54 protein-coding genes and 1 tRNA gene (1 of these 55 running past the window's edge) are annotated in these 57,671 nt (G+C 63.8%); 28 read left to right on the top strand and 27 right to left on the bottom strand.

Annotation, left to right across the window (positions count from 1 at the left end; translation table 11 throughout):
- Positions 1-119: 119 nt before the first annotated feature.
- Entirely contained in the window at positions 120-1,859 is a 1,740-nt protein-coding gene (locus tag IEV62_RS08085) for a methyl-accepting chemotaxis protein (protein WP_308510728.1), read from the top strand.
- Positions 1,860-1,923: 64 nt separating this feature from the next.
- On the top strand, positions 1,924-2,961 hold the full coding sequence (locus IEV62_RS08090) for a helix-turn-helix domain-containing protein (RefSeq protein WP_229732933.1): 1,038 nt from the start codon (positions 1,924-1,926) through the stop codon (positions 2,959-2,961).
- A 14-nt stretch (positions 2,962-2,975) separates the two neighbouring features.
- Here IEV62_RS08090 and IEV62_RS08095 read toward each other — a convergent pair whose 3' ends face one another.
- The 6 genes from IEV62_RS08095 to cpdR all read right to left on the bottom strand — a co-directional run bounded on the left by IEV62_RS08095 (position 2,976) and on the right by cpdR (position 6,612).
- Positions 2,976-3,353 carry a hypothetical protein gene (locus IEV62_RS08095; protein WP_188446375.1) on the bottom strand — a complete coding sequence of 126 codons (378 nt, stop codon included), beginning with the start codon at positions 3,351-3,353 and terminating at the stop codon, positions 2,976-2,978.
- Positions 3,328-3,939: a hypothetical protein gene (locus tag IEV62_RS08100; protein ID WP_188446376.1), complete on the bottom strand. Its 612-nt coding sequence runs from the start codon at positions 3,937-3,939 to the stop codon at positions 3,328-3,330. Before IEV62_RS08100 ends, IEV62_RS08095 begins: the two co-directional genes overlap by 26 nt.
- Positions 3,940-4,119: 180 nt before the next feature.
- Positions 4,120-4,740: a glutathione S-transferase gene (locus tag IEV62_RS08105; RefSeq protein WP_188446377.1), complete on the bottom strand. Its 621-nt coding sequence runs from the start codon at positions 4,738-4,740 to the stop codon at positions 4,120-4,122.
- Entirely contained in the window at positions 4,728-6,020 is a 1,293-nt protein-coding gene (locus IEV62_RS08110; RefSeq protein WP_188446378.1) for an Hsp70 family protein, read from the bottom strand. Before IEV62_RS08110 ends, IEV62_RS08105 begins: the two co-directional genes overlap by 13 nt.
- A gap of 58 nt (positions 6,021-6,078) precedes the next feature.
- Positions 6,079-6,153: transfer RNA gene (locus tag IEV62_RS08115), tRNA-Val, on the bottom strand.
- A gap of 81 nt (positions 6,154-6,234) precedes the next feature.
- Positions 6,235-6,612 (bottom strand): cell cycle two-component system response regulator CpdR, encoded by a 378-nt coding sequence (gene cpdR / locus IEV62_RS08120; RefSeq protein WP_188446379.1) that lies wholly within the window; start codon positions 6,610-6,612, stop codon positions 6,235-6,237.
- 107 nt (positions 6,613-6,719) lie between these two features.
- On the opposite strand from cpdR, the gene IEV62_RS08125 reads away from it, so the two are divergent.
- Positions 6,720-7,568 carry an N-formylglutamate amidohydrolase gene (locus IEV62_RS08125; protein ID WP_188446380.1) on the top strand — a complete coding sequence of 283 codons (849 nt, stop codon included), beginning with the start codon at positions 6,720-6,722 and terminating at the stop codon, positions 7,566-7,568.
- Positions 7,569-7,992: 424 nt separating this feature from the next.
- Here IEV62_RS08125 and IEV62_RS08130 read toward each other — a convergent pair whose 3' ends face one another.
- On the bottom strand, positions 7,993-8,763 hold the full coding sequence (locus IEV62_RS08130) for a SapC family protein (RefSeq protein ID WP_188446381.1): 771 nt from the start codon (positions 8,761-8,763) through the stop codon (positions 7,993-7,995).
- A 58-nt stretch (positions 8,764-8,821) separates the two neighbouring features.
- A complete protein-coding gene (locus IEV62_RS08135; protein ID WP_373868581.1) occupies positions 8,822-10,300 on the bottom strand; it encodes an FAD-binding oxidoreductase in 1,479 nt (492 codons plus the stop codon).
- Between the two features lie 81 nt (positions 10,301-10,381).
- On the opposite strand from IEV62_RS08135, the gene IEV62_RS08140 reads away from it, so the two are divergent.
- The 3 genes from IEV62_RS08140 (at position 10,382) to IEV62_RS08150 (ending at position 12,616) form a co-directional block, all read left to right on the top strand.
- The gene (locus tag IEV62_RS08140; RefSeq protein ID WP_229732935.1) at positions 10,382-10,837 is read left to right on the top strand and encodes a hypothetical protein; all 456 of its coding nucleotides are present in this window, start codon (positions 10,382-10,384) and stop codon (positions 10,835-10,837) included.
- Positions 10,838-10,934: 97 nt separating this feature from the next.
- Positions 10,935-12,407 carry a DEAD/DEAH box helicase gene (locus IEV62_RS08145; RefSeq protein WP_188446382.1) on the top strand — a complete coding sequence of 491 codons (1,473 nt, stop codon included), beginning with the start codon at positions 10,935-10,937 and terminating at the stop codon, positions 12,405-12,407.
- A gap of 11 nt (positions 12,408-12,418) precedes the next feature.
- Positions 12,419-12,616, top strand: coding sequence for a DUF1289 domain-containing protein (locus IEV62_RS08150; RefSeq protein ID WP_229732937.1), 198 nt, complete (start codon positions 12,419-12,421; stop codon positions 12,614-12,616).
- Positions 12,617-12,635: 19 nt separating this feature from the next.
- On the opposite strand, the gene IEV62_RS08155 is transcribed toward IEV62_RS08150, so the two are convergent.
- The 6 genes from IEV62_RS08155 to IEV62_RS18230 are packed head-to-tail and all read right to left on the bottom strand — an operon-like array spanning position 12,636 to position 16,633.
- On the bottom strand, positions 12,636-13,256 hold the full coding sequence (locus tag IEV62_RS08155) for a glutathione S-transferase family protein (protein ID WP_188446383.1): 621 nt from the start codon (positions 13,254-13,256) through the stop codon (positions 12,636-12,638).
- Positions 13,257-13,269: 13 nt separating this feature from the next.
- Positions 13,270-14,142, bottom strand: a complete 873-nt coding sequence (locus IEV62_RS08160; protein ID WP_188446384.1) for a dienelactone hydrolase family protein — start codon at positions 14,140-14,142, stop codon at positions 13,270-13,272.
- A gap of 48 nt (positions 14,143-14,190) precedes the next feature.
- On the bottom strand, positions 14,191-15,282 hold the full coding sequence (locus IEV62_RS08165; protein ID WP_188446385.1) for an MBL fold metallo-hydrolase: 1,092 nt from the start codon (positions 15,280-15,282) through the stop codon (positions 14,191-14,193).
- Positions 15,283-15,314: 32 nt separating this feature from the next.
- Entirely contained in the window at positions 15,315-15,983 is a 669-nt protein-coding gene (locus IEV62_RS08170; RefSeq protein ID WP_188446386.1) for an HAD hydrolase-like protein, read from the bottom strand.
- A gap of 9 nt (positions 15,984-15,992) precedes the next feature.
- Complete coding sequence (locus tag IEV62_RS08175) at positions 15,993-16,505, bottom strand: EF-hand domain-containing protein (protein WP_188446387.1); 513 nt, start codon at positions 16,503-16,505, stop codon at positions 15,993-15,995.
- Complete coding sequence (locus IEV62_RS18230; protein WP_229732939.1) at positions 16,505-16,633, bottom strand: S-adenosylmethionine:tRNA ribosyltransferase-isomerase; 129 nt, start codon at positions 16,631-16,633, stop codon at positions 16,505-16,507. The genes IEV62_RS08175 and IEV62_RS18230 overlap by 1 nt, the downstream gene beginning before the upstream one ends.
- A gap of 202 nt (positions 16,634-16,835) precedes the next feature.
- Between IEV62_RS18230 and IEV62_RS08180 the strand changes: the two genes are divergently transcribed.
- The 3 genes from IEV62_RS08180 (at position 16,836) to IEV62_RS08190 (ending at position 20,051) form a co-directional block, all read left to right on the top strand.
- Positions 16,836-17,225, top strand: coding sequence for a hypothetical protein (locus IEV62_RS08180; RefSeq protein ID WP_188446388.1), 390 nt, complete (start codon positions 16,836-16,838; stop codon positions 17,223-17,225).
- Positions 17,222-19,111 carry a beta strand repeat-containing protein gene (locus IEV62_RS08185; protein ID WP_188446389.1) on the top strand — a complete coding sequence of 630 codons (1,890 nt, stop codon included), beginning with the start codon at positions 17,222-17,224 and terminating at the stop codon, positions 19,109-19,111. The genes IEV62_RS08180 and IEV62_RS08185 overlap by 4 nt, the downstream gene beginning before the upstream one ends.
- Positions 19,112-19,628: 517 nt before the next feature.
- Positions 19,629-20,051 carry a TadE/TadG family type IV pilus assembly protein gene (locus IEV62_RS08190; protein ID WP_188446390.1) on the top strand — a complete coding sequence of 141 codons (423 nt, stop codon included), beginning with the start codon at positions 19,629-19,631 and terminating at the stop codon, positions 20,049-20,051.
- Positions 20,052-20,156: 105 nt separating this feature from the next.
- Here IEV62_RS08190 and queA read toward each other — a convergent pair whose 3' ends face one another.
- From queA to IEV62_RS08215, 5 genes are all read right to left on the bottom strand, one after another.
- On the bottom strand, positions 20,157-21,182 hold the full coding sequence (queA, locus tag IEV62_RS08195) for a tRNA preQ1(34) S-adenosylmethionine ribosyltransferase-isomerase QueA (protein ID WP_188446391.1): 1,026 nt from the start codon (positions 21,180-21,182) through the stop codon (positions 20,157-20,159).
- A 24-nt stretch (positions 21,183-21,206) separates the two neighbouring features.
- Positions 21,207-21,959: a peptidylprolyl isomerase gene (locus tag IEV62_RS08200; protein WP_188446392.1), complete on the bottom strand. Its 753-nt coding sequence runs from the start codon at positions 21,957-21,959 to the stop codon at positions 21,207-21,209.
- 128 nt (positions 21,960-22,087) lie between these two features.
- Complete coding sequence (gene coaD, locus IEV62_RS08205) at positions 22,088-22,588, bottom strand: pantetheine-phosphate adenylyltransferase (protein WP_188446579.1); 501 nt, start codon at positions 22,586-22,588, stop codon at positions 22,088-22,090.
- A gap of 14 nt (positions 22,589-22,602) precedes the next feature.
- Positions 22,603-23,502, bottom strand: coding sequence for a polyprenyl synthetase family protein (locus tag IEV62_RS08210; protein WP_229732941.1), 900 nt, complete (start codon positions 23,500-23,502; stop codon positions 22,603-22,605).
- Positions 23,503-23,506: 4 nt separating this feature from the next.
- The gene (locus IEV62_RS08215; RefSeq protein ID WP_188446394.1) at positions 23,507-23,746 is read right to left on the bottom strand and encodes an exodeoxyribonuclease VII small subunit; all 240 of its coding nucleotides are present in this window, start codon (positions 23,744-23,746) and stop codon (positions 23,507-23,509) included.
- 93 nt (positions 23,747-23,839) lie between these two features.
- Between IEV62_RS08215 and IEV62_RS08220 the strand changes: the two genes are divergently transcribed.
- Positions 23,840-25,186 (top strand): NAD-dependent succinate-semialdehyde dehydrogenase, encoded by a 1,347-nt coding sequence (locus tag IEV62_RS08220; RefSeq protein WP_188446395.1) that lies wholly within the window; start codon positions 23,840-23,842, stop codon positions 25,184-25,186.
- Positions 25,187-25,578: 392 nt separating this feature from the next.
- Here IEV62_RS08220 and IEV62_RS08225 read toward each other — a convergent pair whose 3' ends face one another.
- Positions 25,579-26,568: an NAD(P)H-quinone oxidoreductase gene (locus tag IEV62_RS08225; RefSeq protein WP_229732943.1), complete on the bottom strand. Its 990-nt coding sequence runs from the start codon at positions 26,566-26,568 to the stop codon at positions 25,579-25,581.
- A 101-nt stretch (positions 26,569-26,669) separates the two neighbouring features.
- On the opposite strand from IEV62_RS08225, the gene IEV62_RS08230 reads away from it, so the two are divergent.
- From IEV62_RS08230 to IEV62_RS08300, 15 genes are all read left to right on the top strand, one after another.
- A complete protein-coding gene (locus IEV62_RS08230; protein ID WP_188446397.1) occupies positions 26,670-26,867 on the top strand; it encodes a DUF1192 domain-containing protein in 198 nt (65 codons plus the stop codon).
- 126 nt (positions 26,868-26,993) lie between these two features.
- Positions 26,994-29,324: an ATP-dependent Clp protease ATP-binding subunit ClpA gene (gene clpA / locus IEV62_RS08235; protein WP_188446398.1), complete on the top strand. Its 2,331-nt coding sequence runs from the start codon at positions 26,994-26,996 to the stop codon at positions 29,322-29,324.
- 211 nt (positions 29,325-29,535) lie between these two features.
- A complete protein-coding gene (locus tag IEV62_RS08240; protein WP_188446399.1) occupies positions 29,536-31,113 on the top strand; it encodes a GGDEF domain-containing protein in 1,578 nt (525 codons plus the stop codon).
- Positions 31,114-31,185: 72 nt separating this feature from the next.
- Complete coding sequence (locus tag IEV62_RS08245; protein WP_229732945.1) at positions 31,186-31,365, top strand: hypothetical protein; 180 nt, start codon at positions 31,186-31,188, stop codon at positions 31,363-31,365.
- A gap of 38 nt (positions 31,366-31,403) precedes the next feature.
- Positions 31,404-33,095: a long-chain-fatty-acid--CoA ligase gene (locus IEV62_RS08250; RefSeq protein ID WP_188446401.1), complete on the top strand. Its 1,692-nt coding sequence runs from the start codon at positions 31,404-31,406 to the stop codon at positions 33,093-33,095.
- Positions 33,096-33,707, top strand: coding sequence for a glutathione S-transferase family protein (locus IEV62_RS08255; protein ID WP_188446402.1), 612 nt, complete (start codon positions 33,096-33,098; stop codon positions 33,705-33,707). It abuts the gene before it with no gap.
- Between the two features lie 82 nt (positions 33,708-33,789).
- Positions 33,790-34,689 carry a UDP-2,3-diacylglucosamine diphosphatase gene (locus tag IEV62_RS08260; protein ID WP_188446403.1) on the top strand — a complete coding sequence of 300 codons (900 nt, stop codon included), beginning with the start codon at positions 33,790-33,792 and terminating at the stop codon, positions 34,687-34,689.
- Between the two features lie 5 nt (positions 34,690-34,694).
- Entirely contained in the window at positions 34,695-35,732 is a 1,038-nt protein-coding gene (locus IEV62_RS08265; RefSeq protein ID WP_188446404.1) for a glycosyltransferase family 4 protein, read from the top strand.
- Between the two features lie 48 nt (positions 35,733-35,780).
- A complete protein-coding gene (locus IEV62_RS08270) occupies positions 35,781-36,026 on the top strand; it encodes a type II toxin-antitoxin system ParD family antitoxin (RefSeq protein ID WP_188446405.1) in 246 nt (81 codons plus the stop codon).
- The gene (locus IEV62_RS08275; RefSeq protein ID WP_229732947.1) at positions 36,023-36,340 is read left to right on the top strand and encodes a type II toxin-antitoxin system RelE/ParE family toxin; all 318 of its coding nucleotides are present in this window, start codon (positions 36,023-36,025) and stop codon (positions 36,338-36,340) included. Before IEV62_RS08270 ends, IEV62_RS08275 begins: the two co-directional genes overlap by 4 nt.
- A 106-nt stretch (positions 36,341-36,446) precedes the next feature.
- On the top strand, positions 36,447-37,133 hold the full coding sequence (locus IEV62_RS08280) for a DUF1013 domain-containing protein (protein ID WP_229732949.1): 687 nt from the start codon (positions 36,447-36,449) through the stop codon (positions 37,131-37,133).
- A 125-nt stretch (positions 37,134-37,258) separates the two neighbouring features.
- Positions 37,259-38,404 carry a tRNA guanosine(34) transglycosylase Tgt gene (gene tgt / locus IEV62_RS08285; RefSeq protein WP_188446407.1) on the top strand — a complete coding sequence of 382 codons (1,146 nt, stop codon included), beginning with the start codon at positions 37,259-37,261 and terminating at the stop codon, positions 38,402-38,404.
- Positions 38,404-38,601, top strand: a complete 198-nt coding sequence (locus IEV62_RS08290; RefSeq protein WP_188446408.1) for a hypothetical protein — start codon at positions 38,404-38,406, stop codon at positions 38,599-38,601. The genes tgt and IEV62_RS08290 overlap by 1 nt, the downstream gene beginning before the upstream one ends.
- Positions 38,602-38,850: 249 nt before the next feature.
- Positions 38,851-41,700 (top strand): M16 family metallopeptidase, encoded by a 2,850-nt coding sequence (locus IEV62_RS08295; RefSeq protein WP_188446410.1) that lies wholly within the window; start codon positions 38,851-38,853, stop codon positions 41,698-41,700.
- 108 nt (positions 41,701-41,808) lie between these two features.
- Positions 41,809-42,819, top strand: a complete 1,011-nt coding sequence (locus tag IEV62_RS08300) for a cell wall hydrolase (RefSeq protein WP_229732951.1) — start codon at positions 41,809-41,811, stop codon at positions 42,817-42,819.
- A gap of 118 nt (positions 42,820-42,937) precedes the next feature.
- Here IEV62_RS08300 and IEV62_RS08305 read toward each other — a convergent pair whose 3' ends face one another.
- Positions 42,938-44,836 (bottom strand): S9 family peptidase, encoded by a 1,899-nt coding sequence (locus tag IEV62_RS08305; protein ID WP_188446414.1) that lies wholly within the window; start codon positions 44,834-44,836, stop codon positions 42,938-42,940.
- Between the two features lie 187 nt (positions 44,837-45,023).
- Positions 45,024-45,437, bottom strand: a complete 414-nt coding sequence (locus tag IEV62_RS08310; RefSeq protein ID WP_188446416.1) for a holin family protein — start codon at positions 45,435-45,437, stop codon at positions 45,024-45,026.
- A gap of 110 nt (positions 45,438-45,547) precedes the next feature.
- On the opposite strand from IEV62_RS08310, the gene IEV62_RS08315 reads away from it, so the two are divergent.
- The gene (locus IEV62_RS08315) at positions 45,548-46,471 is read left to right on the top strand and encodes an IS1595 family transposase (RefSeq protein ID WP_188446418.1); all 924 of its coding nucleotides are present in this window, start codon (positions 45,548-45,550) and stop codon (positions 46,469-46,471) included.
- A 296-nt stretch (positions 46,472-46,767) separates the two neighbouring features.
- Here the strand turns inward: IEV62_RS08315 and IEV62_RS08320 are convergent, their stop codons facing one another.
- The 4 genes from IEV62_RS08320 to IEV62_RS08335 all read right to left on the bottom strand — a co-directional run bounded on the left by IEV62_RS08320 (position 46,768) and on the right by IEV62_RS08335 (position 52,481).
- Positions 46,768-47,508 (bottom strand): DUF3800 domain-containing protein, encoded by a 741-nt coding sequence (locus IEV62_RS08320; protein WP_188446420.1) that lies wholly within the window; start codon positions 47,506-47,508, stop codon positions 46,768-46,770.
- Between the two features lie 70 nt (positions 47,509-47,578).
- Positions 47,579-48,409 (bottom strand): hypothetical protein, encoded by an 831-nt coding sequence (locus IEV62_RS08325; RefSeq protein ID WP_188446422.1) that lies wholly within the window; start codon positions 48,407-48,409, stop codon positions 47,579-47,581.
- Between the two features lie 71 nt (positions 48,410-48,480).
- Positions 48,481-49,020, bottom strand: coding sequence for a glycoside hydrolase family 108 protein (locus IEV62_RS08330; protein WP_188446424.1), 540 nt, complete (start codon positions 49,018-49,020; stop codon positions 48,481-48,483).
- 194 nt (positions 49,021-49,214) lie between these two features.
- Positions 49,215-52,481, bottom strand: coding sequence for a S41 family peptidase (locus tag IEV62_RS08335; RefSeq protein ID WP_188446426.1), 3,267 nt, complete (start codon positions 52,479-52,481; stop codon positions 49,215-49,217).
- Between the two features lie 146 nt (positions 52,482-52,627).
- On the opposite strand from IEV62_RS08335, the gene IEV62_RS08340 reads away from it, so the two are divergent.
- A complete protein-coding gene (locus tag IEV62_RS08340) occupies positions 52,628-56,569 on the top strand; it encodes a PAS domain S-box protein (RefSeq protein ID WP_188446428.1) in 3,942 nt (1,313 codons plus the stop codon).
- Position 56,570: 1 nt separating this feature from the next.
- Positions 56,571-57,302, top strand: coding sequence for a response regulator transcription factor (locus IEV62_RS08345; protein WP_188446430.1), 732 nt, complete (start codon positions 56,571-56,573; stop codon positions 57,300-57,302).
- Here the strand turns inward: IEV62_RS08345 and IEV62_RS08350 are convergent.
- A protein-coding gene (locus tag IEV62_RS08350) for a response regulator transcription factor (protein ID WP_229732953.1) crosses the window boundary here: on the bottom strand, positions 57,278-57,671 show its 3' portion. Its footprint extends 230 nt past the window's final position; the window shows 394 of its 624 coding nt (coding positions 231-624); the start codon falls outside the window, past its right edge; its stop codon occupies positions 57,278-57,280. The two genes, IEV62_RS08345 and IEV62_RS08350, sit on opposite strands and share 25 nt — an antisense overlap.

Here is a 57,671-nt window from a genome sequence, read left to right on the forward strand (position 1 = left end):
AGTTCGTCGTGCGATACACAGGTGCGGCAGGTTTGGGCATCACGCCCATCTATCCCACTCGATTCCCTACGTGAATCCCCAACGTCAGTTTTGCAACAAAGCCGTCGGCAACTGTCAAATTGACCCAGGTCAACCGCCGGATCGCGGTAATGGATGGCGCTGCGTATCAGGCGCTCGTCTACGAGGGTGGCAGCAAGCAAGCCCAAGCGGCAGTCGCTGCGGAAAAAGACGCGTATGAAAGTTCGCTCGTCCGCTTTTCCTTTGCGGAAAAGGTAGTCCCTGCGATTGCCGCTCACGTTGCGGCGTTCCGTACCACGATGGAAGATCTGCATCGCTTGACCGCGCGGGCTGCGGCGCTGGGTGCGCAAAATCGGAAGGGCGAGGCGACCAAGATACTGCAAGAGGCCGATATCGTTGCGCACGCGTTTGCGGAGAAGCTGACTGGCTTCAACGAGGCGAGCATCGCCGCCGCGCAAACGACCAACGCCAAGCTGACGACTGCGGCGACCGCAACAGCCTGGACCTTGGTGGTCGCCAGCGTGATCGGTGCCATCATTGGCATGGTGATCAGTGTCCTGGTCTCGCGCGTGGGGATCACTGCCCCGCTCAATGCCCTGCGCGAAATCATGGCGAAGCTGGCGGCCGGGGAAAACCGTGTCGAAGTCCCCGGCGTCGGGCGCGGCGACGAGGTCGGCGCAATGGCGCAGACGGTCCTGGTGTTCCGCGACGCGGCGGCGGCGCAGGCGGCGGCTGCCACTGCCAAGCTCGAAAACGATGCGCAGCAGCAGGAAGTGATCGAAATCGTATCGGCCAGCCTGGCCAGCCTGTCCGAAGGCGACCTGACCGGCCAGATCGACCGCGCCTTCCCCAGTCATTTCGAAGAGCTCAAGACCAACTTCAACACGGCACTGAACAAATTACGCGGCTTGATCAGCGGCGTCACCGAGAGCGCGGACGGAATCCGCACCGGATCGAACGAGATCGCGCAGGCATCGGAAGATCTCGCGCGGCGAACCGAGGGTAATGCCGCCAGCCTTGAGGAAACGAGCGCCGCCTTGGTGCAGATCGACATCCGGCTGAAGGCGACCGCGGTGTCGTCGGGTCAGACCGTGGCGCGCGCCGATCAGGCGATCGCGACCGTCGGCGGCGGCCGCGCAACGGCAGAGCACGCGGTTCAGGCAATGACGCGCGTCAGCGATAGCGCCAAGGGCATCGACAGCGTGATCGAAGGCCTCGACAAGATCGCCTTCCAGACCCGCGTGCTCGCGATGAACGCGGCGGTCGAGGCGGGGCGTGCCGGCGATGCCGGACGCGGCTTCGCGGTGGTCGCCGATCTCGTCTCGGCGCTCGCGATGCGCGCCGAGGAGGAAGCCAAGCGCGCGCGCGACCAGTTGAGCGTCACCCAGACCGAAATTGGTAACGCGGTGCAGGCGGTCCAGAAGGTTGACGGCGCGCTCGCCAATATCTCGGACGATTTCGGCGAGGTCCACAAATTGCTCGACACGATGGCGAACGACGCAACCGCGCAGTCGTCGGCAATTACTCAAATCGCCGCCGCCATCGGGTCGATGGACCAGGCAACCCAGCAGAATGCCGCGATGGTCGAGGAGACCTCGGCCGCGGCGCGCAACCTGACTGCCGAAGTCGCCGCACTCGGTGAGCAGGCCGCGATGTTTAAAACCGAGGATGCGGTAAAATCACGCTATGCGCCGCAAACCCACAGCGCGCCGCCGAAGCGCACCGCGCCAATATCCACCAAAGCAAAGCGCGAGGCCGTCGCTTCAGACTATAAGTCACCGGTCAAGGCGCTGCCCGCACTCGCCGTTGGAGGCGGGTCGGACGACTGGAACGCCTTTTAAATCAAACCCGCAACCCAGCACTCGGCGATCCCATCCCTATCGCGCCTTCATTTTTCCCAACCGCGTGCGTGAACAGCGTCAGCGTCGCGGACTCCAGAAGCTGATGGCGCTCAGCAACCACCTCGCCGACATTCCCTATATCCGCCTGTCGAAGATCGAGCGCGGCGAAGTTGTCGCGCGCGCCGACGAAATGATCCGCATTGCGCGCGTGCTCGATATCGCGCCCGAAGATCTGCTCCTCGATGTCGATGTGCGCGGCTTCGACTTGGCGCATTGGGCAGAGCCGTTTTGCGATATGGCCGCCCGCAACGAGGCGGACGAGCGCGAGGCCGTTCTGCTCGGTGCGGCGCTGCGGGTGCGGCGCAATCAGGACCGCGCATTGACGATTGCGGTGCTCGACCGCGACTATGGCCTCCCTGCGGTCATCCTGTCGCGGATCGAAAACGCGCAAAAGCCGCTCGACCGTTGGAATTCCACCACGCTGGCCTCGCTCTGTCGCGTATTCGATGTAAGCTCCGTCCCCGCCTTGCAGGAGCGGATCGCCGCGCAATTTGCGCGCGGTGACCTTGACGGCTTCATCAGGGCGGTTGCGGACCCGCAAGTCCGCGTCGCCCGCACGCGCGAGCGCATCGCCGCTTTGCGGGCTGAGCTGTCGGCCCGCGCTGGTGACGCATCGCCACCGAAAGCGTCGTCACCGATCCCGCAAACGCCCTCCCCGCGACCCGCTGCGACCGATCGACCGCGCGAGCTCCGCGTTCATGGCACACCGCTGGCGGGCGGCCTGATTGGCTTTACCGAAACCGAGACCATGATCGAGGCACCCGCGCGCGCCGGACCGCGCGCGTTTGCGTTGCGGGTCTGCCGGGCAACGCTGGGCGCGGGCTTGCCTGCCAATGCCGTCGTTGTGGCGGACCCGGACCGGCTTCCCGTGGTCGGCAGCATCGCCGCGCTCCGTACCGGCGATGCGTATCGGCTCGTCACCGTGACCTTCGATCGCAGCGGCGCAACCTTCGGTTACAGCGTCACGCCCGACATGGAGATCAACCTCGACGCGCTCGATCCGGCCGATATCGCCGCGGTGATCGCCGCCGTCTTTCCGTAAGCGCCCTGCGGCGCTCAGGCCGCGAGCGATTGCGGCTCGAACCTAGGCTGTTGGCCGACCGTGATGTGCACCGTTACGTTCCAGCTAGGCCGGGGCGGCTTTGGTGGACCAAGCCGGATTACGCGCCGCGTCACCGCCACCGCGTAAGCCGAGCGTCGCCGCATCCGTGACCGACCGCGCCGCAGTCGATCAATCGCGCGCCAGCGGACCACCGCGCACCCGACGCGGACGGCGTCCGCCGCTCCGGTGATCGTTTGCCGCACCGCATCCAGCCCCGCCGCGACGCGCGAACGATGCTTGAACACGGTAAGATCGACATTCCGCCAGGCCACGTGAAAGCCGTCGGGAACGGGCTTCCAATGCGCATCAGGCGCCGTCGATGACCGGATCATGTCGTGGCAGCACCTGGTGCACCGGGAGAAACGGAAGCCCTGGTTTTCCAGCGATGTGGCCGCGACCACGTGGCCCGACAGCGTGCAAAGAAGGTTCATGATCGTGTCCCGTGGGATTGCTGGCCGCGGCCAGATCGAGGTGGAGCATGGCAAGCAGGCGCAACTCATCGTGTTTGCCCGATAAAATCTGGTCGAGATCCCAAATTTCGAAACAGTCGCCCATACCGACGACCAGCGCGCGATGCGCTTCGCCGTGGCGCGGGTTCAGCCACGGCGCGATGGCGATCTGGCCTTTGCCATTGAGCCAGCCAGGTGCCGTAAACCCAAGGTCGCTCCGCAAATCGGCGAGCTGGTCGGCCTGCACGGCCCCGCCCTCGGCAATACGGCGGCGATGGAAGCGCTCCATCCGCGCCTCGACGACACTCTCATCATAAACGACGAGATGTTTCGTGGATCCGCGCAGACAAACGAAAAGACCGTCGTTCGCTTTGCGAGAGGTGATGGTGATGCAGAATGCTGTCGGCAAAGTAAGATTGCCCTTTGCTCCGATATCGCAGACCGCACTTCCAACGAACAAGCGACTCATCTTCCTTCTCCTGATCTGGTGAAGGGAATTAACCATAAAAAATCATGCATTTTAATATCGGAAATGCCCGTAAGGTGTTTACCTTAGGTAATAAAAATTGTTTTTAACCGGCGGAAATCACGCCAATCCATGCCTATAAATCGCTTTCGTCGCGCGGCTTGGCGCAGCGCTAATGTGGATTTAGATCGCACTTCCCGATACCCAGTGCGGCGCGCGCACCATGACGGCGTCAAAAAGCGGGGACGAACGGTGCGACGCCAGCCACACTTGCAAGCGACGTAACGGCTGGGCTGCGAACCAGTCCGGTTCGACGCCTGCGAATTGGCGGACGAACGGCACGATCGCCGCATCCGCTAGCCCGCGCGTCGGCCCGCACAACTGCGCATGGTCGGCCAGGCGCCGGTCCAGGTCCGACAGAAATGCGACGCCGCGCTCGCGATGGACGCGCGAATCCGAACCGTGACGCTGCGGATATTTATAGCGGTCGAGATCGTGCTTGAAGCCGCCATCGTTGGCGGCAATCAACGCCGGATCATCGCGCGCCAGCCACCCCTCCGGGTCGCAGATCGACAGCGCCCAGCGCATGATGTCGAGGCTCTCATCGATCACTGTCGCGTCGGGCAAGTGCAGGACTGGAACGGTCCCCTTGGGCGACGCGGTCAGCAGGGCGGCGGGCTTGTCCGACAGTTTGACCTCGCGCAGTTCGTAGCGGACCCCGCTTACCGCCAGCGCCAGGCGCGCCCGCATCGCATAGGGGCAGCGCCGGAAGCTGTAGAGAATCGGCGCGCTCACACGGTCCATTCGGTCAGGTTCGGCTCATCCCCGATCAACGCAAGCCCGTGTGCGATCGACGTCAGTTCCCCGCCGGTCGCGATCCGCTCCGCGCCGAAGCGCCGGTCGAACAACGCCCGGATGACCGGGATCAGCGAGGAACCGCCGGTCAGGAACACCCGGTCGATCCCCTCAGGGGCAATCCCGGCGCGGGCGAGCGCGACATCCAGCGCTTGTTCGATCAGGCCCAGATCATCCGCGATCCAGCCTTCGAAATCCGCGCGGCGAACGCGCGCCGCAATCTCGACCCCCCCGCCCGTAAAGGCCAACTCCGCTTCATCGGCCTCCGATAGCGCGCGCTTCAACCGGCCAACCGCGTCGTACAGCGGAAAGCCCTGCTCATGCTCGATCAGCGCGATCATCCGGCCGATCGGCACGGGATCGACCGCGCTGCGCTGCAGCTTGCGCAATTCCTCGAGCGTGCGGCGGTTGCGCATCAGCGCGAGCCGCGACCAATCGGCAAAATCGGCGAAATACCCGCCGGGTATCTCGAGCTCCTTGCCGAACGACCGGTACATACTCCCCTTGCCCAGTAACGGCAGCACGAGGTGGTCCATGATGCGGCGGTCGAAGCGATCGCCCGCAATCCCCACGCCCGACGATGCCAGCGGAACGCAGCGGCGCACGGCACCCGGTTCGGCGACGCGAACGACCGAAAAGTCGGTGGTGCCCCCGCCAAAGTCCGCGACCAGCACCGTCGCTGGCGCGCTCAGGCGCGATGCGTAGCTGAACGCGGCGCCCAACGGCTCGTAGACGTAGTGGAGCTCGACCCCGAACTCTTTGAGCATCAGGCCATAGCGCTCGCGCGCCAGCTCCGGGTCGGGACGCGCACCGGCATAGACGACCGGCCGCCCGATAATGACGCGCTGCGGGCGCGTATCGAGCGTGCCACCGGCATGCGCGACCAGTTTCTGCAGGAACAGCCGACCGAAATCCTCGAACCGAAAGTTACGCCCGAAAATTTGCGCGCGTTCGAATAACGGGCTGGCCGCGACAGTCTTGAACGATTGCACGAAACGGCTGTCGAGCGGCGATTGCAGATATTCCGTGACGGCCCACGGCCCGGCGTCATGCGCCACGCCGTTCCAGCCGCGTTCTTCCTCCCAGAAGCACAAGGCCGATCGAAACACCGCCCCGGTCGCTTCCGCACCGACGAAATCGACCAGCCGCGAATTCCCTGCACCATCGCTAAGCGCGACGACGGTGTTGGTGGTGCCGAAGTCCAGCCCAAGCGCGGTTGCTTGTGTCACGTGCGATCCTTCATACGACAAAAAAGCCCGCCATCTCGTTGAGAAGGCGGGCTTTTAATGGTGGGCGTGGCAAGGATTGAACTTGCGACCCCTGCGATGTCAACACAGTGCTCTACCACTGAGCTACACGCCCACGTCGCCGTGACGGTTCAGGGCGAGGGGCGGCCTTTAACGAAGGCCTTGCCGCCACGCAAGCGCTGCCGCACGTGCGCGTTCAGATATTGTCGCTTATGCGCTCCAGTTCAAACATGCGATCGACCTCGAGCACGAGATCGCGCAGGTGGAACGGCTTGGACAGCACGCGCGCTTGCGGCATCGTCTTGCCCGCCTTGAGCGTGACGGCGGCGAAGCCGGTGATGAACATCACGCGCAGCTCCGGCACCATCTCGCTCGCTTTCTGCGCGAGTTCGATGCCATCCATCTCGGGCATCACAATGTCGGTCAGCAGCAAGTCGAAATGCTCGGTTTCGAGCAGTGGGATCGCCGCCGTGCCGCGGTCCACCGCCGACACCGCATAACCCGATCGTTCCAGCGCTCGGGTGAGGTATTCGCGCATCACGCGGTCATCCTCGGCAAGCAAAATCCGTATCATGTCCCAACCCTGCCCCGCGGCGTTTGCCGGTCTTTACCCTGTATGCGCAAAGCCCTTAAGATTTTCTCGCCGGGTCGTCGCGCGACGTGTGATAGCATGCGCAGATTATGCCCGCTTCGTCCCCTTCTTTCGACCGTTCCGGAGACACTGTCCCGGCCAGCCCGGTAATCCTTTCGGTACCGCATGCCGGCCGGGAATACCCAATGGCCTTGCGCGCTGCGCTCCGCGTGCCACTGGCGGCAGTAACCATTTTGGAGGACCGCCACATCGATGCGGTGGCGCTGGCCGCCCGCGGTTGCGAAACGATGCTGATCCAGCGTCGCGCCCGCGCCTGGATCGATCTCAACCGCTCCGAGCTCGAACGCGACCCTGCAATCGATGAAGGCGCGGTGTGGACCGCGCCGCCGCTGACCTCGGCGAAGGTCCGCGGCGGGCTAGGGCTGGTGCCGCGGCGCGTGGCGGGCGCAGGCGAATTGTGGCGGCGGCGGCTTGATGCCTATGATGTCGCGGCCCGCATTCGCGAGGATCACCGGCCCTATCATGCGGCGCTGGCGGCGGAATTGGCGGCGGCGCAGGCGCGGTTCGGGGCGGCAGTGTTGCTCGATCTGCATTCGATGCCCTCGCTCGGGCCAGGGAAACCGCGCGTCGTCATCGGCGACCGCTTCGGGCGCAGTGCGAGCGGGCGCTTCGTCGCGGCAATCGAGGCGGTGGCGGAGGCCGCAGGGTATGGCATCGCGCTCAACACGCCTTATGCTGGCGGCCACATTCTCGACACCCATGCGCGGCCGGCAAGCGGTGTGCATGCGGTACAGATCGAATTCGACCGCAGCCTCTATCTCGACCCCGTCGGGGACGGCCCCGGCGACGGCTTGGCCGCGACGGCAGCCCTGCTCCGCCGCATGATCGATGTTCTCGCCGATGAGGCGAACGCCACGATTGCGGTCGCCGCCGAATGACCAAAAAAAAACCACCGCGTGCAGAACACGCGGTGGCCAAGGTTCAGGGAGGAGGCACCCTGAAAGGGTGCCCGCGCGGCCCGCGAAAGGGGGGAACACGAACCGCGTAAGACCAATATAGGGAAGCCGTTTTCGCCCTTCAAGGGAGAAATTTTCAGTAGGTAATGGACCGTATCGCGTGTGCGCGGCAAACTTGCGAAGCATCCGCACCACTATGCGATCGCACAGCACGAAATGGTGCCGCACCGCAGCATCACAAGGCACCACGACCACCGCACGCCATCTGCATGATCCGAAACGCTTGAGATCGGCAATGGCGGCATCGCGCGTTTACCCCGTCGAACCACGATTCGCGCAGCAGCCCGATTGCCCGATCGATCCGTACCAGCGCAGCGACGACCCAGCGTAACGGGATCGCGCCGCCTTACCCGACCAATTGCGGCGCCGGTGCCTTGCCGAGCTTGACCTGCCGCTCGAAAATCTGCGGCAGCGCGGAGAGCGAGAACATATGCGCATAGATTAACGCGAGCAGGCCCGACTTATGAATCTTGCGCAGCTGATCGCCGCGCAGATCGTTGAGCTTTTCCTCATTGATCATCTGGAACCCGCGATAGACGAAAGGCTGTTCGAAGCCCTGCATCTGCAGCGTGACTTCGCCGTCCATCAACAGCCCGAGCTCGCGAATCTCGGTCATAAAGTTCGCGGTGCGGGCGCCTGCCTGTTCGAACTGTTCGTTGAAGGTCAGGATGTTCTGCACGATCTCGGTCGGCTTGCGGTCCTCGAACAAGGGCTCACCGTCGTCAAACGCGCCGATCGTTTCGCCGGTCGGATCGAAGCAGAGCGACAATTCCTCCGCATCCGGACGCAGCCGCGCGAGCATGAAGGGATAGCGGCGGATATAGGCGGGCACGTAAACCTGCTCTTCGGTCAGCTTGCCCTCGTCGTCGATGAAGACGTTGACGCCCTCGTTCAGCCCCATCAGCGCGATCGGGATCGAATCGTCGCCGGTGGTGAAGACGATCGGCAAGCTACGTTGCGCGGCGACGAATTCGTCGACCGTGACCGGGATCGCATGCTGACCAACCAGAAACTTTGCGCTGTCCAGGGTACGGAACTTGAACGCGGCATGCGTATCGCTCGAAAGCGGCTCGAGCGCATTGTAGAACAGCGGAAGGGATTGCGGCGCGCTGGCCATGGTACAGTCTCCATCGAAAGTGAAAGCGCGCACACGCCACGCCGAATGGCCGCTGGCTCTATGGTGCAGACGGGCTTTCCGCAAGGGCGAGCAATTTTCCCGGGTTCATCAATCCGTGTGGGTCGAGTCCGGTCTTGATCGCACGCAGCGCCGCCATTCGCGCGGGCGAGGACAGCCGCGCCAGTTCGCCGCGTTTCATCTGGCCAATCCCGTGTTCAGCCGAGATCGATCCGCCCGCCGCGACGACAAGGTCATAGACCATGTGGCTGGCGGGCTCGCCCACCTCGGCGCGCCAGCGGGCGGCATCGACGCCGCGTGGCGCGTTGACGTGGAAATGGACATTGCCGTCGCCCAAATGCCCGAAGGCGCTGGCATGCACGCCGGGGAATGCCGCCTCGACCTGCGCCGCCGCGTGCAGCATGAAATCGGGCATCGCATCGACCGGCACTGAGATATCGTGCGCCATGGTCGGCCCCTCGGCGCGTTCCGCCTCCGAAATCGAATCGCGCAGTCGCCAAAATGCCGCGGCTTGCGCTTCGCTCGCCGCGACCACGCCGTCCTGCGCGAGCCCGGTGGCGAGCACGCCTTGCATCAAATCCTCCAGCGCCGCTTGCGCTGGACCGTCGCCGCCGCTTTGCGAAACATAATCGACCAGCACCAGCCACGAGTGCGCTCCGGCGAACGGCGGGCGGGTGCCGGGAATATGCTGCAAGACGAGATCGAGCGCGATCTTCGGCACGAGCTCGAAACTTTCGATCGCGCTGCCCGAGCGCGCCTCCATCACGCGGAGCGCCTTCAGCGCGGCGGCAGGCGATTCGACCGCGAGCCACCCGGTTGCCCGGTCATGCACCGCCGGCACCAGCCGCAGCGTCACCGCCGTCACGACCCCGAGCGTCCCCTCGGCCCCGACCAGCAAATGCGTGAGGTCATAGCCGCGATTGTCCTTCTTCAGCGCGGCAAGCCCGTCATGGATCGCCCCGTCGGGCAGCACCGCCTCGATCCCTGCCACCAGCGACCGCATCGTCCCGAAGCGCAGCACTTGCGTGCCGCCGGCATTGGTCGCGGTCAGCCCGCCGATCGTGGCACTCCCGCGCGCGCCGAGCGTCAGCGGGAAGCGCATCCCCTGCGCGTTGACGGCATCGTGCAGCGTTTCGAGAATCACCCCGGCCTCGACGACCGCCAATTTCGCCGCCGGATTGATCGACCGAATCCGGTTCATCCGCCGCAGCGACAGGATCAGCGCCGAACCATCGGCGGGCGGAGTCGCCCCGCCTACCATCGACGTATTTCCCCCCTGCGGCACCAACGGCACACCAAACTCCCCCGCCAGCCGCACGATCGTCGCCACACCTTCGGTCGTGTCAGGCGATAGGATCGCCGCGCTCGCGCCGTGATACCGCCCGCGCCAATCGTCGAGCCAGGGGGCGATGTCGTCCGGGTCGGTCACCACCGCTTTCTCACCGAGCGCGGTGCGCACGGCTTGGATCAGGCGGGTCTGGCGCTCGATGGCGGTGTCGGTCATGCTGGCGTTCGTCATTACGGGCGGTCTATCATTGTGGCGCGCGCGTTGCCAATTCATCCGACGTTCAAGCATAGAAGGTATCGCTGGAGTCGATCTATGCCCAAAGCCGCGTTTCCTGCCCTGCTGCTTTTGACGCTGACCCCGGCCGCCTCGGCTGAGGTCGGGCAATGGGACGGTGCGGAACTCGCGCAGCTGACGATCCACCAACGCATCGTGATCCGCATTCCGCGCATCCTTGGTGGGCGACCGGAGCAGCGTTCGGAACCGCCCGCAATCCGCTGGAGCGAGAAAAAGGGACCGCGTTGCGTTCCGATGGATGCGCTCGAAGGCGCGATCATCACCGGCAGCGACAGCGTCGATCTGATCGTCGCGGACGGCACGCGGCTGCGCGCCGGATTCGACGACAATTGCCCCGCGCTCGATTTCTATTCGGGTCTGTATGTAAAGGGCACGGCTGACGGGATGATCTGCGCCGACCGCGACTCGATCCGCTCGCGCTCGGGCAGCGCATGCCGGATCGACGGATTCAAGCGCTTGGTGGCGAAGCGATAGGGCGGCGCCCACCCGTTTACCTTGACATTTCGCGCCTGATCGGCAAGCGCTTTGCTCGTCCTAGCGCTCTCGCCCGGACGCTTTTTCCGGACACCGCATGACTTTTGCCGACCTCGGCCTTTCCGACGAACTCCAACGCGCCGTCAATGAGTCGGGCTACACCGAGCCGACTCCGATCCAGGCGAGCGCGATTCCTTCGATCCTGATGGGCCGTGACCTTGTCGCCGTCGCGCAGACCGGCACCGGCAAGACCGCTGCCTTCGTGCTGCCGATGATCGACATCCTGGGCGAAGGCCGGAGCCGCGCGCGCATGCCGCGCACGCTGATCCTCGAGCCGACGCGCGAACTCGCCGCGCAAGTCGCCGAGAATTTCGAGAAATACGGCAAATATCACAAACTCTCGATGGCACTGCTGATTGGCGGCGTATCGATGGGGGATCAGACCGCCGCGCTTGAAAAGGGCGTCGACGTGCTGATCGCGACGCCGGGCCGCTTGATGGATCTGTTCGGGCGCGGGAAAATCCTGCTGACCGGCTGCTCGATGCTGGTGATCGACGAGGCCGACCGGATGCTCGACATGGGGTTCATCCCCGATATCGAGGAAATCTGCACCAAGCTGCCCAAGACGCGCCAGACGCTGCTCTTCTCGGCGACGATGCCGCCGCCGATCAAGAAGCTCGCGGACAAATTCCTCGACAACCCCAAGACGATCGAGGTCGCGCGCCCTGCCACCGCCAATATCAACATCAAGCAGTGGCTCGTCCCCGTTACCGCCGCCAAGAAGCGCGACCGGCTGATCGCGCTGCTCCGGTCGGAAGACGTGCAGACCGGGATCATTTTTTCGAACCGCAAGACGACGGTGCGCGAGCTCAACAAGGCGCTGCAACGCGCCGGCTTCGCGTCGAGCGAAATCCACGGCGACATGGAGCAATCGCAACGCATCGCCGAACTCGACCGCTTCAAGAAAGGCGAGGTCAAGATCCTCGTCGCGTCCGATGTCGCCGCGCGCGGGATCGACATCAAGGGCGTCAGCCACGTCTTCAATTTTGACGCGCCGTGGCACCCGGACGATTACATCCACCGCATCGGCCGCACCGGCCGCGCGGGCGCGACGGGCATAGCGTTCACCTTCGCGACCCCCGACGATGCCGAGAATATCCAGAATATCGAGAAGCTGACCGGGCTGAAGATCGAACGCTACGAACCGGGCGATGCGCCGGTGGCGGACGACGTAGCAGCGCCGCAAGAGGCCGCGCCACGCGGTCGCGGCCGTGCGAAGAAGCCCGCCGCCAAGCCGGTGGCTGCGCCAGTCGAGGTCGAAGCAGCCCCGGTCGAGGCCGAGCGACCTTCCCGCACCCCGCGTCCGCCGCGCGAAGAGCGGCCCGCCCGTGACGAACGTCCGGCGCGCGAGGCCCGCCCGCCGCGCGAGGAACGCCCCGCCCGCGACAGCCGCCCCCCGCGCGACGAGCGTCCGGCCCGGACCGAGCAACCGCCGCTCGCCGACGCGCCCGACGATGGCGGCTGGAACGGCCCGATGCCGAGCTTCCTGCTGGCCAAGATCACCGAATAGGGTCGCGCGGTGTGGCCGACTTTATCGAGCGCCTGCCCGTGATCGAAAGCCCGTGCATCAATATTTGCGACATTGATGCGGCCAGCGACGTGTGCCGCGGTTGCGCCCGCACGCTCGACGAGATCGCATCCTGGGGCAGCGCCACGGCCGAATGGCGCGCGGCGGTGATGGCGGCATTGCCGGGGCGGCGGAACCCAGCCGTCGATTGAAAGCGATCCGTCCTGAGATTTACGCCGACGCCGCCGCCGCGATCAACGCATCATCGATCGCGCCCGCCCGCTTATACGCCGGACGCGCCAAAATCCGCCCGAGATACGCCTCGAACGCAGCCCGCTTCGGCAGCGAGCCGAACTGCACGCCCCACGCCACTTGCGATCCGGCATAGACATCCACCGCGGTGAACCGCTCCCCCGCAAGATAGCTATGTGCCGACACCGCTTTCTCCAGCGTATCGACCACGAAATCGAGATTGCCGTAACCGGCCATACGCTGCTGGTCGGCGGTCGGCGCGAACCCCATCGAACGGTTGGTGACGGCCTGTTCGGCCGGCCCTGCCGCGTAGAACATCCAACGGTAATAGGCTGCGCGTTCGTTCGGCATCGGCGCAAGACCCGCCTCGGGAAAAGCCTCTGCCAAATACGTGCAGATCGCAGCACCTTCGGTGATGACATCGCCGTCATGGACGATCGCGGGCACCTTCCCCATCGGGTTGATCGATAGATACGGTTCGGCCTTCATCGTCGTCGCATAATCGAGCACGACGGTTTCATACGGTGCGCCGACTTCTTCCAGCATCCAGCGGACGATCCGCCCGCGCGACATCGGGTTGGTGTAAAAAGTGAGGCTCATAGCATCCCTCCGCTCAGAGCGATTTGGCGAACAAGGCGAGCATCCGCGCCCACGCCCGGTCGGCTTGCGCGGCGTCATAGACACGGCTGTCGGGCGGGCACCAGCCATGCATCGTGCCGGCATAAACCTCGATCTCGGCCGGGAGTTTGGCGGCGGCGAAATTGGCGCGCAGCGTATCCTTGTCGGTCGGCGCGCGCGCATCGTCATTCGCCGCGATCGCGATCAGATAGCGCGCTTTCATCTGCGGGATCAGCATGTTGGGGCTGCCCGGCTGCGTGCCGACTAGTCCGCCGCCATGGAACGTCGCGCCCGCCTTGATCCGCTTCGGGTTGGCGGCAGCCGTGCGGAACACCATCGGCCCGCCCATGCAATAGCCGGTGGTGCCAAGCCCGCGTTTCGTGTCGACCTGCGGGTGCGCGTCGAGAAAGGCGGTGAACGCCAGCGCGTCACGCACCGTTCCCTCGGGGCTGAGCGCCTTCACATACGGCCCGATCTTGGCGCGCACCGCGGGCTGGTCATAGCTTTCGCCGGGTGCAAGGAACGGCGCCTTCACAGACCGGTAGAACTGGTTGACGACCAGCACGGCATAGCCGCTTTGCGCCAGCCGATCGGCCATTTGCCGGAACGCCGGACGAAGGCCCATAATGTCGGGCCAGATCAGCACACCAGGGGCTTTGCCCGTCGCAGGGGCCACGAAATAGGCATCAGCCTTGCCGTCAGGTGTATCGATCATCACGTCTTTGCCGGAGATCGGCTTGGCATTGGCGGGTGCCGGAAGGAGCATCGTGAGACCTGCCGCGCCTGCCATCGCCCCGAAGCTGCGCCGCGTGACAGCCGCTCCGCCAACCTGGGCGTCATTGTCGGCTGCGGTAAACTCGTCGCACATCGGTGTCTCTCCTCGCGATTCGCCCCCCGGCGCGAGCGCTAGCCTAACCTAGGCCGCGCGATACCACCACACGCCGTCCTCGACCGTCTTTGTCGCACGTCCCTCGACTTCGAGCCGTCGCAAATGCGCCTGCGATTCGCCGGTCGCCATCCCCAACATGTCGGGGCCGATCGCGCGCCGGAACAGCCGCCCGAAACAATCGATCGCACGGCGTGGCTCGGCGAGGAATACCGCAAGTTCATCGAGCCGCTCGCGATGTTCGCGGTCCATCGCATCGAGCCGCGCGTGCAGCCCGGTGAACGGGTCACCGTGCCCCGGCAACACCAGCACATCGTCGGGCAAACCCTTCAGCTTCGCGATCGAATCGAACCATTCGCCCAGTGGATCGGCATTGGGCTCGGTCACGCCGAGCGAGACGTTGGGGCTGATCCGCGGCAACACTTGGTCGCCCGCGATCAGCACTTTGCCCAGCGGGTCGTAAAGGCAGGCATGTTCGGGGCTGTGCCCCGATCCGACGACGATTTGCCAGTCGGTCGCGCCGATGCGCAGCGTGTCGCCATCCTTGATCCGGGTGTAGCCAAGCGGCAGCGCGGTGACGATCTGCCGGAATCCGGCCCAGCCGCGGGTCGCGGCATGTGCGATCTGCTCGACATCCCATCCTGCGGCCACACGCATCGCGGTCACGTCGTCGGGCACCGCGTCGCGCGCATCCGCCCTGAGCATTTGCGCGCTCAGCCATTCGCCGCGCGTCATCACCACCGGGCAAGCGTGCTTGTCGTGCATCCACCCGGCCAGACCGATATGATCGGGGTGGAAATGCGTGCCGATCATCTTGGTCACGCGCACGCCCGCGAGCGGCCCCTTCCACAGCGTCTTCCACGCGGCGCGGGCGTCGGACGTGTTCATGCCGGTATCGATCAGCGCGAGGCCCTCGCCTTGCGCATCGTGATCGTCGAGCAGCCAGCAATTGACGTGCTTCAACGGCCCGGGAACGTGCAGCCGCACCCAGCGCACGCCGGGGGCCACCGTCATCACCGCCCCCGCCGCCGGTTCGGCCCCGCCGAACGGGTAAGTCAGGCCTTTATGGCTGGTCGGGACAAAGGATTGGTCGGGCGCCTGCGCCGCTGCTGCAATGGACATGATCGGCGACTAGCGCGACCGCGCTGCGCAAGTCACGCTTTTCCTAAGGCTGCGGTGACCGAGCCCTCGCCCAGCACAAGGCGCAGCACGTCATCGGGGCGTTCGAACAGGAAATCGGGCTGCAACTGCGTCAGCGCTTCGCGATTGGCATAGCCCCACAGCACCGCCCCCGAATGGACACCGACCTTCTTGGCAGCGGCCACGTCGCGCGTCTCATCCCCGATCGATAGGACGTCCGATGGCGCGATCTTGGTCTTGCGCAGCACGCGGCGATAGCGCGGAGCCTTGCCGAACAACGACGCGCCGCATTCGAACCGCTCGAACAGCGCGGCATTGTCCGGCCCCAGGATCGCGCGCGCATTGCGTTCGGCATTCGAGGTGACGAGCGCCATCCGCACGCCGCTTTCCGCCAGCTGCCGCAGCACCGGCACGATCCCGTCGAACAGCGCGATCCGGTCGGTCTGCTGCGCCAGCAGTGCATGGACATAGCGACCGATCGCGGGAAGCTTCCAGCGCGGGATGCCGAGGTGGCGGATCACTTCGCTCGACGAGCGTCCGCGCAACAGTTCAACTTCGTCCGCCGCGACGCTCTGAAACTTGAAGCGCTCGGCAAGGTGATCGGCGATCGACAGGAACCAGTCGCCGCTATCGGCCAGCGTCCCGTCGAAATCGAAGATGACCAGGGCGTAGCGCGGGCTCACAAACGGCGCTTAGCGCGGTTCTGCGCCGCGACCGCGGCCTTTTTTACTACTCCCGCCTTCCGGGAAAGCGCCGGCACGAATCGTGAGCAATTCGGCACGGGTCGCGGCATTGTCCTTGTCGACGTCGAACCGGTCGAACAGGCTCGCGAACTGCGCCTCAAGCTCGGGCAGCGTGATCCGGTTGTCGCCGTCGCGGTCAACTCCGAACGGGCTCGGCAACGCATTTCGGTCGCCCAGCCATTTCAGCGCCCAATCGGCATAACCGATATAGCCGATCGATCCGACATGGCCGCTATCGGCATCGGCAAAGCTTCGCGCGACGCACGCGGTCAGCTCGTCCCGCGTCGTGCGACCGTCGCCATTGGCATCGCACGCGGCGATGAACATCGCGGCAGGTTCAGCGACGATCGTCGCGGCGGGCTGGCGTTGCTGCGGAGTCAGCGGTGGGGGCGCTACCGTCGGCGCGGTCTGCGCCGAAAGCGGGGCAGCGAACGCGAGCATCAGAACAGGCAGCACGCGCATCAACGCTCCTCGGGTGGCAGCAACAGACTCGCATCGCCATAGTGGTAGCGTCGATAGCCGTCTCGGATCGCCTGCGCAAACGCCCGCTGTCCACCGTTGCGGACCAGGCACGCAATGGCCAATTTCAAGTCTAGCAATCGCGGATAACCGGTGCTCATCGATCGTCTGCGCCCCCAATCCAGACGGCATATCTTCGATCAGCTCGCCCCCTCATCGCGATCATAGTCAAATAAAGATCCGGCCGCGAAAGAATTGTTCACTGATTACGTTGTAATTATCATAAATATTGGTCACGTGGAATTCGCGGGGGCAGCAGGGGAATTAGGCGCAGTGACCGATATCGTCTACATTCCGCTTGGAATCGAGTGCTTTAAAGATCGGCATCGGGTTGGTAAAAACCTGTTTTTTGGCACAGAAATCGACTGTCGATCCGGCGTTGAGACTCGGCGCGTTCGACACCTGTCGGCGACCCGCGCGGTCATCGGCCACCTAAAATTTCGGGGATTCGATCCAATCGACGCTCATGTCGTCCGAGCGACAGAGAAGGATTTCGGCGCTCTCTTCGCGTCTCCGATCGATCCGGCGCTTTGCCGTAGAGCCATCCCCCCCCAGTCCAAAAATTCGGCGAAGGACTATGTGTCATGCCAGTTGGAGCGCAAGCGGCGAGCGGGTTGGGATAGCGCTTCGACCATCAACGGTCCGGCGGCATCTAGATTGTGAAGTTCCACGTTCGCCAGCGCGACTCATTGTCCCCATCTGCTGATCCTTTTGGGGAGGGCCTTCAAAAGCCTCAGCCATCACAATTGTGCGATATTCCGAGACGCCTGACCAGCAATAAGCGCGGAGCAGTCAGCATCATCGGGGCGTTTAGCCTGATGGCAGTGATCGGCATTGCGGCGTTTTCGATCGAGCTAGGTCAAGGGTATCAGACAAAGATCAGTTACCAGGGCATCGCAGACGCCGCTGCGCTGGGGGCCGCTAACGCCTACACGACGAACCCCAGTGACAACTTACTTAACGCTACCGCCAACGCGATCGCGAATGCGAACGGCATAGCGACGACAAACGTTACCGTGACCCACATGACGAATTACAGCAATACCGTGAACGATGCGGTGAAGGTCGTCGTCACCGGGACCATCCCCCTCTTTTTTGCACGAATCCTCTCATCCGCAACAAGCTACACGGTATCGGTGATCTCGATAGCGTCGCTGTCTTCGTCGACAGTGCCAGCCTGCATTATTGCCCTATCGGCCAGTAGCACGGGCGTGTCGCTTTCGGCGGGCACCCGGATTGCTGCGCCAAAATGCGCGGTCGCTTCAAACAGCACCATCAGCGTCGCTGGCGGATCAACGATTGTTGCTAAGGCTACAACATCCTCGTCCGGCACGAGCATCAACGGAGGCAGCAGCATTGTCGCCGATACCATCACATATGGAACATCGGCAAGTGTTGGACTGGGCAGTTTAGCCATCGGAACGAAATTAAAGAAATCCAACTCAACGGACGATCCCCTGGCGACGAATGCGCTTCTATCTGATGCATGGACAAAGCTCGGTACATACACCACGCCAACTGTACCGGTTGTTCCGATTGGGGGCGATTTAATCCTGGGATATTACCCAACAACAATGACATTCCAAGGTCACGTTGGCACTTTAGTCGGTAATACGTGGTTATTTCCTGCTGGTACTTACAATATTCATAATCTCAACACGCAGAGCTTGACACTCAGCATACCGGGAACCTCGATTGTTACGGTTAGCAGCAGCGTTACGATCGGGGGCGGCGGGAAGCTTTTGATCGGAGACGGGCCGGTTTCGATTACGGCACCGGTGACCTTGGGCGGAGGGGCTCTCATGATGCTTGGGGCAGGTCGCCATTATGTTGGGCAGATCTCAGTGGGTGGTGGATCCAGCGTAATAATGGGCGCGGGCGACTTGGACGTAAATGGGGCGATCCTGATCGATGGTGGCGGCAGCGCGATGATCGTTGGGGCAGGCAATTATGCGATCGGCAACAATGGCTCTGGTGTAGCCATCAACCTCTCCGGTGGCAGCAGCCTCAAATTCAACGACGGAACGTTCAGCGCCAATGGCGCTATCACAACGTCGGGCGGCAGCATCATCGTCTTCGGCGCGACCGCCAATCACCTGATAAATGGCGGCCTCAGCCTCAACGGCAGTTCGATTTTCGGAGCCGGCACCTACACGATAAATGGCAATTTTACGAACAACACCGGCGGCACGATGACGGGAAGCGACGTGACCTTCATCCTCGCCGGCTCCCTGAACGTGGCCGGCGGAACGTCGGTCAATTTGAGTGCGCCCTCTGGTACGTCATCGTCTGGCATTACCGACGTCTTGTTCGCCACGCGGACGACGGCCGCGACAATTCTGGGTGGCGGAACACAAGATTACTTTTCAGGCGCGGTGTACGTCCCAAATTCCGACTTTCAAATGAGCGGTGGTGCAAGCGTCGCGGGGGCTTGTTTCATGCTGATCGCCAAAACGGTAACGCTTTCCGGCGGGCCCACCGCAGGCACCATGTGCGCCAGCCTCACTTCATCTTCCGCCAACAGCAGCAATGTGACGCTCATCCAATGAAGATTAATGCAAGGTCCTATCGTACATCGATGAGAGATACGCGCGGTGTGGCCACGGTCGAATTCGCCTTATGGTCGCTTCTACTATTCGCGACTTTGCTGCCAGGCCTGGATTTTGCAGCTTATCTTATATTTCAAGGCCGATTGGCCTCCGCCGTACAGCAGGGATCGATGCTTGCCTATAATATGCGGAACTCGGATACGATCAACACTAGCCAATTGATTAACTACGTCTCATCTTCCGCAGGAGCACCAACAGCCACGATTACGACGACGGTTACGTGCAACGGTGGATCACAATCCTGTGCGGTTCCGGTAACCAGTCGGCAATGCACGTGTGTCAGCGGCCTTACACCGACTTATACAGCGGCTGCGTCTTGCGGGCTGCCCTGCATCAACGGGGCGACATCGGGCTACTATTTGACGGTCACCGCCAGTTATCCATACCACGCCATGACGGTGCCTGATCAATGGTTGGAGGGCAGCATCATGAAACGGACCCAAACGGTGCGTTTGCAATGAAACAACGAACAGGCGCCTCATGTCTGCTGCGGGACAGTATTGGAGCGAGCGCAGTTGAATTCGCTTTGGTTGCGCCTGTTTTTCTGGCGTTCATTTTCCTGCTGATCGAAGGCGGGCGGCTGGAATGGACACAGCAGGCACTGCAGGAGGTCGCCGCGAGCTCGGCGCGATGCATGGCGCTCGGCACCGCCCCGTGCGCTGATACGCCATCGATCAAGGGGTATGCGGCAGCAAGGGGACTGGCCTGGGGGGTCACTTTCACTACGGCTACCACCACTGTCACCGCCAATGCGACGTGCAACAGCGTTTCGGGCATGAACAAGATCTCCATCAGCCTCCCCTATGGTGGTGTCACCGGACTTTTACCATTTGCGCCCTCCGCGCTCACGGCATCCGCCTGCGCCCCCTCTATCGGGTAAATATCTGAGCAGGGTCGTTCAGATATGGCTATTTTAATACCTATCAACCTATCTAATCTGAAAGCGCGTGCAAAAGCTGCCAATCAGCCGCCCACCGTAATTTGCTCACGCAAGCAGCAGCGACGCGTCCCCGTAGGAGTAGAAACGGTAGCCATTTTCGATGGCATGCGCATACGCCGCTTGCATCCGATCAAGCCCCATCAGCGCCGAGACCAGCATGAACAGCGTCGAGCGCGGCAGATGGAAATTGGTGACCAGCCCATCGATCCCGCGGAAGCGATAGCCCGGCGTGATGAAAATCGCGGTATCGCCCTCGAACGGGCGGATAACACCATCCTCGCCGCAGGCACTTTCGATCAGGCGCAGGCTCGTCGTGCCGACCGCGATCAGCCGCCCGCCGCGCGCGCGCACCGCGTTCATCCGCTCCGCCATCGCGGCATCGATCCGGCCCCATTCGGCGTGCATCTTGTGCTCGGTCGTGTCCTCGGCCTTGACCGGCAGGAACGTCCCCGCGCCGACGTGCAGCGTCAATGTTGCATGCGCGATCCCCGCCGTGGCCAGCCGCGCCATCAGCTCGGGCGTGAAGTGCAGCGCCGCCGTGGGCGCGGCCACCGCGCCCTTTTCGGCGGCGAACATCGTCTGATAATCGTCGGCATCCTGCGCATCGGCGGGGCGGCGTGCGGCGATATAGGGCGGCAGCGGCATCCGCCCGGCGCGCTCGAGCAGTAGCTCGACCGGCTCATCCCCGGCAAAATCGAGCACGAAGCTGCCATCCGCACCACGATCATGCGCCGTTGCGGTCACGTCATTCCCGAAATCGATCGCATCGCCCTCACGCAGCCGACGCGCGTTGCGGATGAAGGCACGCCAGCGGCGCGGCCCCTCGCGCTTGTGCAAGGTCGCCCCGATCCGCGAATCACCGCGTGTTCCCTCTAACTGCGCCGGGATCACGCGCGTGTCATTGAACACCAGCAGATCGCCCGCCCGAAGCGAGGCAGGCAAGTCGCCAACGCTGCGATCATGCGTCGCGTCGCCCTCGAGCACGAGCAGCCGCGCGGCATCACGCGGCACCGCCGGGCGCAGTGCGATCCGCTCCGGCGGGAGCGCGAAGTCGAACAGATCCACGTTCATGGCGTTACGCCGCGGTCGTCGGGTTCAACCGCCTTTGCGGGTGGAAGCGCGCACCAGCGGTGGCTTCGGCGCGGCCTTGGTCGGCATGATCGTCGCAGCAGGAAGCGCGACGGGTGCCGGCGGCGGCGGCGGCGCATAAGCGGGCGGCGAATCCGCCGCGATATAGGCGTGCAGGACCCGCGATGGGTTGAGCGGCGGCTCGCCGCGCGCGATCGCGTCGACATAGTTCATGCCCGAAATGACGCGGCCGAAGATCGTATATTTGCGGTCGAGCTTGAGCGTCGGGTTGAACACAATGAAGAACTGACTGTTGGCGCTGTTTTCGGCCTTGGTCACGTCCTCGACCGTGGCACCTTCGGCCGATCCCTCGCGCGCCGCCGAAACGGCCCCGCGCACGTGCGGCAGGAAGTTGAACTCGGCGGGAACGTCGGGCAGCTTCGATCCGCCGGTGCCGTCGCCCTTGGGGTCGCCGGTCTGCGCCATAAAGCCTTCGATCACGCGGTGAAACAGCAGCCCATCATAGAAATGCTCGCGCGTCAGCGTCTTGATCCGCTCGACCATCTTCGGCGCGGCATCGGGGCGCAGCCAGATGACCACGCGGCCACCGGTCGACAAATCGAGATAGAGCAGATTTTCCGGGTCGGTCGCCGATGGCACTGGCGGGCGGCCGGCTGTGGTGGCGACCGCGACTTTTTCGACCGGCTTCAGTTTCTTGGCAGCGAAGGCAGGTCCTGCCAGCAGCGCGAACAAAGCGATAAAAAGGGTAAAGAAACGCATGAGTCCCCGCAGATATGCTGGTGGTGAAGGGTCGCTTAGACCAACTGGCGGCTTGCGCCAAACTGAACGTGTCGCGACCAAAGGCGACAGAAATAGGGCCGTGCCCGTCACCCCCGGTCAAACAGTGTTCAAACGCTGCCCTTGCGCCCGATCTTCTCGACGCGCGCGGCAACTTCGGCGGCAATGGTCGGGGTCACGAACCGGACGATCGGGCCGCCATAAAGCGCGATTTCCTTGACCAGACGGCTGGCGATCGGCTGCAACGACACGTCTGCCATCAGGAACACGGTTTCGATCAGCGGGTTGATCGCGCGGTTCATGCCCGTCAACTGATACTCATATTCGAAATCGGTCACGCCGCGTACGCCACGCAGGATCGTGCTCGCGCCTTGCTCCGCGGCGAAATCCATCAGCAGCGAATCGAAGCCGACGACGCTGACGCCTTCGATTCCGGAGGTCTCGCGCTCCATCATGGCGATGCGTTCGGCGCTCGAGAACATCGGCGATTTCGACGCGTTGGTCGTCACCCCGATCACCAGCCGGTCAACCAGCTTCGCGCCGCGCCGGATGATATCCATATGCCCGAGCGTCACCGGATCAAACGTGCCGGGATAGACACCGATGCGCACCGCGCCGGTTTCGCTCAACGATCCCGCTCCAGCGTGAAGCGCGCAATCTCGCGGAGCAAATCCGCCTCGGCACCGAAATGCTGAAGGTGCTCGATCGCCTGATCGACCAGCATCTCCGCCTGCGCGCGCGCGCGGTCGAGCCCGAGCAGCGACAGGAACGTCTCCTTGCCCGCTTCGCCATCCTTGCGCAGCGCCTTGCCGACTGCGGCCTCGTCGCCCTCGACGTCGAGGATGTCGTCGACGATCTGGAAGGCAAGCCCCACGTCGCGCGCATAGCCGCGCAACCCCGTGCGCCCCTCCGGCGGCACCTTGCCCAGAATCGCCCCCGCCTCGACCGAACAGGCGATCAGCGCGCCGGTCTTCATCGCTTGCAACCGCGTGACGGTCGGCAAATCGAAGCTCGATTTCTCGGCTTCGAGATCGAGCGCTTGCCCGCCCGCCATGCCCGTGGGTCCAGCCGCACGCGCCAGATCGAGCACCAATTCGCTGCGCACGAACGGATCGGCATGCGTCAGCGGGTCGGACAGGATTTCGAAGGCGAGCGCATGCAGGCAGTCCCCCGCCAGAATCGCGGTAGCCTCGCCATAGACCTTGTGCACGGTCGGCTTGCCGCGGCGCATATCGTCATTGTCCATCGCCGGCAGATCGTCATGGATCAACGAATAGACGTGGATACATTCGATCGCCGTCGCCACGCGCCCGGCGCAATCGCGGTCGACCGCGAACAGCCGCGCGGTCGCGAACACCAGCAACGGTCGCAAGCGCTTGCCCCCGCCGATCGCGGCATGGCGCATCGCGCGGTACAGATCGCCGCGCGGATCGTCGGGCACGGTCAGGAAGTGATCGAGCCGACGATCGATGTCGCTGGCGACGTCGGACATCGCCGTGGCGAGGGACAAAGACGCTGCGCTCACGCCATCAACCTGCGGCAAAGGGCTGCGTGCCGATGGCGCGCCCCTCGCTGTCAGTCCGGATCGCTTCGATCCGCGCCTGCGCTGCATTGAGGCGATCGTCGCAGCGACGTCGCAACCGGTCCCCGCGCTCGTACAGCGCGATTGCCTGGTCGAGCGGCGCATCGCCACTCTCGAGCCTTGACACGATCCCCTCCAATTCTTTCAACGCCGCTTCGAACGTCAACTCATCGATTGGTATATCCATCACACAGCTATGCGGCAGGCAAGTGTTTGGGGTCAAGGATACGCTGGGCTCGCCGTGCGTTTGTCGACCGACCCGTTTTTAGGACCTATCTCCATGTTCACCAGCATCGATCCCGCCACCGGCACGCCGGGGGCGTCCTTCGCCGAACTCACCGCCGCCGAGCTCGAGACCAAAATACAGCGCGCGCACGACGCCTACCGTTCCTGGCGCATCACCGATTACGCGACGCGCACCGACCTGCTGGAGCGGATCGCCGAGCAGTTCGACGCCAACGCGCACCGCCTCGCCGAGATCGCGACGCGCGAAATGGGCAAGACGCTCAAATCCGCGCTGGCGGAGGTCGAGAAATGCGCCGCCGGTTTCCGCCATTATGCACAGGAAGGCCCGGCGATGCTGGCGCCGCGTGCCTTTCCCGGCGGGACTGCGACATGGCATCCGATGGGCCCGGTGCTCGCGGTGATGCCGTGGAATTTCCCGTATTGGCAAGTGGTTCGCTTCCTCGCGCCGACGATCCTGGCGGGCAATGTCGGTCTGTTGAAGCATGCCTCCAACGTCCAGGGCGTCGCCGCCGCGATCGAGGAAATAGTGATCGCCGCAGGTGCGCCTGCGGGCCTGTTCCAGAACCTGCCGATCAAATCCGACAAGGTCGCCGCGCTGATCGCCGACGACCGCATCGTCGCGGTGACGCTCACCGGGAGCGAAGGGGCGGGGATGCAAGTCGCCGAGGCGGCGGGCCGTGCGCTGAAAAAGGTCGTACTGGAACTCGGCGGATCGGACCCGTTCATCGTCATGCCTTCGGCCGATCTCGATCTCGCGGCCAAAACTGCGGTGACCGCGCGAATTCAGAACACCGGCCAATCGTGCATCTGCGCCAAGCGGATGATCGTCCACGCCGACGTGTATGACGCCTTCCTCGAGAAATTCGCGGCGGGCATGCAGGCCGTCGTTGCGGGTGACCCGATGGAGTCAGCGACCGACATGGGCCCGCTGTCGAGCGAAGCACAGCGTCAGACCGTGCTCGATCAAATCGCGATGATCGAGGCGCAAGGCGGCAAGCTGCTGTTCGGCGGCGAAGCACTCCCCGGCAAAGGCGCCTTTATGTCCGCGGGCATCCTCGTCGATGTGCCAACCGATCACGCGGTCGCGCAAGAGGAACTGTTCGGACCCGTCGCCATGCTGTTCAAGGCCGACGACATCGACGCCGCGATCACCCTCGCCAACGCCGTTCCGTTCGGCCTCGGCTCCTCAATCTGGACCAATGACGCCGACGAACGCGCCCGCTTCGAACGCGACATCGAAGCCGGCATGATCGCGGTCAACGCGATGCTCGCCAGCCTCCCCCACGCGCCGTTCGGCGGCATCAAGCGCTCCGGCCACGGGCGGGAATTGGGGCCGTACGGCTTGCACGAGTTCATGAATTTGAAAACCGTGCTGGGGTGAGGTGGCACGCAAAGCGTGGCGAAGGGGAAGGTCGGCGATACGCTTCAACGGGGCGGAAAAACCGGTGACGCCAAGCCCAGCGACTGTCGCCAACCGCATGTATCGCTTGGGGCTTGGAGGCACATTGAGGGCTGCTCGCTAACCTCCCCCTCCGTCGCCTTTGGCGCCACCTCCACCCGGCGGGGGAGGATTTCGAGCTCCAACTGGGCGTCTGCGGCCACGCGCGCACTGTCCTACAACGCAAAAATTTGCGATGCTGGGCTCTCGGCTCTTTCTCATCTTGAAACGCGCATTCCAGACGAACGCTGTTCGCCACCCACCGCTACGCGGCGCCACAACCGGCGGAAACAACCGTTTTACGCCTAACCTTAGCCTAACTTTCCGCCCCGCCCCTACAGCGTCAGCACGATTTTCCCGACATGATCGCCCGCCTCCATCCGCGCGTGCGCGGCGGGGGCTTCCTCCAGCGGGAAGGTGCGGTCGATCACCGGCTTCAACCGTCCGGCCTCGACATGCGGCCACACCATCCGGTGGAGTTCGTCGGCGACCATCGATTTGAACGCGGCGTCGCGCGGGCGCAGCGTCGATCCGGTCAGCGTCAGGCGGCGGCGCATCACCTCGAAGATCGGGATCGTCGCCATCAGCCCGCCCTGCACCGCGATCGACACGTGCCGCCCGTCATCGGCGAGGCATTGCAGGTTGCGCGGCACATAATCCCCGCCGACCATGTCGAGCACCGCCGCGCAGCCCCCGCCACCGCCTCTGCCGCCGGTGATCTCCTTCACCCGCGCCACGAAATCCTCGGTCTTGTAATTGATCGCGTGCGCCGCGCCGAGCCCGAGCGCCGCTGCGCATTTCTCGTCCGATCCCGCCGTCACGATCACGCGCAGCCCGAAGATCGTACCGAGCGCAATTGCCATCGTGCCGATCCCGCTGGTGCCGCCATGCACCAGCACGGTGTCGCCCTCGGTCGCATAGGCGCGTTCGAACAAATTGGTCCACACCGTAAACAGCGTTTCGGGGATCGCCGCGGCCTCGATCATCGAAAGCCCCGTCGGCACCGGCAGCACTTGCCCCGCCGCCACCGTGACATATTCGGCATAGCCCCCGCCACCGAGCAAGGCGCATACCGGTTGCCCCGTCATGTCGACCGCCAGATCGTCGCCTTGTGCGACGACGATGCCCGACACTTCGAGCCCCGGGATCGACGGCGCGCCCGGTGGCGGCGGATAGCCACCCTTGCGCTGCAGCACGTCGGGCCGGTTGACGCCCGCCGCCGCGACGCGGATCAACACCTCGTCTGCGCGCACTTTTGGCACCGGGCGTTCGATGACGCGCAGCACTTCGGGGCCGCCTGGCTCTGCCGGGTCGATCGCGCGCATTGTCTCGGGAATTCCATCCATCGGTCGTGCGCCCCGTTTTACCTGCCTATACGTACGGCGCCTTATTGACATGGGGCCGCGTCGGGTCAACGATCCTGACCATGGACCTCGACGAGATTCTCCCGAAGCATGCGGGCGATCCGCTCGCTGCGCTGATCGCGCAGGACCTTGACCCGTTGTCGGTCAAGGAACTGGAAGCGCGGATCGCGGCGCTCGAAGGCGAGATCGCGCGGACTGCGCAGAAAATGCGGACCGCCGTCACCCACCGCGCCACCGCGCACGATTTGTTCAAGTCATGAGCGCTTCGCGTCTGGACCGCAGGAAATCCCCACGCGAATTTCAAGTGCTTGTCACATCGGATCAGCCTTCCGACATAGGCGTAAAGGGTCGCGCGTCCCCAGCGACCCGCATGGAGTAAAGAACCGATGCCATCCTTCGCCTCCGCGCTGGAAACCACGCTTCACAAGGCGCTCGAAGCCGCGTCCTCGCGCCGCCACGAATATGCCACCCTCGAACATCTGCTGTTCGCGCTGATCGACGATGAACATGCGTCGAAAGTGATGGAATCGTGCGGCGTCGACACCGCCGAACTGACCGCAACTGTGCGCCACTATCTCGATACCGAGCTGGAAGCGCTCAAGGTGGAGGCGGCGACCGACCCCTCCCCCACCAGCGGCTTCCAGCGCGTCGTCCAGCGCGCGATTCTCCACGTCCAGTCCTCGGGCCGCGACGAAGTCACCGGCGCCAACGTGCTCGTCGCTCTGTTCAGCGAACGTGAGAGCTACGCGGTCTATTTCCTGCAGCAGCAGGACATGAGCCGGCTCGACGCGGTCAGCTTCATCAGCCACGGCGTCGGCAAGGGTGCCACAGCGCCCGAAGCCGTCGTGCCCAAGGGAGCCGAAGAAGAGAAGCCGCAAAAGACCGGCGAGAAGGGCAAAAGCGAAAGCGCGCTCAAGCAATTCTGCGTCGATCTCAACGAGAAGGCCAAGAAGGGCAAGGTCGATCCGCTGATCGGTCGCGGACCCGAGGTTGACCGGACGGTGCAGATCCTGTGCCGCCGCTCGAAGAACAACCCGCTTTATGTCGGCGATCCCGGCGTCGGCAAGACCGCGATCGCCGAGGGTCTTGCGCGCAAGATCGTCGAGGGCAACGTGCCCGAAGTGCTGCTCCCTGCGGTGATCTATTCGCTCGACATGGGCGCGTTGCTCGCGGGCACGCGCTATCGCGGCGATTTCGAGGAGCGGCTGAAGGCGGTCGTCAACGAGCTCGAAAAGCTGCCCGATGCGATCCTGTTCATCGACGAAATCCACACCGTGATCGGTGCGGGCGCGACCAGCGGCGGCGCGATGGATGCCTCCAATCTGCTCAAGCCCGCGCTGTCGGGCGGGACGATCCGCTGCATCGGCTCGACCACCTACAAGGAATTCCGCAACCACTTCGAGAAGGACCGCGCATTGCTGCGGCGCTTCCAGAAGATTGACGTCAACGAGCCGACGATCGAGGATACGATCAAGATTCTCGCGGGTCTGCGCTCGGCGTTCGAGGACCATCACAAGGTCAAGTACACGCCCGACGCGATCAAGGCGGCGGTCGAACTCTCGGCGCGCTACATCAACGACCGCAAGCTGCCCGACAAGGCGATCGACGTGATCGACGAAGTCGGCGCGATGCAAATGCTGGTGCCGCTTGCTAAGCGCAAGAAGACCATCACGACGCGCGAGATCGAACAAGTCATCGCCACGATGGCGCGCATCCCGCCGAAATCGGTCTCGACCGACGACACCAAGGCGCTCGAAAGCCTCGAGACCGATCTAAAGCGTGTCGTGTTCGGGCAGAATGCCGCGATCGAGAAGCTTGCGTCGGCAATCAAGCTGTCGCGCGCTGGTCTTCGCGATCCCGAAAAGCCGATCGGCAACTATCTGTTCACGGGTCCCACCGGCGTCGGCAAGACCGAAGTCGCCAAGCAGCTTGCCCACATCATGGGTATCCCGCTCCAGCGCTTCGACATGTCGGAATATATGGAACGGCATTCGGTCAGCCGCCTGATCGGTGCCCCGCCGGGCTATGTCGGTTTCGATCAGGGCGGCCTGCTCACCGATGCGATCGATCAGCAGCCGCATTCGGTGCTTCTGCTCGACGAAATTGAGAAGGCGCATCCCGATTTGTTCAACATCCTGCTGCAGGTGATGGACAATGGGCGGCTGACCGACCAGCACGGCAAGACGGTCGATTTCCGCAACGTCATCCTGATCATGACGACCAACGCGGGCGCAAGCGACATGGCGCGCGAGACCTTGGGCTTCGGCAACCTCACCCGCGAGGGCGAGGATGAGCAGGCCGTGCAGAAGATGTTCACGCCCGAGTTCCGCAACCGGTTGGATGCAATCGTGCCGTTCGGCTATCTGCCGACCGAAGTGGTTGCGCGGGTGGTGGACAAGTTCATCCTCCAGCTTGAATTGCAGCTGGCGGACCGCAACGTGCACATCAACCTCGACGACGAATCGAAGGCGTGGCTCACGACCAAGGGCTATGACAAGCTCTACGGCGCCCGCCCAATGGGCCGCCTGATCCAGGAAAAGATCAAGCAACCGCTCGCTGAGGAACTTTTGTTCGGCAAGCTGGTCCATGGCGGCGAGGTGACGGTGAAGATGAAGGACGGCGCGCTGTCGTTCGAAATCACCCCCGCCCCGCCCAAGAAGCCCAAGAAGAAGAGCGCGGCCGCCAAAATCGACAAGGACACGACCTCGGCGAAATAGACAAAATCCAGCGATGGGCCCGGAGCGCATGTCCCGGGTCCATCGTTCGTTTGGCGGCAGCCACGCGCTGAAGGCGATCTTTACCATCTGTTCGGAATCGGCGGATTAGGGTGCAGCATGCACCGCGCCATTCTTTCCAAGATCTTAGCCCTCTGCATCGGGGCCCTTGCGGGGATGATGGCGGGCGGTCCCGCGCAGGCGCAGATGGCCGTTGCGGGACAGGCTTTTCAAGTATGCGTCGTGCGCGACGCCGGTCGCTCTGCTGGCTGGCAAGGTCCGCTTCGATTGCGACACGACGCAGACTCGATTCGGCCCGGGCGATTTCTGGCTCCGCTCCGGCCCGGTGTCGCGCACCGGCCCGCTCCGCATCCGCAATGTGAGCCTGTGGCAGAAGCGCGTTACGCTGTACGCGCTTTACGCTGATGGAGCGATCGTCGCCGCCACGATCGACGATCATGCGACGACCGCGCACCTTGCACTCGGCGCGATCCTCGAACAACCGCTGGCCGGTCGTCCGGCACCCCTCGTCCGACTGTTGTGGCATATCGAAGGATCGGCGAATCTGCGCGCGATCCTGCGCGAGCCACGGATCGCCACTCCGAGCGAAAGCGAGCGCTTCGATCTCGAGATGAGCGCGCTTTATTCCGCCTTTGCCGGGCTGTGCATCGCTTTGCTCTGTTACAATTTCGCTTTGTGGGTCGCGCTTCGACACCCGTTCCAATTGGCCTATTGCGCGATGGTCGTCGCGCTCCTGCTCTATGCTTTCTCGACATCGGGCGCGCTGGCCTGGGCGTGGCCGAACATCGCCAATACCGACCGCATTCGCGTCAACTATCTGACACTCGGCTTGTCCTCGGTCGCGGCCTTCGTCTTTGCGCGTGCCTTTTTCGAGCCGCGCGTTTTCGCGGGTTGGACCGGGCGGATCGCCGCTGCGGCATCTGCGACGCTGCTCGCGGCCACCCTGGGCTATGTCCTGTTTGCGCCTTACGATGTTCGAACCTTCGACACCGTCTATTGCTGGGCGTTTGTCGGCCAGATGGCGGTAATCTCACCGATCCTGTGGCGCGCCTGGGCTACGCGCAGCAATTATTTGTGGCTGTTCGCCGTGGCATGGGCCGCGCCGATCGTCTTGGCGTGCCTGCGCATCGCCAATGCGATCAACCTGATCGGCAGCAGCTTCTGGCTCGACAATTCGACGATCCTGTCAATGTCGGTCGAGGCTTTGCTGTCGAGCCTCGCCATCGCCTATCGCATGCGCCTGCTCAGCGCCGAGCGCGACGAAGCGCGCGAGGGCGAGATCGCCGCCAGGTTGCTCGCCGATACCGATCCCTTGACCGGCTTGCTCAACCGTCGCGCCTTCCTGCACCAGGCGATCGGTCGCGATGGCGAGCACATTCTGATGATTGCCGATCTCGACCATTTCAAGCGAGTCAACGAAACGATCGGGCATGATGGCGGGGACGAAGTGTTGCGTGTCTTCGCCCGGACGCTACGCCAGGCGGTCCCGCCCGGTGCGCTCGTCGCGCGGATCGGTGGCGAGGAATTCGCCATCGTCACGCCCAGCGCGTTTGCGGTCGAACCCGGCGAAATTCTCGCGCGGCTGCGCGCCGGTCGCATGCCCTACGACGTTGCCGTCACGGCCAGCATCGGCACATGCAGCGGCCCCCTGCTGCGCGAAACCGATTGGAAGGCGCTCTATGCCTGCGCTGATCGCGCGCTGTTCGACGCGAAAAGCGCGGGGCGGGATCGGGCGCGAGGGCGGGCTCTGCCGGATCGGTTGGCCGCGTAACGGTCTTGCCCCAGCCCACGATTAACGATATGCGTTGGGTGTAAGGAATTGCTCGTGCGCAATCGCCGAATCATGGTTGGTATCGTCGCTTTGCTCGCATTGGTCGCCGTCGCGCGCCACCCGAGCGCAGATATCCAGATCCTGACGCACGACGCCACCGATCGTGCACCGCATCACGTTAAAGCGGCAGTGGATCTCGGTCTGGTCGCGGTCTCTGTACTCGTGACATGGACGGGCGAGCACATTCGCTGAGCTTGCGAGCAAGCGGTTGCTTGCTTACACCTGTGTCAATGCACTCCCCTGAGGCCATCTGGCGCACATCCTATCGTCACCCCAATCCGTGGGATAGCGCGTTTCCGTCGCTGTCGATGGTCGATCTGTTCGATCGATCCTGCGCACGCATGGCGAAGGCGCCGCTGATCGATTTCCTCGGGCGGCACTATAGTTTTGCCAAAACGCACGATGGCGCGAACCGCGTCGCCGCGGGGTTGACGGCGCTCGGCTATGGACCGGGCGACCGGATCGGTCTGTTCTTGCCCAACGTCCCGCATTACCTGGCAGCCTATTACGGCATCCTCAAGATCGGCGCGACGGTGGTGAACTTCTCGCCGCTCTACACCGTGGCCGAGCTCGAACATCAGGTCGCAGATTCGGGAACGCGGGTGCTGTTCACGCTGTCCGCGACCGCGCTGCTACCGACGGCGCTCAAGGTGCTTGACGGCAGCACGCTCGAACGGCTGATCGTCGGGTCGATTGCCGGTGCATTGCCGACATCGAAATCGATCCTCTACCGCCTCTTCAAGCGCAAGGAGGTCACGCCGCGCCCGCACGACTCGCGGATCATCGCCTTTTCAAAGCTCATCGCCAATGACGGCAAGCATACCCGCGCGACGGTGAACGCCGAGCACGACGTCGCGCTGATCCAATATACCGGCGGCACCACCGGCAGGCCCAAGGGCGCGATGCTGACGCACCAGAATCTGTCGGCCAATGCGCGTCAGGTGATGGCGATCGACCCTGAGCCGGGCAAGCCCGACCGCATCCTCGGCGTGCTGCCGCTGTTTCACGTCTTCGCCAACACCTGCGTTCTCAACCGCACCGTGCTCAACGGCGGCTGCATCGTGATGCTGCCACGCTTCGAGGCGGGCGCGGTGCTGGCGGCGATCGACCGGACCAAGGCGACAGCACTTCCCGGCGTGCCGACCATGTATCAGGCGCTGCTCGATCACCCGAAGATCGGAGCGACCGATTTCTCCTCGCTCCGGGTGTGTATTTCAGGCGGCGCTCCGCTTGCGGGCCCATTGAAGGCCAAGTTCGAAGCCGTCACTGGCGCGACCGTCGTCGAGGGCTATGGCCTGTCGGAAAGCTCGGGCGTGTTGTCGGCCAATCCGTATCAGCAGGAAGGCAAGACCGGTACGATCGGCCAGCCAATCCCCAGCACCCACCTCCGCTTGGTCGACAAGGCCGACCCGACGCAGGATCCCCCCGAGGGCGAACCCGGCGAAATCGTCGCGATGGGGCCGCAAATCATGAAGGGCTATTGGAACCGCGCCGACGCCGATGCCGATGTGTTCGTGACGAACGCTGCCGGCCGCTGGCTCCGCACCGGCGATGTCGGGACGATCGACGCGGACGGTTTCGTCAAGATCGTCGACCGGTTGAAGGACATGCTCTCAGTCTCGGGTTTCAAGGTCTTTCCGAGCCAGATCGAAGCGCTGCTCAATCAGCATCCTGCGGTGAAGGAGGCAATGGTGATCGGCCTGCCCGACGCTTACCGCGGCGAGCAACCACGCGGCTATGTCACGCTCAACGACGGCGCAACCGCGACGGGTACGGAACTGCGCGACTGGCTCAACCCACAACTCGGCCGCCACGAGCGCGTCGATGACGTCGTGATTCGCCTGACCATGCCCAAGACGATGATCGGCAAGTTGAGCCGCAAGGATTTGATTGCCGAGGTGATGGCGGAGGGAGTCGCGTAAATGTCCAAGCTGATCCTTCACGAATATGCGCAATCGGGAAATTGCTACAAAATCCGCCTGACCGCCGCGCATGTCGGCGTGGCGATAGAGCGGCGCGACTATGACATTATGGCCGGCGCGACGCGGTCGCCCGCGTTCCTCGCCTCGGTCAACCCGAATGGGCGCATCCCGGTGCTGCAGATCGGCGACGATTTCCTGCCCGAAAGCGGGGCAGCGTGCCTGTACCTTGCCGACGGATCGCCGCTGATCCCGCACGATCGGTTCGACCGCGCCGACATGCTGCACTGGATGTTCTGGGAACAGTATAATCACGAGCCAAATATCGCGACTTTGCGCTTCTGGCACGCGTTCGTCGGCGAGGACCGGCTGAGCGACCTGCAACGCGTGCAAGTGCCGGCCAAGCAAGCGGCGGGCGCAGCGGCACTCGCGCTGATGGATGCGCACCTTGCAAAGACACCCTTTTTGGCCGCCGGCCGCTTCAGCGTCGCCGATATCGCGCTTTACGCCTATACGCATGTCGCCGACGAAGGCGGGTTCGCGCTGCGCCAATATCCCGCCGTCACGGCGTGGCTTGCGCGGGTGGCGGCGCAGCCCAACCACATTCCGATGTGACAGTTGCGTGAAGGCCGACGATTCGGATTGTAACAATCTATGGCCATAGCCTTGAAGCATTCAACGACTTGGGGATGTCGCCATGAATGCAGTAACCAAGATCGCTCTCGCAGGACTTGCCGGCGCCACGATCGCCGATTTCAGCGACTTCGCCAATTCGCAACCTGCCATCCCCGAGCGCGCCACGACCGAGCGTCGCCGCTATCGCACGATCTGGATTTCCGACATTCACTTGGGCACACGCGGCTGCAACGCCGAAATGCTCATCGACTTTTTAGACCATGTCGACAGCGAGCGGATGTATCTGGTCGGCGACATTATCGACGGGTGGCGGCTGAAGAAGAAATTTTACTGGCCCACGGCGCATAACGACGTGGTGTGGCGCCTGCTCAAGCGCGCCAAGCGCGGCACCGAAGTGATCTACATCCCGGGCAATCATGATGAGGTGATGCGGCAGTTCACCGGACTCGATTTCGGCGGGGTCGCGATCCGGCGAAAAGCGATTCACGAGACCGCCGACGGCCGCCGCCTGCTGGTGCTGCACGGCGACGAATTCGACGCGATCACGCTCGCACACCGCTGGCTAGCGCATGTCGGCGATGTAGCGTATGAGTTCCTTATGGGTCTGAACCGCTGGGTGAACGCGTACCGACGCACCTTCAACCTGCCTTATTGGTCGCTGTCGAAGCACGCCAAGGCCAAGGTCAAGAACGCCGTCCAGTTCATTTCGAATTACGAGGAAATCGTCGCGCAAGCCGCCGGTGCGCGCGGGGTCGACGGCGTCGTGTGCGGGCACATCCACACCGCCGAATATCGCAACATCGGCGGCGTAGAATACTATAATGACGGCGACTGGGTGGAGGGTTGCACCGCCTTGGTCGAACATTTCGACGGCCGCATGGAATTGCTCCACTGGGCCGACGAAATCGCCGCACGCGAGGCACCGCGCGTTGTGGCGAAGATCGAGATGTTGGCGGCCTGACCGGGGTGCGGATCGCGATCGCCACCGATGCGTGGAGCCCACAGGTGAATGGGGTCGTGCGCACATTGCAGGCGGTGCGCGCCGAATTGGAACGTCTGGGGCACGAAGTTCTGATCGTCTCCCCTGATCTGTTCTATTCGCTGCCCTGCCCGACCTACCCAGAGATTCGCCTGGCCTTTGCCAGCACCGGTAGCGTCGGCAAGATGCTCGCAGATTTCGCGCCCAACGCGATCCACCTCGCGACCGAAGGGCCGGTGTGTTTGGCCGCGCGGCGCTGGTGCCTGACCCGCGGGTTTCCCTTCACCACCGCCTATCACACGCAATTCCCCGATTACGTGTCGGCGCGCACCGGCGTGAACCCGGAATGGGTGTGGCGCTATATCCGCTGGTTCCATTGGCCCGCGCAATCGATCCTCGCCTCGACCCCGTCGATTGCGGCAACGCTCAAGTCGCATGATTTGACGCGCATCCGGCATTGGGGCCGCGGGGTCGATCTGTCGACCTTCTCGCCCGATCTCGCGCCACATCCGGCAATCGCCGCGCTGAAAGCCGAGGGCAAGGGCCCGATCCAGCTCTATGTCGGCCGCGTCGCGATCGAGAAGAATATCGAGGCGTTCCTGACTTCGAGCCACCCCGGCACCAAGGTGATCGTCGGCGATGGTCCCGCACGCGCGGCGCTAATCGCGCGCTTCCCCGACGCGCATTTCCTCGGGCCGCTCTTCGGTGCTGAACTGGCCTCGGCCTATGTCGCGGCCGACGTTTTCGTGTTCCCGAGCCGCACCGACACATTCGGGCTGGTGATGATCGAGGCACTGGCCTGCGGCACCCCGGTCGCCGCCTTCCCGGTGACGGGGCCGGTCGACGTGCTGACCGACGCGGTCGGCGCGATGGACGAGGATTTGAGCGTCGCGATCGCCGCCGCGCTGACCCGCGACCGCTCGACCTGTGCCGCTTATGGCCAGACCTTCACCTGGGAAGCGAGCGCGCGGCAGTTCCTCGGCGCGCTCGTACCGGTCGAACATCCCGAGGCGATCGCGGCTTGAAGCCAGGGGAGTGATCGCATAAAACTGCCACGCTCGGGAGTTGATGTGATGGACGTGACAGTCGGAAAGCGTTGGGAAGCCTTTGTCGAAGCGGTCGTCGCAGACGGCAGCTACGGGTCGGCTGATCAGGTTGTCGTGGAAGGCCTGCGATTAGTCCAGGAGCGCGAGAGCAAACTCGCGGCCTTGCGCGAGACGATTCAGGCATCGATCGCGCGCGGGGGATGGAATACCATCGAGGACGTCGAACAGCGCCTTAAACTCGACATGGACGAATGGGAACGAAGCCGGAAGTGACCCGTCGCCTGCTCGTCTCGGAATCTGCCGAAGAGGACTTGCGATCAATCAGCCGGTACATCGCGACTGAAAGCGATAGAGCGACAGCCGACGCGGTCAGAACTGGAATTGTCACGCATTGTCGTCGCCTTGCCGATTTGCCGGGGACCCTTGGCACGGAGCGTGCCGAACTCTCGCCTGGGCTTCGCAGCACGCCTCACAAGAGTTACGTCATTTATTTTCGGTACAGCGGGGATCGCGTCGAGATCGTGAACGTGCTCGACGCCCGCCGCGACGTGGCGGCGCATTTTAGCCCACAGGACGACGACGGCTGAATCCCCAACCCGCGCTTGCCCTCCCCGCCCAACCGCTCTACACTAAGTGCCAGCACAGTGGCCGCTCCGAAAGGGGCGGCCCTTTCCGTTTCTGAAGGAATTTCCCGTGGCCCAGCCGCTCATGCCGCATGCGACCGCTTCGTGGCTCGTCGACAATACCGCGCTCAGCTTCGAACAGATTGCCGAGTTTTGCGGGCTGCATATCCTCGAAATTCAGGCGATCGCCGACGATACCGCCGCGACCAAGCTGACCGGGCGCGATCCGATCCGCGCACATGAATTGACGCAGGACGAGATCGACAAGGGTCAGGCCGACCCGGATTATACGCTCAAGATCCTGAAAGGTCCCGAGCAAGTCCGCCGCACCAAGGGCCCGCGCTACACGCCAGTGTCGAAGCGCTCGGACAAGCCCGACGGCATTGCGTGGATCATCCGCAACCATCCCGAAATCACCGATGGCGCGATCGGCCTGCTGATCGGCACGACCCGCACGACGATCGCCGCAATCCGCGACCGCAGCCATTGGAACATCGCCAACATCACGCCGAAGGACCCGGTGACACTCGGCCTGACGACGCAGCGCGAACTCGATGCGGCGGTTGCCAAGGCGGCGAAGGCAGCGGGAATCGAGGCTCCGGTCGACACGCGGCTGGAGGGCGACCGCGAAGCGCTGATCGTCGAGTTGCGCGCGCAACGCCTGCAACTGGCGCGCGAAGCCGAGGCAGCCGAAAATGGCGAGCTTCCAGCTGCGCCGGCCGCCGAGCCGACGGCGGAGACGCTGTTCAAGCGCTAAGCCGTTCCTAGCGCCAGTCCTTTCCGTTCGGGCTGAGCTTGTCGAAGCCCCGGTCGCCGCAAGGCACGTCTTCTAGTTGGAGAGGTGCCTTCGACAGGCTCAGGGCGAACGGAATGGGACATTTGATGACCGAGCCCCCCCGCTTCGCCTTCGCCATCCACGCGACCGACGGCGCCGCCCGCACCGGCGAGATCGCGATGCGGCGTGGCGTCATCCGCACGCCCGCCTTTATGCCGGTCGGCACCGTGGGCACGGTCAAGGGCGTGAAACCAGCCGATGTCCGCGCGGCGGGGGCCGACATCATCCTCGGCAATACCTATCATCTGATGCTGCGCCCCGGTGCCGAGCGGATGGCGCGGCTTGGCGGGCTGCACGGCTTCATGGGGTGGGATCACCCGATCCTGACCGACAGCGGCGGCTATCAGGTGATGAGCCTGAGCGATCTGACCAAGCGCGACGAGAATGGCGTCACCTTCAAATCACACATCGATGGCTCGCGCCACACGCTCAGCCCGGAACGGTCGATCGAAATCCAGCGGCTGCTCGGCTCGGACATCGTGATGGCGTTCGACGAACTGGTCCCGACCACCTCGACGCCCGAAGTGCAGGCGGCGGCGATGGCGCGGTCAATGCGCTGGGCGAAGCGGTCGCGCGGTGCCTTCGATGCTGGTGGCGCGCATGCCGAAAACGCCGCAATCTTCGGCATCCAGCAAGGCGCACTCGACCGGACGCTGCGCGGCGATAGTGCGGCGGCGCTGATCGACATCGGCTTCGACGGTTACGCGGTCGGCGGGCTGGCGGTCGGCGAGGGACAGGAAGCGATGTTCGGCTGCCTCGATTTCGCGCCCGGACAATTGCCCGCCGACAAACCGCGTTACCTGATGGGGGTGGGCAAGCCCGACGATATCGTCGGCGCGGTCGAACGCGGGATCGACATGTTCGATTGCGTCCTCCCGACCCGCTCAGGCCGCACCGGGCAGGCGTTCACGCGTACGGGCCCGATCAATATCCGCAACGCGAAGTTTGCCGAGGACACCGGCCCGCTCGACCCGGGGTGCGCGTGCCCGACCTGCGCGACGTGGTCGCGCGCCTACCTCCATCACCTGGTGCGCGCGGGCGAGATGCTCGGCGCGATGCTGATGACCGAGCATAATCTCTATTTTTATCAGGCCTTGATGGCCGATCTGCGCAGTGCCATTATTGCCGGAAGGCTCAAGACCTTCGCGGATGCGTTCCGGAGCGATTATAAGAGCCAAAGCGAGAGAGAGTGATGGCCGAACGAATCAACGAAATCGAAGCGGTAGCACGCGAGCATAAGCGCGTTCGCGATGCCGCGGAGGCCGCGATTGCCGCAGGCGCCGGAGGCCCGCAGACTTGGCCGGTCGTGCCGATTGCGATCGGCGTTGGCGTCGGCTCGGCCGCCTTGGCTGCGGCCTTGCTCTATGCGGGGCGCGGGCGGAAGAAATAGCCATCGCTCGCGGCTTCCCCGCCGTGACTTTGTTGATTTAGACGGCTTGAATTCCGTTCGGGCTGAGCTTGTCGAAGCCCCGCGGCCAACAAATAGCGCCGGACGTGATGCACGGAGCCCTTCGACAAGCTCAGGGCGAACGGGATGGGATGCGCCGCATCTCCTCCGCACCGTGTCTTAGGCGATTGACACGGCACAGCTGACCGCGACACACTGCGCGTATCCGATTTCCCCCGTCCGGAGTCCTCCATGCGTCTTTCCCGTGCCGCCCTTTTGCTGGGCGCCGCCCTGCTGCCGCTCGCCGCCACCGCAAAGCCAGCGCCGAAGGCCCCTGCCCGCCCCGCCGCGCCCGCGATCAAGCCGATCGCCTTTACCGAACGCACGCTGGCGAACGGCCTGCGCGTCTATGCGATCCGCGACACGACGACACCCAACGTATCGGTGCAAGTGTGGTACGATGTCGGATCGAAGGATGATCCCGCGGAAAAATCGGGCTTTGCGCACATGTTCGAGCACCTCATGTTCAAAGCAACGCGCAACCTCGTCTCCGAACAGATGGACCGGCTGACTGAGGATGTCGGGGGCAACAACAACGCCTCGACCAACGACGATTACACCGAATATCACGAGACGATTCCAGCGAACCATCTCGAGCGCCTGCTGTTCGCCGAGGCCGACCGGATGGCGAGCCTCGTGGTCGAGCCGAAGAGCTTCGCCTCCGAACGCGATGTGGTGAAGGAGGAGCTGCGCCAGAACACCAATGCGCGGCCTTACGGCAAGCTCTTCTCGCTCTATTTCCCGGCGATTTCGTACACCAAGCACCCCTATGCGCGCGGCACGATCGGCAGCCTCGACAATCTGCAGAGCGCGCAGATCGACGATGTGCGGGCGTTTCACGCGACATATTACCGGCCCGACAATGCGGTACTGGTGGTATCGGGCAATTTCGATGCCAGTCAGCTGGACGGCTGGATTGACCAGTATTTCGCGAAGATCACGCGCCCGACCGCGCCGATCCCGCGTGTGACGGTCGTCGAGCCGGAGCGGACCAAGGCGACGCATTATGTCGTGCAGGAGCCGAACACCCCGCTGCCCGCCGTGCTGATCAGCTATCCGATCCCGGCGGACAGCCACCCCGACGGCCCTGCCTTGTCGGTGCTGAATGCCGTCCTGTCGCAGGGCGAGAGCTCGCGGCTGTACGAGACGCTCGTCTATCGCGACCAGCTTGCGCAAAGTGCCGAGACCTATCTCGATTCGAAGCAAGGGCCGGGCAATCTTGCGGTGATCGCGATCCTGGCGAGCGGCAAGACCGCGACCGAGGGCGAGAGTGCGCTGCGCCGCGAGATTGCGCGGGTTCGCACGAAAGCCGTCACCGCCGCCGAACTGGCCGAGGCGAAGAACGAGATTCTGACCAGCGCGCTGCGCGGGCGCGAAACCGCCGAGGGCAAGGGGCGGACGATCGCGTCCTCGGTGATCATCGACCGCAACCCGCGCGCGGCCGACCGGCAACTCGCCGCGATCGGACGCGTGACCGCCGCCGACGTGCAGCGCGTAGCCGCGAAATATCTGCGCGATCAGCGTTCGGCGACGATCCAGTATCTGCCCGAAGACAAGACGGTCGCGGCACCGCAGAACGACCGGATCGACGTTGCGGAGACCGTCGTCACCAAGCAGCTCGTCGCGCCGGGCAAGGTCGAGATCGTCACCCCGGCAAGCGAGGCCGACCGCATCGCGCCGCCACCTGCTGGCCCCGCGATTGCCGCGAGTGCGCCGGTGACGAACGAATTCACGCTCGCCAACGGGCTGCGGGTTGTGCTGGTCGAGAAGCACGAACTGCCCTTGCTGACCGCGCTGCTCGTGGCACAGGGCGGTGGCGCGACCGACCCGGCCGACCGCGCGGGCGTCGGCAATCTGACCGCCGCTTTGCTGACCAAGGGCACCAAGACCCGCTCCGCCACCGAGATTGCGCGGCAGATCGAGACGCTGGGCGGATCGATTTCGAGCGACGCGAGCTATGATGGGTCGACCGTCGATGTGACGGTTAAGGCTGATCAGGCCGCGCCCGCACTCGCCATCCTGGCCGATGTTGCGCGCAATCCGGTGTTCGCGCCCGAGGAAATCGAGCGCGCGCGGGCGCAGACGATCGACGGGGTGCAAGTCGCGATCAAGAATCCGAGTCAGCTGGCGGGGCTGGTCGCGGCGCGTGCGGTGCTCGGCGATGCGCCGTACGGACACCCGCTGTCGGGCACGCCGACCTCGCTTAAAGCGATTACCAAAAGCGATATTCAGTCTGCCTATAGCATGACGTGGATGCCGAGTCAGACGACGCTCGTTCTTGTCGGGGATGTGACCCCCGCTGCCGCAAAACGGTTGGCTGAAGCTAATTTTGCGACGTGGAAAGAGCCAGGGACACGCACAATCGGAACGCGCGACCGCTTCGCCGCCCCACCCAAACCGCGCGTGATTGTCGTCGACATGCCGGGCGCAGGGCAAGCCGGGGTCGTCGTAGCCCGACCCGGCATCGCGCGGAGTGACGCACAATTCTATCCCGCCGCCGTCGCCAACACGATCCTTGGCGGCGGGTTCTCGTCGCGGCTGAACCAGGAAATCCGCATCAAGCGCGGGCTTGCGTACGGCGCGGGCAGTTCGGTGCAGGCGGGTCGCTTGCCCGGCGCGATCAGCGGGCGCACCTCGACCAAGAATCCGAGCGCGCCCGAGACGGTATCGATCATCCTCGCGGAGATGAAGCGGCTGGGGGCAGAGCCGGTCACCGCCGCCGAGCTCGAAACGCGCAAGGCCGTGCTGGTCGGCAATTTCGGCCGCGCGACCGAGACGACCGCGGGCATTGCCGGCACGGTCGGCGGGTACGTGGTGCAGGGCCTGCCGCTGAGCGAACTGGGCGCGTACACCGCGCGCGTCTCGGCGGTCGATCCGGCGGCAGTGCAGGCGGCGGCGGCGAAGCTGCTCGATCCGGCGGTCGCGAGCGTCGTGATCGTTGGGGACGCCAAGCTGTTCCTGCCGGAGTTGCGCAAGACCTACCCCGATGCCGAGGTGATCGCGGCGGAGGCGCTCAAACTGGATAGCGCGGCGTTGAAATAACTCCGGAATCTCGCGCGAAAAACTTACGTTAACGATCAACTGTTTCAGCGCGAGACAGGGCAAATTCGGTAGCATCCTCTTCATGCCAAATCGGCTATGTGCGGGGGCGTGAACGGGCGCGCGATCCTTGGTTGGTTGAAGGTGCGGCGGCTGAGCAAGCTTGGCGTCGTAGGGCTGGTCGCGATCGTGCTGGCCGGGGTATCGGCGCACGCCGCGATCCGCGCGATCGTCGACCAAAGCGCCAAGGCCAGCCGCGCAGCGGCACCGCCGGTTGGCTATGAGAGCCAGGATCATTTCCCCGGTGCCGCCTATTTCTACGCGACCGAGGAGGAAGCGCCGGTGCAGTCGCAGGGCGCGACCGGCACGATTGCGCTGCCCGATCTGCCGCTGCCGCCCGAGGCCGCGTTGCTCGCGCCCGATAGCTCGATCCGCCCGGCGGCGCCCTTTTCAATGGCGCGGGCGAGTGCGGTCGATCGCGGGCGGGCGCTGCAATGCCTGACCACCGCGATCTATTATGAAGCGGCGACCGAGCCCGATGCGGGGCAGCAAGCGGTCGCGCAAGTGATCCTCAACCGCGCGCGGCACCCGGCCTTTCCGGCGACGGTGTGCGGGGTGGTGTTTCAGGGTTCGGAACATGCCGGGTGCCAGTTCAGCTTCGCGTGCGACGGAGCGATGAATCGTGGTTCGCCGTCCAAGGCCTATTGGCTGCGCGCGATGAAGGTCGCGGCGGCAGCGCTCAACGGGCATGTCATGGCCGAGGTCGGCATGGCGACGCATTACCATACCTATGCCGTGACCCCGTCGTGGAACCGCAGCCTGGTGATGACAGCGGCGATCGGCGCGCATTTCTTCCATCGCTGGCAAGGCTATTGGGGCACCCCCGCCGCCTTCCGCCAAGGCTATGCCGGGGGCGAGCCGATGCCGGGGCCGCATGCACGGATCGGCGCGCCGGTGACGCTGGCCGCAGTAGCCGTGCCGGTCACGCCCCCTGCCGCGATCCAGCCGGCTTATGCGCAAAGCGGGACGCCGGTCGCGGCGGCCAAGCTAGCGCCAGACACGCTGCCGGGGGATTCGCAGATCCTCGACCGATGGAAGGATTCGGGGAAGGCGCTCAAATGATCCCTCTCCCTTTGGGAGAGGGAGGGAGGAGCGAAGCGACGGAAGGGTGAGGATGACGCGAGTGCCCCTGACCCTCATCCGGCGCTTCGCGCCACCTTCTCCCGGAGGGAGAAGGGATTTACTTCTTCTCCGCCAGATATTGATCGAACCAGGCGAGCGTGCGGGCACGCACATCCGCGGCATTTACCGGGTTGCGGATGCCGTGGCCTTCTTCCGGGTAGATGACGAGGCTGGTCGGCACGCCCATGTCCTTCAGGCCGTGCCAATATTCGACCGATTGCGTCGGCGGCACCTCAATGTCGCGTTCGCCGACATAGATGAAGGTCGGCGTCTTGGCGTTGCGGATGAAATTGACCGCCGAGACATCCTCATACGCCTTGCGATCCTCGTACAGCGTCTTGCCAAAAAATGGCAGCATCCACTGATCGATGCCGTTGGTGCCGTAATAGCTGACCCAGTTCGACAGGCCCGCGCCGGCGACGATCGCCTTGAAGCGGTTGGTCTGGGTGTTGGCCCACATCGCCATGAAGCCGCCATAGCTGCCGCCGGTGAGGCCGAGCCGGGCATCGTCGATCGGTGCCACCTTCTCGACCGCGTCGATGCCGGTCAGAATATCGCGCAGATCGCCACCACCGAAATCGCGCTTGTTGGCGGCGGTGAAGGCCTCGCCCTGGCCGTAGCTGCCGCGCGGATTGGGCAGAAACACGTAATAGCCCTTGTCGAGCAACGCCTGCGCGCCGCCGCCGCCGAAGCTCGGCACGTTCGCCGCCGAGGGGCCGCCATGGACGATCGTGACCATCGCCGCTTTCGTCTTGGGGTCGGCGTTCAGTGGGGCAAGCAACCAGCCTTGCACATTGAAGCCGTCATTCTTCCACGTGATGCTGCGCGCAGTCATCGTCGCAGGGATCGTGTCGTTATCGTGCGTGATCTGGACCGGCGCGGTGGCGGGTCCGGCAAAGATTGCCGGGGCGTGGGTGTAATCCTGCACGACCATCGCGACGGTCTTGCCATCGGCGCTCCACGCCGCCTTGCCGTCGCCGGCCGCGAAGGTCGCCGGGCGGCTCCAGCCGATCGCGGCGTTGGTGAGGAGCGTCGCATCCGACCCGCGCAGCGTCGTGCCGCGCAACCCGCCGCTGGTCGTATCGAGCGAGGTGACGGTATAATCGGCACGCACGGTCATGTTCGCAGGCTCGCCGCCTGCCAGCGGCACGCTCCAGATATCGCCACCGACCGAGCCGAAATCGCTCATCAGTCCGCCGATATAGGCGACGTTGCGGCCGTCAGCCGATACGCGCGGCGCGTTGATTTGGGTCTTTGGCTTGGCGATATTGCGCACCGCCCCCGTCGTCGCATCGACCGCGTCGAGCGTTGCGACCCACCAATTATTGTCGCCATTGCCGAGCGCCGAGGTGACCACGAAACCCGCACCGTCGGGCGTCCAGTCATATTCGTAAATGTAGCGATCGGCCGGCGACACCGGCTTGACCGCGTCCGCCGCGACCGGCGACCCAGCGAGATCGAACACCGCGAGACGCTGTTCGTCGCTTTTCTCGCCGATTTCGCCGACTTGCCGTACGCCAGCCTGCGCGGCGCCCGATTCCTTGGCCGCGCCGATCGTCACCAAAAGCGCGATGCGTTTGCCGTCGGGCGAGAAGCGCGGGGTCTGCGCGATGCCCTTGATCGTCGCGACGGTGCGCGACTTGCCGCCGGTGTCGACCGCCAGCGTCACCGTACCACCGGCACGATCACGCGCGAGCCACGCGAGGCGATCATCGCTCGAAAAGGTCAGCCCCGACAAGCCGCATGCCGCAGCACACGGATTGAAGCTGCGCAGCACCTTGCCGCCCTTCACGCTGCGGATCGTGATGCTGGTCTTGCCATCGCCCGCCGCCTCGACCGTCGCGATCCGGTCGCCCTTCGCCGAGATGGTGAGGCTACCATAGGAATGGACCGGCGCGGCAAGCGCGGGGGTGGCCGTGGCAGCGAGCAAGAGGGCGACGGTGAGGGTGAGACGCATTTGGGGGAGTGCTCCACGGACGAGTGATGGAGCGGGATAGCACGGTTGGGGGTGGGGGCAATTCTTCTAAAGCCCCTCCCCTTCAGGGGAGGGGTTGGGGTGGGGACGTGCCTCAAACGCTACTTTAGAGTCGGGGAGAGGCCCCACCCCCAACCCCTCCCCTGAAGGAGAGGGGCTTAAACGACACCTACTTATCCACCCCCTTCGCTTTCCCCCACGACCGCGCGACGGTGTAGCCGAGATACCCCGTCCCGAAGAGCGCGTAGAGCGGCTCGGGAATACCGGCCAGATACGCGTTCATCCCTGCCGCAATGTCCTTCGCCATTTGCGGTTGCGCCGCCGCGATCAGACCCATCGGGATCGCCCACAGAAGCAGCGCGTACATGACGTAGAGGAAGCTTGGCCGCGCGCGGCTGGTCCACGGGTCGGGCGATTGCGCTTCGGCCATGATCGCCGAGATCTGTGTTTTCACTTGCTCCATTTCCTGCGAGCCTTGCAGCGCGAGCAGCTTCAATTTCGCCTCGTCACGCGCCTTGGGGTCGGGGATGATCTTGTCGATGATGCCCGCGATCGGGCCGATAATGCCGTCAAGAAGTCCCATGTCAGTCTCCTGTTTCAAGTCGGAAGTTTAGGCTAAGTTTAGGCGTTATTATACTTGACGTACCCATCAAAATGGCGGTAAAAGGGCTTCATTGAACGAGGCTCTGAACCATGTCGGCACTTTCTGAACCCCACTTTCACGACGAAAAAGCGGCTTACGCCTACGTAGAGGCGCGCGTTTGGCCGGAAGGCCCTGTGTGCCCGCATTGCGGTGGCGTTGACCGGATTGGTTTGATGGGCGGCAAATCGACCCGCATTGGGGCCTATAAGTGCTACCAGTGCCGCAAGCCCTTCACCGTCAAGATCGGCACCATTTTCGAAGCTTCGCACGTCCCGCTGCGTATCTGGCTTCAGGCAATGTATCTGATCGCTGGCAGCAAGAAGGGCATTTCGAGCAACCAGCTTCATCGCACCCTTGGCGTCACCCTCAAAACCGCTTGGTTTATGTCGCAGCGTATCCGCGAAGCGATGCGCTCGGATGATTTCTCAGCGTTCGGTTCGGGTGGCGGTATCGTTGAAGTGGACGAGACTTTCATCGGTCGCATCAAGGGCGCGCCGGTCAAGCGTTCGTTCCACCACAAGATGAAAGTGTTGGCGCTGATCGACCGCGATACCGGCAAAGCCCGCACTATGGTTGTGGACAAGGTCAACGCCGCCACCCTCATGCCGATCGTGAAGGCGAACATTGCCCGCGAAGCCGTGGTCATGACCGACGAAGCGATGGCTTACACCACCGTTTCAAAGCATTTTGCGGCGCATGGCGTCACCGTTCACAGCGCTGGCCGGTATGTCGATCCTGCCAATCCGGCTATCCACAGCAACACCGTGGAGGGCTATTTCAGCATCTTCAAGCGCGGGATGAAGGGCGTTTATCAGCATTGCGGCGAGCAGCATCTGCATCGCTATTTGGCAGAGTTTGAGTTCCGCTATAACCACCGCATTGCTCACGGCATTGGCGACACCGAGCGTGCCAACATCCTACTAACTGGCGTCGTCGGCAAACGGCTCACCTATCAAACAACTCGTGAGGCCTGATCATCATGCCGGAAAAGAAGCATCAAGAGACCCAGGAGGAGCAGAGCGCCCGCTTCATAGCGGACGCTCAAAGGCTCGTGGACGATGGCGAACTAAGCCTCACAGAGGCCGATAAGGCGGTTGAGGAGATGCTATCGAAGCAAAAACGCCACCCCCCGTTCAAGACATAAAGATTCCTTTATATCTTGCGATTCTCGCAATCTGTGCTATGTTGAGTTATAGGCCTCCTATGCCCAAATACGCTGGCCAGTACAGCCGTGCTCAGAGCTAGACTCTGAGATAGGGCATAGGGGGACCTATCGTGGCGTATGGTGCCACACAGTCAGAAACCGAGCAGCGTAAGCAGTGTCGGTATTCCACGAATGTCGGCCTGAAGCTTTCAGCACAAAATTGGCAAGTTCACCTTTTGGTGACGTATGTTTTACGTCGTTCCGTTTGGCGGAGATTGCTCCCATGACAACGTCCGCCATTTGAACTATCCCGACACGCCTAGAGCAGACAGGTTCTATCGTGCGGATGCAATTCGCTTTAGTCTTATATTGATAATAAGACTTTGCGCATACCGCGCCACGTAATGCGCAGACATCTTTTGAATCATTCCCCGCATCAAGGCGTACGTGGATTGCGCGGGTTTTCCCGTAGTACCTCGCAACACGATGTAGGAGAAGTTGGAAATACATTTTATTGATAGATGAATCCCGATTTTCTCCTTCTTTGGCCTTATGATTAAACTCGTCAAAATTCGATATAATAATATGCAAGGCGGCTTTGCGTTCGGCGATCAACCGGAATGCATATTGGACTAGCTTTTCGTAGCCATCTTGCCGCTTGCCGCCCCGGTAATCTGACCAGTGGAACTCGGATTTTATCCCGGCGTCGTCACGTAGCGCCGCAATGGCATCCTCGATTTCGTTGATCCGATTTCCCGCGACGGCGAACCCGCCAGCAACCATGAAAGTTTTATCGCGGCTGCTAGCGTCCCCAAAAAAGGAGAGGTTAGGTAAGCCGGGTGCTGGGTCCGAAACAATAATCGCCATTTCCTATAATAGCTTTGGCGGTTGTCGGAGTCGATGCGGGCGCGCGTCGTGCGACCGACGCTGGCACCGGTCATTCGGAGATCTTTGTAGCAAGGTGGCGCAAAAAGCCCCGGACACTGTCATATACCGCGCTGGCGCGCTCCTCGTCATACTGGTCTTTTCCATGCATGGCGTGGTTGCGCCAAGCATCCTTTAGTACACGGAAAAAGGCGGAAGCCTCCGAGTTCCATTGATGGTCCGGATGCTTATGGCCTTGGCCTTTGATGGCAGCCTCAATTTGATCAATAATCTGTTGCCAGTTCTCCTTAGGCACGCTGACATTTAGCGCGCTTTGGAATGCTAGAATTGCAGGATCAAGCGCGCGCATTAGATGCATGACAGTCGCCGTCCAACGCCCGAGCGCGCGGCACTTGCCCGCCTCTTGGATGTCATACGACGCCGAAGGAAATGCAGCGTGAACCGCTTCCCCAAATAATCTCTGTTCGTCAGAGTAATACGACATATCATCAGATGATATTGAAAACATTATCCTTGTGGATAGTTCATCATGCAACGTAGTTAGCGCTGAGTTAGCGAGCGCATGAAAGTCAGTCACGTATCTAACTTCTGAAGGGACGCTAGAGCGGAACCGCGCAGGCCTTTTCTCTAGATGCATTTTAAGCCTGTTTAGCGGCAGTTTGCTGACGGTAATCCCTAGGCGGTCGCATTCGCCAAGAAGATTGTCCACTGCCTCCATCACCCAATCTGCCCATTCGCCGGGAAGATCGCAGTTGCCGACGCTTAACGTCAGATTCGCAAATTGCACGAATCCTGAAAGCGCTCGATGGCTTGCCAAGAATTTTCCGTAATCAACCTGGATCACGTTCCACAAACTCACAAATCTTTGACGTTGGACGCTCATCTAGCACCCCCGCTCACGCTTGGGTACGCGAAATATAACAACGCCTAAGTTTAGGCATAAACGCATTCTTGCTAACCGATCCGGTTGGCGAGCCAGCCGTAGAGAAAGGCCTCATTGGCCGGGCGGCGCTCGGCGAGCGCGACATAGCGTTCGCCTTGCAACGCCTCGATCGCCTTGAGCAGGACGCGCTCGCCCCCTGCCCCGCGCCACGCGAGAAAGGCGGTGAGCCCGGCGAGCGTGATGTCGCCGATGCGGCCGTCGACCGGCATGTCGGGATAATCGCTCGCGCCGCGATTGAGCGCGTTGAGCGCACGCTGCAGGAAAGCGGCGGCGACCGGGGGGCCCATGTTGACGCCGGTATCAAAGAGTTCTGCCGCCACGAGCGGGGCGCGGGCCGCGACCGCATCGAAGCGCGGGCCGAGCCAATAGAGGCGGCGGTAAATCGCGCGCGCAGTGGCGAGCGGCAAATCGCGCATCGCGCCGTCATAGCCATTCGCGCGCGCGACGGCGGCGGTGATGCCGAAGGCGGTCTCCCCGCCGCGATCGGCAGGATGGTTGGAATAGCCGCCTTCGCGATCGAGGACGGCGTCGATGAGGTGGTCGATGGTCATAGGGTTCCTCCTGTTGGGAGGAGATGGATAACCTATTTGGTGTTTTGTAGGACAGCCGTTCTTGCGTCACCCCGGCCTTGTGCCGGGGTCCACTGTGCAGCGAGGGACGAGCAAGGTTTTCGACCACGTCGCTCGCGGCCCGGTGGACCCCGGCACAAGGCCGGGGTGACGGTATTAGGGGTGACCCGGCGCTCCTACTTCGCCCCCGCCCCCACTTCTCCCAACAACACATCGACCGCCGCGCTCAGCTGCGCATCGGTGCCCGCCGCACTCTCCCCCAGCGGGCGCTCGACCGCGAGATCGACCGGGCGGGGGTGCATTTCCATATCCTGCCGGCGCCCGTCCTGAATCCGTGTGCCGGGCGTGCGCACCGAGGAGCCGTCGATGAGCTGCTCGCCGCCGGTAAAGATGATCCAGCCCGCGGTCGGCTGCCCCACCACCTTGCCCAAGCCCAGCGCGCGATAGCCTTCGGTGAAATCCTCGGCATCCGACAACGAGGATTCGTTGGTGACGAGCACGGTCGGCTTGCCCAGCGCGCGCTGACCGAGCGCTTGGCGACCGGGGACGGGGAAGCGGTCACGCGGCGTCATCGTCAGATAGTTTTTGCGCGCGAACACGTCGATCGCATAGCCATTGACGAAGCCGCCATTGTTGTTGCGGATATCGACGACGACGCCTTGCCGGCCCTGATTTTCGGCATCGAGATCGAGATACAATTGATCGAGCGATTCGGACGACATGTCGGCAATATGGACATAGCCGAGCTTCCCCCCCGAGAGCCGATCGACCAACGCGCGGCGCCCCTCGACCCATTGGCGGTAGGCCAGCCCCGCTGCGGTGCCGACCGACACCGGGCGAACGGTGACGGTGCGGGGTCCGCCTGCGCCCTCGATCCCGATCCGCACGCGGCGGCCGACGGTGTTTTCGAGCAAGGCGTCGAGATTGCCCTTGGCACCGACGGCCACCCCGCCGACGCTGACGATGCGGTCACCGGGCACGATCTTCTCGATCGAGGCCGGGCCGAGCGTGACGACGTCGCGCACCACCAGCCCGCGGCCGACGTCATACGCGACGCGATCGAACCGCAGCCCGAGATCGCCGACGCGGTTGGTCGGGAGCGCGCCGGGGCCAGCGAACGGGCGGTTGATGCCGCTATGCGAGGCGTTCAACTCGCCGATCATCAGGCCGATGATACGGCGCAGTTCGTCGGGCGTGCGCGCGCCGGAGACGAAGGGCTGATACCGCGCGCGCAGCGCCGCCCAGTCATGGCCGTTGAAGGCGGCATCGAAGAAGGTGCGGTTGAGCACGCTCCACGCTTCGTCGAACACGATCTGCTTTTCCGACGCGAAATCGACATCCATTTCGGCGGCGATGGCGATCGGCTTGGGCTTGGGGCTGTCGAGCGGGGTCGAGACGATCCGCCCGCCATCGAGATAATACAGCGTCTTGCCGTCGCCGGTCAGCGCGAAATCCCCCTTGGGCCGCTCGCTCTGCGTGAGTTGCTGCGCGACCGGCGGTTCGTCGGCGAGTTCGTCGAGATTGTAGCTGTAGAGATTGGCGCGGCCCTTTTCCCGCGCGCGGAACACCAGCGTCTTGCCGTCTCCGCTGATGACGGGCGTATCGGCGTTGAGGCCGAGCGGGAGGATCGTCGCGCGATTGCGCAAGCCCGCCCAAACGATCGTGACGGGCGGGATTTTCGGCGCGGGCGGTGGCACGGCCGCGCCCTTCTTGGCGGCGGCGGGCAGCGGCGGTGGCGCGGGCGGTGCGGGCGTAGCGGCGGGATCGCCGGGGGTGTCGGGAGTCGTGCCGGGTTGTTTGCCCGGCTTGAACAGGTCGCTGAACTTATCTTCCTTGAACTTCGGCACGTTGGGCAGAAGATCGATCCGGACGATGCGCGAATCCTCGCTGCGCTGCGCGGTGTCGAACAAGATGTATTTGCCGTCGGGCGACCAGGCGATGCCGCCCATCTGCCCGTTGCCGAGGAAGCTGACGGGGCGTGCCGCACCACCCGCCGCTGGCACGACAAGGACGTTCACGAACGCCCGCGCATCGAGCACGGGGAAAGCGATATATTGGCCATCGGGCGACCAGACCGGGCGCGGGCCGTCGCGTTCGTCGGTCGAAACGGCACCGGTGAAGACGGTGCGATCGCCCCCGCTGGCGAGTGTCACGACGTGCAATTCGCGATCGTCGAGGACGTAGGCGGCCGATTTGCCGTCGGGAGAATAAGCCGGGGTCGAAGCGATGCCGTGCTGCGTCAGCATCGTCTCGCGTCCGCTCGCGACATCATATTCGACCAGGCGATGATCGAGCCCGCGTTCGGAAATGACGAGCGCGCGGCGGCTGTCGGGCGACCACGTCACTTCGCGCTCCGCGCCGGCGGTGGTGGTGATGCGCTGGCCCGGGCCACCGTCCTTGGCCGGGGCGGCGAAGACGTCGCCGTGGCCGATCACGGCGAGCTTCTGCCCGTCGGGCGAGAGCGCGAGACGCTGAAAGCTGGCGAGCGTCTCGTGCCGTTTCGGCGTGGCGCTGGCGGCCCCGCGCAAGGTGATCGGCACGGCGGCGGTGTGGCCGGTCGCAGGATCGAAGCGCCACACGCCGAAATCGCGTTCGAACACGATTTCCTCGCCGTTCGCCGCCATGGACGGGTAGAGCAAGCGGCCATCGGTGAAGCGCGTCAGTTGCTCGGGCGCGGCACCTTCGCCGACGCCGACCCGCCACAGATTCTCGACGCCGCCGCGCGCCGACATATAGACGATGCTGCGGCCATCGCGGCTCCACATCGGCCAGGCATGTTTCTCGCCGCCGGGGAGCAAGCGGCGATAGGCCCCACCCTCAGCGACGGGCTTGAGCCACAACTCGGTCTCGTCGATATGGCTGGTGCCGTTGCGCCACCACTGCCCGCCACTCAAGCCGCGTGCGTTGAGCACGAGCATCGTCCCGTCGGGCGAAGGGGCTGCCTGAAATTCCGCGAGGAATGCCTCGCGCGCGACTTGCATCGGGGTTCCGCCATCGGCGGCGATGCGGAAAATATCGGCTTGCCGCGCGACATCCTGCACGCCGCTGGCGAAATAGAGATATTTGCCGTCGGGCGACCAGGCGTCGAGCTCCTCGCCCGCCTCGGCATAGGTCAGCCGGGTCACCACGCCGCTGGCGAGATCGAGCACATAGAGGTTCGCGCTGCCACCGCGCGTCGAAGTGAAGGCGAGGCGGGTGCCGTCGGGCGAATACAGCGGGCGGCTTTCGGTGGCGGCATCGGTGACGAGCGGGTGGGCGATGCCGCCGCTCGCCGCGACTTCCCAGATATCGCCGCCCGAGGCAAACGCGATCAAGCTGCCATCGGGCGACAAGCTCGGCTCGGCCAAAGCCGGCCGCGCGACCTGTGCACGGAGCGCCGGCGCGGAGAGAACGGTCGTGGCGAGGAGGCACGCAGCCGCCAGCGCCAAGCGTGGAAAGGTCATTCAAAAAGCCCCTTTTGCGGATCGGATGCTATAAAAAGGTTTGTGATACGGAAAGAAGACGCAACAAAGCGCAAATCCGTGCGCCTAACAAGCGGCGACGCGGCCGTATTAGGGTGGGTTTAACCAAAGCCGTCCAGCAGGGGTGAATGGATAGGATCGACGAAAGCGCTGCGATTTCCCCGGCCGGGCAGCGCCTGCGCTGGATCGGCGCGCGCGCGGTGTTTGCCGGGATCATCTTTGCCCTGTCGTGGGGGGGCGTCGCCCTGACGCACGGCGGCGCGACGATCTCGCCCCTGTGGCTGCCCAACGCAGTGCTGGCGGTGGTACTGCTGCAGAGCCGACGACAGACCGCCGCAGCGTGGATCGGCGCGGCGTTTCTCGGCTATTTAGCGGCGAACAGCCTGGATCACTTTCAACTCCCCGGCAATATCCTGCTCGCTGCGATCAACTGTGCGGAGGCGGCCGGCGGGTGCTGGCTGGTATTGCGCTGGCAAAAGCGCGTGCCCGACATGACGCATTTGCCCGACGTGTTTCGCTTCGTCTTGTGTTGCGGAATCGCGGCGCCGCTGCTGGCCGGGCTGGCCGCAGCCCTGTGGATCACGGTGCCGACCGGACGCCCGATAGCGCAATTGTGGTTCGAATGGTCGATCGCCGACGGGCTCGGCATGGTGATCCTGGGCACGATCCTGCTGATCGCGATGCAGGCGTGGTCGCGACGCGACATGATCAGTTCCGCCCCTGTCAGCGAAATCGTGCTGATCCTGGGGGGCAATGCGATCGTGGCGATGATCGTGTTCGGGCAGACGACCTATCCGCTGTTGTTCCTCGGGCTGCCGATGGTGATCGTCGCGACCTTCCGGCTTGGCGTGCTCGGCACGGCGGCGGCGATCACGGTGGTTACGGTCATCGCGACCGCCGGGACGCTGAATGGAAGCGGGCCAATCGCCTTGATCCAGGCAACGCTGGCAACGCAAATCCATATCCTGCAATTGTTCCTGGTCACGGCGTTTGCGATCGGTCTGCCGTTCGCGTCGGCGCTGGCGGGGCGCGACCGCGACCGCGCGGATTTGAAGCGGAGCCGCGATTTTTCCGACACGCTCGTCTCGACCATGCAGGAAGTGGTGTTCCGCACCGATGCCGAGGGGCATTGGATCTTCCTGAACCCCGCCTGGCAAACGCTGACCGGCTATAGCGTTGCGGAAAGTCTCGGTTGGCCGACGACGCGGTTGCTCCACGCCGACGACAAGATTCAAGCTGGGAAAGGCTATCCCAACATCGTCAGCGGCGCCGTGACCGAGGCCACGCTCAACCAGCGGTTCTACACGCGATCGGGCGAGAGCCGCCAAATCGAAGTGACGCTGCGCCGCCTGGCCGGGAAGGACGGCGCTTTCGAGGGCACGATCGGCACGATCCGCGACATTACCCATGCCGTCGCGACGCAACGCGCGTTGGCCGACAGCGAAGCGCGCTTTCGCCGCGTCGCCGAAGCGGCGCCGGTCGGGGTCTATGTCGCCGCGGCCGACGGTGCGATCACTTATGTCAACAAGGCGTGGACCGACATGATCGGCATGGACGCCGAGGCGTTGCTCGACACCGGCTGGACGGCGGCGCTGGCGGACCCGACCGACTATTTCCGGCAAACCCCGTGGGTCAATTTCACGCCCGGCGAAGTGCGCCAGCGCGAAGTGGCCTTTCGCCGTCCCAATGGGGACATCATCTGGGTCCATGTCGTCAATACCGCAGAGTTCGACAATGAGGGTCACGTTAGCGGGTTTATCGGTGCGATCGTCGACATTACCGAACAGCGCGCGGCCCGCGATGCACTGGCCGAGAGCCAGCGGCTGTTCGAGGCGTTGGCCAAACTATCCCCGGCCGGCGTGTTCCGTGCTGATCTCCAGGGCGGCGTGACGTATGTGAACGCCGCGTGGCAGGGCCTCGCCGACCTTTCCGAACAGGAGGCGATGGGGTCGGATTGGGGTGCGGCGATCCACCCGGACGACCTGGCGCGCGTGTCGGGGCAATGGGCCGAGACCGTCCAGGATACGGGCGAGTTGCGCACCGAATTCCGGTTCCGGCACAAGGACAATAGCGATCATTGGATCGAGGTGATCACCGCGCCCGAAGTTGATGTGTCTGGTAAACGGATCGGCTTCATCGGCGTCAATATCGACATTTCGGAACGCAAGCGCGCCGAGGTGATCCTGGCCGAGCGCGAGGAGCAATTGCGGCTGCTTGCCGAAAACGCGACCGATGCGGTGTTCCGCCTCTCGCTTGACGGGATATGCCTGTACGCGTCGCCCTCGGTCGGCGAAATGATCGGCGTCGCGCCGCGCCACCTCATCGGCTATGATATGCTCACGCGCTTCCACCCCGACGACGCCGCCCTGGTGATCGCCGCCTATCGCGCGCTTGCCGCGGGCGAGGTCGATCGGCTGGTGATCGCGTACCGCTCCGAACCGATGGACGAAGCGCGCGCCGGAACCTGGGTCTGGCTCGAATCGAACAGCGGGCTGGTCCGCGACCCCGACACGCAGCAACCGCGCGAGATCATCTGTTCGGTCCGCGACATTTCGGTGCGCAAGGAACTGGAATTCGAGCTCGACCGCGCGCGCCGGCACGCCGAAGTGGCAGCGCAGGCCAAATCGAGTTTCCTGGCCAATATGAGCCACGAAATCCGTACCCCGATGAACGGCGTGCTGGGCTTCACCGAGTTGCTGCTGGCGGAGGCACCGCGAGCCGATCAACAACAGAAGCTTCAAATGATCGCCGATTCAGGCAATTCGATGATGCGGCTGCTTAACGACATTCTCGATTTGTCGAAGATCGAGGCGGGGCATGTCACGCTGGCGCAGGATCGCATCGATTTGCGGCATTTGGCGCACGGTTGCGCCAAATTGATCATGCCGCTGACAACGCGTGCCGGGATCGATCTGCGCACCACCATCGCCGACGACGTTCCGGCAAGCGTGATCGGCGACGGATTGCGGCTGCGCCAGATCATTCTCAACCTGCTGAGCAATGCGGCGAAGTTCACCGCCGAAGGCGCGATCCTGCTCGGCGTCGCGGTCTCGGGTGACGAACTGGTGATCTCGGTCGGCGACACCGGCATCGGCATCGCCGCCGACCGTCAGGCCGCCATTTTCGAGGATTTCGTCCAAGCCGACGCAGCGACCAATCGCCGGTATGGCGGCACTGGCCTTGGCCTCGCCATCTCGACCGAATTGGCCAAGCTGATGGGTGGACGGTTGTCGCTGTTCAGCGCGCTGGGAGTCGGGACGACCGTCACCCTGCGAATCCCGCTGAGCCTTGCGCCGGACATTGCCAGCGCGCCGCCGGCGTCTGCCAGCGATCCGATCCCGATCCTGCCGCCGATCGCCGCGACGCGGATTCTGGTCGCGGAGGATCACGACGTAAATCAGCTTCTCATAAAGGCTATGTTGACACGTCTCGGCCATAATCCAGTGATCGCGCGCAATGGGACTGAGGCCGTGGCCATGGTTCAGGACGCGTTTTTGCAAGGGCAGCCCTTCGGGTTGGTGCTGATGGACATGCAGATGCCGGAGATTGACGGAATCGAGGCGACACGGCGGATTCGCAGCGGCGGCACATCGGCGGCGGCGGTGCCGATCGTCGCGCTGACGGCCAATGCCTATACCAGCGACGTGGATGCATGCCACGCAGCGGGCATGCAGGACCATCTTGCCAAGCCGGTACAGCTCGCCGCACTCGACCATATCGTGCGGCGCTGGGCGATTGCGCCCGATACCGGAGTCGTCGCCGCCCATGCCGTTCCGGCCAGCACCGACCCCGAATTGATCGCGCAATTCGATGCCCGGATGCAGCGGATGTTCGAAATGCTCGATACCGCGCTGGCTACGCCGTTGACGCCGCGCGCGATCGAAGATCTGCGCGACGCGTTGCACAGACTGGCAGGGACCGCGGCCTTTTTCGGCAAGGCCGAACTCGGCACGATGGCCGCCGATCTCGACGAGCGGCTGGGCGACGACGCCGCCACACAGGCGCTGCTGCCAGAGATGCTGCATGCCGCGCGGACCGACTTGCGCCGCGTCGCGGCAGGGGGCTGCTGAAATGGCGCGGATCGTAATGATCGACGACGACGAATTGCTCTGCCAAATCGTCGCCCGCACGCTCGCGCCACGCGGCCATGTCGTCGTGGCGGTGCGCGACGGCGACGACGCGCTGGAAGCGTTGTGGGAAAACGGACCCGACCTCGCGATTCTCGATTGTGCGCTGCCCGGCAAGACCGGCCTCACCATTTTGCGCGAAATCCGCGAATCGGCGATGTTTGCCAAGCTGCCGGTGCTGATCCTCACTGCCCGGCGCAGCGAGTGGCATGCCAAGATGACGATCACCGCCGGCGCCAACGACTATATTCGCAAACCGTTCGAAGCGGGCGAACTGATCGGCACGATCGATCGCTTGATCGCCGCCGCCACCGAATCACGCCCGGCGGCGTGCGTGCTCGATGATGCGCGCATCGCCGATCTGTGCGTGGCCGTCGGTATGCGGCAGGCCGATATCTTGCTGGCGATGATGGAGCGCGACATCGCCGAGCGGACGAAAGTGATCATCGCCGCGCTCGCGGCAGGCGACGCCGCAGCTGCGCGCGCGCAAGCGCACGCCTTGCGCGGCGCGGCGGACGGAGTCGGTGCGCTCGAACTCGCGCGTCAATGTCACCGTATCGAGCGGGAAGGCCAGACGGACAACGAGCCGATCGCCGCTTGTGCGATCGTGACGATCGACGCGATTGCGCATGCGCGCGTCAAGTTGCGCGATCAGGCGGCGATATCGAGCGCCTGAAGCGCAAGGATCGCCTGGGTCCGGTTGGTAACGCCGAGTTTCCGGAAAATCTGTGCGAAATGCGTCTTGACCGTCGTTTCGGCGATGCCGAGTTCATAAGCGATTTGCTTGTTCTGGCTGCCATCGGCCGCCGCACGCAGCACGCGGAACTGAGCCGGTGACAGTTCGCCGATCAGCGATGCCACCTCATTGCCACCCCCCTCGACGAACATTTCCGGCGGAAAGGATTGCCCGCCCGCCAATACCGCCGCGATCGCCGCGACCATCGCACTCATCGCAGCGCTTTTGGGCATGAAGCCGCTGGCGCCTTCGCGCGCAGCGCGGCGCATTACGGCGGGCTGATCGCTGCTGCTGACGATCGCGATGCGC

This window comes from Sphingomonas psychrolutea (assembly GCF_014636175.1).
In the GTDB taxonomy this organism is placed as follows: Bacteria; Pseudomonadota; Alphaproteobacteria; order Sphingomonadales; family Sphingomonadaceae; genus Sphingomonas; species Sphingomonas psychrolutea.

What these genes read in the sequence shown, in the direction of transcription:
- cpdR (WP_188446379.1), bottom strand. Translation starts at nt 6,612, where the DNA reads ATGATACGGATTTTGCTTGCCGAGGATGACCGCGTGATGCGCGAATAC.
- IEV62_RS08140 (WP_229732935.1), top strand. Translation starts at nt 10,382, where the DNA reads ATGCCCAAAGCCGCGTTTCCTGCCCTGCTGCTTTTGACGCTGACCCCG.
- IEV62_RS08245 (WP_229732945.1), top strand. Translation starts at nt 31,186, where the DNA reads ATGGTTGGTATCGTCGCTTTGCTCGCATTGGTCGCCGTCGCGCGCCAC.
- IEV62_RS08315 (WP_188446418.1), top strand. Translation starts at nt 45,548, where the DNA reads ATGTCGGCACTTTCTGAACCCCACTTTCACGACGAAAAAGCGGCTTAC.
- IEV62_RS08145 (WP_188446382.1), top strand. Translation starts at nt 10,935, where the DNA reads ATGACTTTTGCCGACCTCGGCCTTTCCGACGAACTCCAACGCGCCGTC.
- IEV62_RS08225 (WP_229732943.1), bottom strand. Translation starts at nt 26,568, where the DNA reads ATGCGCGCGATCGACCCGGCAGAGCCAGGCGGCCCCGAAGTGCTGCGC.
- IEV62_RS08250 (WP_188446401.1), top strand. Translation starts at nt 31,404, where the DNA reads ATGCACTCCCCTGAGGCCATCTGGCGCACATCCTATCGTCACCCCAAT.
- IEV62_RS08270 (WP_188446405.1), top strand. Translation starts at nt 35,781, where the DNA reads ATGGACGTGACAGTCGGAAAGCGTTGGGAAGCCTTTGTCGAAGCGGTC.
- IEV62_RS08155 (WP_188446383.1), bottom strand. Translation starts at nt 13,256, where the DNA reads ATGAGCCTCACTTTTTACACCAACCCGATGTCGCGCGGGCGGATCGTC.
- IEV62_RS08325 (WP_188446422.1), bottom strand. Translation starts at nt 48,409, where the DNA reads ATGAGCGTCCAACGTCAAAGATTTGTGAGTTTGTGGAACGTGATCCAG.
- clpA (WP_188446398.1), top strand. Translation starts at nt 26,994, where the DNA reads ATGCCATCCTTCGCCTCCGCGCTGGAAACCACGCTTCACAAGGCGCTC.
- IEV62_RS08260 (WP_188446403.1), top strand. Translation starts at nt 33,790, where the DNA reads ATGAATGCAGTAACCAAGATCGCTCTCGCAGGACTTGCCGGCGCCACG.
- IEV62_RS08165 (WP_188446385.1), bottom strand. Translation starts at nt 15,282, where the DNA reads ATGTCCATTGCAGCAGCGGCGCAGGCGCCCGACCAATCCTTTGTCCCG.
- IEV62_RS08130 (WP_188446381.1), bottom strand. Translation starts at nt 8,763, where the DNA reads ATGGCCAGCGCGCCGCAATCCCTTCCGCTGTTCTACAATGCGCTCGAG.
- IEV62_RS08310 (WP_188446416.1), bottom strand. Translation starts at nt 45,437, where the DNA reads ATGGGACTTCTTGACGGCATTATCGGCCCGATCGCGGGCATCATCGAC.
- IEV62_RS08200 (WP_188446392.1), bottom strand. Translation starts at nt 21,959, where the DNA reads ATGCGTTTCTTTACCCTTTTTATCGCTTTGTTCGCGCTGCTGGCAGGA.
- IEV62_RS08160 (WP_188446384.1), bottom strand. Translation starts at nt 14,142, where the DNA reads ATGTGCGACGAGTTTACCGCAGCCGACAATGACGCCCAGGTTGGCGGA.
- IEV62_RS08330 (WP_188446424.1), bottom strand. Translation starts at nt 49,020, where the DNA reads ATGACCATCGACCACCTCATCGACGCCGTCCTCGATCGCGAAGGCGGC.
- IEV62_RS08345 (WP_188446430.1), top strand. Translation starts at nt 56,571, where the DNA reads ATGGCGCGGATCGTAATGATCGACGACGACGAATTGCTCTGCCAAATC.
- IEV62_RS08175 (WP_188446387.1), bottom strand. Translation starts at nt 16,505, where the DNA reads ATGCGCGTGCTGCCTGTTCTGATGCTCGCGTTCGCTGCCCCGCTTTCG.
- IEV62_RS08255 (WP_188446402.1), top strand. Translation starts at nt 33,096, where the DNA reads ATGTCCAAGCTGATCCTTCACGAATATGCGCAATCGGGAAATTGCTAC.
- IEV62_RS08105 (WP_188446377.1), bottom strand. Translation starts at nt 4,740, where the DNA reads ATGGACCGTGTGAGCGCGCCGATTCTCTACAGCTTCCGGCGCTGCCCC.
- IEV62_RS08230 (WP_188446397.1), top strand. Translation starts at nt 26,670, where the DNA reads ATGGACCTCGACGAGATTCTCCCGAAGCATGCGGGCGATCCGCTCGCT.
- IEV62_RS08125 (WP_188446380.1), top strand. Translation starts at nt 6,720, where the DNA reads ATGCCCGCTTCGTCCCCTTCTTTCGACCGTTCCGGAGACACTGTCCCG.
- tgt (WP_188446407.1), top strand. Translation starts at nt 37,259, where the DNA reads ATGACCGAGCCCCCCCGCTTCGCCTTCGCCATCCACGCGACCGACGGC.
- IEV62_RS08190 (WP_188446390.1), top strand. Translation starts at nt 19,629, where the DNA reads ATGAAACAACGAACAGGCGCCTCATGTCTGCTGCGGGACAGTATTGGA.
- IEV62_RS08100 (WP_188446376.1), bottom strand. Translation starts at nt 3,939, where the DNA reads ATGAGTCGCTTGTTCGTTGGAAGTGCGGTCTGCGATATCGGAGCAAAG.
- IEV62_RS08340 (WP_188446428.1), top strand. Translation starts at nt 52,628, where the DNA reads ATGGATAGGATCGACGAAAGCGCTGCGATTTCCCCGGCCGGGCAGCGC.
- IEV62_RS08305 (WP_188446414.1), bottom strand. Translation starts at nt 44,836, where the DNA reads ATGCGTCTCACCCTCACCGTCGCCCTCTTGCTCGCTGCCACGGCCACC.
- IEV62_RS08320 (WP_188446420.1), bottom strand. Translation starts at nt 47,508, where the DNA reads ATGGCGATTATTGTTTCGGACCCAGCACCCGGCTTACCTAACCTCTCC.
- IEV62_RS08290 (WP_188446408.1), top strand. Translation starts at nt 38,404, where the DNA reads ATGGCCGAACGAATCAACGAAATCGAAGCGGTAGCACGCGAGCATAAG.
- IEV62_RS08135 (WP_373868581.1), bottom strand. Translation starts at nt 10,300, where the DNA reads ATGACGAACGCCAGCATGACCGACACCGCCATCGAGCGCCAGACCCGC.
- queA (WP_188446391.1), bottom strand. Translation starts at nt 21,182, where the DNA reads ATGAACGTGGATCTGTTCGACTTCGCGCTCCCGCCGGAGCGGATCGCA.
- IEV62_RS08295 (WP_188446410.1), top strand. Translation starts at nt 38,851, where the DNA reads ATGCGTCTTTCCCGTGCCGCCCTTTTGCTGGGCGCCGCCCTGCTGCCG.
- IEV62_RS08095 (WP_188446375.1), bottom strand. Translation starts at nt 3,353, where the DNA reads ATGATCCGGTCATCGACGGCGCCTGATGCGCATTGGAAGCCCGTTCCC.
- IEV62_RS08220 (WP_188446395.1), top strand. Translation starts at nt 23,840, where the DNA reads ATGTTCACCAGCATCGATCCCGCCACCGGCACGCCGGGGGCGTCCTTC.
- IEV62_RS08215 (WP_188446394.1), bottom strand. Translation starts at nt 23,746, where the DNA reads ATGGATATACCAATCGATGAGTTGACGTTCGAAGCGGCGTTGAAAGAA.
- IEV62_RS08335 (WP_188446426.1), bottom strand. Translation starts at nt 52,481, where the DNA reads ATGACCTTTCCACGCTTGGCGCTGGCGGCTGCGTGCCTCCTCGCCACG.